At 61.6% G+C, this 57671-nt stretch carries 49 protein-coding genes and 1 pseudogene (2 of these 50 only partly in view); 17 read left to right on the forward strand and 33 right to left on the reverse strand.

The features are described 5' to 3' along the window. The 3 genes from M2394_RS12905 to M2394_RS12915 all read right to left on the reverse strand — a co-directional run. A protein-coding gene (locus M2394_RS12905) for a phasin family protein (protein WP_259172734.1) crosses the window boundary here: on the reverse strand, positions 1–553 show its 5' portion. It extends 449 nt beyond the left edge of the window; 553 of the gene's 1002 nt are visible here — the first part of the coding sequence; it begins with the start codon at positions 551–553; its stop codon lies off the left edge, out of view. A 12-nt stretch (positions 554–565) separates the two neighbouring features. Then, the gene (locus M2394_RS12910) at positions 566–988 is read right to left on the reverse strand and encodes a phasin family protein (RefSeq protein WP_178918583.1); all 423 of its coding nucleotides are present in this window, start codon (positions 986–988) and stop codon (positions 566–568) included. 104 nt (positions 989–1092) lie between these two features. Then, complete coding sequence (locus tag M2394_RS12915) at positions 1093–1368, reverse strand: polyhydroxyalkanoic acid system family protein (protein WP_178918582.1); 276 nt, start codon at positions 1366–1368, stop codon at positions 1093–1095. Positions 1369–1639: 271 nt separating this feature from the next. Between M2394_RS12915 and ubiE the strand changes: the two genes are divergently transcribed. The 12 genes and pseudogenes from ubiE to M2394_RS12970 all read left to right on the forward strand — a co-directional run bounded on the left by ubiE (position 1640) and on the right by M2394_RS12970 (position 11818). Next, positions 1640–2410 carry a bifunctional demethylmenaquinone methyltransferase/2-methoxy-6-polyprenyl-1,4-benzoquinol methylase UbiE gene (gene ubiE, locus M2394_RS12920; protein ID WP_060754560.1) on the forward strand — a complete coding sequence of 257 codons (771 nt, stop codon included), beginning with the start codon at positions 1640–1642 and terminating at the stop codon, positions 2408–2410. Beyond that, entirely contained in the window at positions 2410–3033 is a 624-nt protein-coding gene (locus tag M2394_RS12925) for an SCP2 domain-containing protein (protein ID WP_259172735.1), read from the forward strand. The genes ubiE and M2394_RS12925 overlap by 1 nt, the downstream gene beginning before the upstream one ends. After that, on the forward strand, positions 3030–4634 hold the full coding sequence (gene ubiB, locus M2394_RS12930) for a ubiquinone biosynthesis regulatory protein kinase UbiB (RefSeq protein ID WP_178918580.1): 1605 nt from the start codon (positions 3030–3032) through the stop codon (positions 4632–4634). Before M2394_RS12925 ends, ubiB begins: the two co-directional genes overlap by 4 nt. Before the next feature lie 41 nt (positions 4635–4675). After that, a complete protein-coding gene (gene hisI / locus M2394_RS12935) occupies positions 4676–5068 on the forward strand; it encodes a phosphoribosyl-AMP cyclohydrolase (protein ID WP_178918579.1) in 393 nt (130 codons plus the stop codon). Positions 5069–5070: 2 nt separating this feature from the next. Beyond that, a complete protein-coding gene (locus M2394_RS12940) occupies positions 5071–5403 on the forward strand; it encodes a phosphoribosyl-ATP diphosphatase (protein WP_003209299.1) in 333 nt (110 codons plus the stop codon). Positions 5404–5428: 25 nt separating this feature from the next. Beyond that, on the forward strand, positions 5429–5707 hold the full coding sequence (locus M2394_RS12945) for a twin-arginine translocase TatA/TatE family subunit (RefSeq protein WP_003171180.1): 279 nt from the start codon (positions 5429–5431) through the stop codon (positions 5705–5707). A 10-nt stretch (positions 5708–5717) separates the two neighbouring features. Beyond that, complete coding sequence (gene tatB, locus M2394_RS12950) at positions 5718–6149, forward strand: Sec-independent protein translocase protein TatB (protein ID WP_178918578.1); 432 nt, start codon at positions 5718–5720, stop codon at positions 6147–6149. Next, on the forward strand, positions 6146–6937 hold the full coding sequence (gene tatC, locus M2394_RS12955; protein WP_176997247.1) for a twin-arginine translocase subunit TatC: 792 nt from the start codon (positions 6146–6148) through the stop codon (positions 6935–6937). Before tatB ends, tatC begins: the two co-directional genes overlap by 4 nt. After that, positions 6934–7641, forward strand: coding sequence for a 16S rRNA (uracil(1498)-N(3))-methyltransferase (locus M2394_RS12960; RefSeq protein WP_178918577.1), 708 nt, complete (start codon positions 6934–6936; stop codon positions 7639–7641). The genes tatC and M2394_RS12960 overlap by 4 nt, the downstream gene beginning before the upstream one ends. A gap of 204 nt (positions 7642–7845) precedes the next feature. Beyond that, positions 7846–8904: pseudogene (locus M2394_RS30485) on the forward strand (methyl-accepting chemotaxis protein); the annotation flags it as partial. 144 nt (positions 8905–9048) lie between these two features. After that, entirely contained in the window at positions 9049–9762 is a 714-nt protein-coding gene (locus M2394_RS30490) for a methyl-accepting chemotaxis protein (protein ID WP_405046574.1), read from the forward strand. A 148-nt stretch (positions 9763–9910) separates the two neighbouring features. Then, complete coding sequence (locus M2394_RS12970) at positions 9911–11818, forward strand: methyl-accepting chemotaxis protein (RefSeq protein ID WP_259172739.1); 1908 nt, start codon at positions 9911–9913, stop codon at positions 11816–11818. Positions 11819–11821: 3 nt separating this feature from the next. Here M2394_RS12970 and M2394_RS12975 read toward each other — a convergent pair whose 3' ends face one another. From M2394_RS12975 to hutC, 22 genes are all read right to left on the reverse strand, one after another. Further along, positions 11822–12556 (reverse strand): amino acid ABC transporter ATP-binding protein, encoded by a 735-nt coding sequence (locus M2394_RS12975; protein WP_178918574.1) that lies wholly within the window; start codon positions 12554–12556, stop codon positions 11822–11824. Beyond that, entirely contained in the window at positions 12549–13508 is a 960-nt protein-coding gene (locus tag M2394_RS12980) for an amino acid ABC transporter permease (protein ID WP_178918573.1), read from the reverse strand. The genes M2394_RS12975 and M2394_RS12980 overlap by 8 nt, the downstream gene beginning before the upstream one ends. A 181-nt stretch (positions 13509–13689) precedes the next feature. Continuing rightward, a complete protein-coding gene (locus M2394_RS12985; RefSeq protein ID WP_060767882.1) occupies positions 13690–14487 on the reverse strand; it encodes a transporter substrate-binding domain-containing protein in 798 nt (265 codons plus the stop codon). 219 nt (positions 14488–14706) lie between these two features. Further along, complete coding sequence (locus tag M2394_RS12990; RefSeq protein ID WP_178918572.1) at positions 14707–15507, reverse strand: transporter substrate-binding domain-containing protein; 801 nt, start codon at positions 15505–15507, stop codon at positions 14707–14709. A gap of 186 nt (positions 15508–15693) precedes the next feature. Further along, positions 15694–18264, reverse strand: a complete 2571-nt coding sequence (mdoH, locus tag M2394_RS12995) for a glucans biosynthesis glucosyltransferase MdoH (RefSeq protein ID WP_259172741.1) — start codon at positions 18262–18264, stop codon at positions 15694–15696. Beyond that, on the reverse strand, positions 18257–19945 hold the full coding sequence (locus M2394_RS13000; protein WP_218646893.1) for a glucan biosynthesis protein G: 1689 nt from the start codon (positions 19943–19945) through the stop codon (positions 18257–18259). The genes mdoH and M2394_RS13000 overlap by 8 nt, the downstream gene beginning before the upstream one ends. A gap of 324 nt (positions 19946–20269) precedes the next feature. Then, positions 20270–20707 (reverse strand): D-aminoacyl-tRNA deacylase, encoded by a 438-nt coding sequence (gene dtd, locus M2394_RS13005; RefSeq protein WP_259172743.1) that lies wholly within the window; start codon positions 20705–20707, stop codon positions 20270–20272. Beyond that, positions 20704–21675 carry a prolyl aminopeptidase gene (gene pip / locus M2394_RS13010; RefSeq protein WP_178918568.1) on the reverse strand — a complete coding sequence of 324 codons (972 nt, stop codon included), beginning with the start codon at positions 21673–21675 and terminating at the stop codon, positions 20704–20706. Before pip ends, dtd begins: the two co-directional genes overlap by 4 nt. Before the next feature lie 103 nt (positions 21676–21778). Beyond that, complete coding sequence (locus tag M2394_RS13015) at positions 21779–22708, reverse strand: alpha/beta hydrolase (RefSeq protein WP_259172744.1); 930 nt, start codon at positions 22706–22708, stop codon at positions 21779–21781. Positions 22709–22846: 138 nt separating this feature from the next. Next, complete coding sequence (locus M2394_RS13020; RefSeq protein ID WP_259172745.1) at positions 22847–23794, reverse strand: choline ABC transporter substrate-binding protein; 948 nt, start codon at positions 23792–23794, stop codon at positions 22847–22849. A gap of 227 nt (positions 23795–24021) precedes the next feature. Next, entirely contained in the window at positions 24022–24822 is an 801-nt protein-coding gene (gene hutG, locus M2394_RS13025) for an N-formylglutamate deformylase (protein ID WP_259172746.1), read from the reverse strand. A gap of 12 nt (positions 24823–24834) precedes the next feature. Further along, complete coding sequence (gene hutI / locus M2394_RS13030; protein WP_259172747.1) at positions 24835–26040, reverse strand: imidazolonepropionase; 1206 nt, start codon at positions 26038–26040, stop codon at positions 24835–24837. Between the two features lie 15 nt (positions 26041–26055). Next, positions 26056–27465 carry an amino acid permease gene (locus M2394_RS13035; RefSeq protein WP_178918563.1) on the reverse strand — a complete coding sequence of 470 codons (1410 nt, stop codon included), beginning with the start codon at positions 27463–27465 and terminating at the stop codon, positions 26056–26058. A 201-nt stretch (positions 27466–27666) separates the two neighbouring features. Then, positions 27667–29205 carry a histidine ammonia-lyase gene (gene hutH, locus M2394_RS13040; protein WP_178918562.1) on the reverse strand — a complete coding sequence of 513 codons (1539 nt, stop codon included), beginning with the start codon at positions 29203–29205 and terminating at the stop codon, positions 27667–27669. 114 nt (positions 29206–29319) lie between these two features. Continuing rightward, positions 29320–30843: a histidine ammonia-lyase gene (hutH, locus tag M2394_RS13045; protein ID WP_259172749.1), complete on the reverse strand. Its 1524-nt coding sequence runs from the start codon at positions 30841–30843 to the stop codon at positions 29320–29322. Between the two features lie 137 nt (positions 30844–30980). Continuing rightward, on the reverse strand, positions 30981–31805 hold the full coding sequence (locus tag M2394_RS13050) for a glycine betaine/L-proline ABC transporter ATP-binding protein (protein WP_050572407.1): 825 nt from the start codon (positions 31803–31805) through the stop codon (positions 30981–30983). Continuing rightward, positions 31802–32653: a proline/glycine betaine ABC transporter permease gene (locus M2394_RS13055; RefSeq protein ID WP_178918560.1), complete on the reverse strand. Its 852-nt coding sequence runs from the start codon at positions 32651–32653 to the stop codon at positions 31802–31804. The genes M2394_RS13050 and M2394_RS13055 overlap by 4 nt, the downstream gene beginning before the upstream one ends. A 72-nt stretch (positions 32654–32725) precedes the next feature. Beyond that, positions 32726–33691: an ABC transporter substrate-binding protein gene (locus M2394_RS13060; RefSeq protein WP_178918559.1), complete on the reverse strand. Its 966-nt coding sequence runs from the start codon at positions 33689–33691 to the stop codon at positions 32726–32728. A gap of 69 nt (positions 33692–33760) precedes the next feature. Further along, on the reverse strand, positions 33761–35209 hold the full coding sequence (locus M2394_RS13065; protein WP_259172750.1) for a cytosine permease: 1449 nt from the start codon (positions 35207–35209) through the stop codon (positions 33761–33763). Positions 35210–35377: 168 nt separating this feature from the next. Next, positions 35378–37048 carry a urocanate hydratase gene (gene hutU / locus M2394_RS13070; protein WP_178918557.1) on the reverse strand — a complete coding sequence of 557 codons (1671 nt, stop codon included), beginning with the start codon at positions 37046–37048 and terminating at the stop codon, positions 35378–35380. 386 nt (positions 37049–37434) lie between these two features. Beyond that, positions 37435–37995 carry a HutD family protein gene (locus tag M2394_RS13075; protein ID WP_259172752.1) on the reverse strand — a complete coding sequence of 187 codons (561 nt, stop codon included), beginning with the start codon at positions 37993–37995 and terminating at the stop codon, positions 37435–37437. Then, on the reverse strand, positions 37992–38702 hold the full coding sequence (gene hutC, locus M2394_RS13080) for a histidine utilization repressor (RefSeq protein ID WP_259172907.1): 711 nt from the start codon (positions 38700–38702) through the stop codon (positions 37992–37994). Before hutC ends, M2394_RS13075 begins: the two co-directional genes overlap by 4 nt. A 147-nt stretch (positions 38703–38849) precedes the next feature. Between hutC and M2394_RS13085 the strand changes: the two genes are divergently transcribed. Continuing rightward, entirely contained in the window at positions 38850–40214 is a 1365-nt protein-coding gene (locus M2394_RS13085) for a formimidoylglutamate deiminase (RefSeq protein WP_259172753.1), read from the forward strand. 116 nt (positions 40215–40330) lie between these two features. On the opposite strand, the gene M2394_RS13090 is transcribed toward M2394_RS13085, so the two are convergent. The 6 genes from M2394_RS13090 to M2394_RS13115 form a co-directional block, all read right to left on the reverse strand. Next, positions 40331–40900 carry a lipocalin family protein gene (locus tag M2394_RS13090; protein ID WP_017734862.1) on the reverse strand — a complete coding sequence of 190 codons (570 nt, stop codon included), beginning with the start codon at positions 40898–40900 and terminating at the stop codon, positions 40331–40333. Between the two features lie 30 nt (positions 40901–40930). Further along, on the reverse strand, positions 40931–41185 hold the full coding sequence (locus M2394_RS13095; RefSeq protein WP_105697716.1) for a hypothetical protein: 255 nt from the start codon (positions 41183–41185) through the stop codon (positions 40931–40933). A gap of 175 nt (positions 41186–41360) precedes the next feature. Beyond that, entirely contained in the window at positions 41361–42371 is a 1011-nt protein-coding gene (locus M2394_RS13100; RefSeq protein ID WP_060754592.1) for a class 1 fructose-bisphosphatase, read from the reverse strand. Positions 42372–42466: 95 nt separating this feature from the next. Then, on the reverse strand, positions 42467–43822 hold the full coding sequence (locus M2394_RS13105) for a DUF3999 domain-containing protein (RefSeq protein WP_259172756.1): 1356 nt from the start codon (positions 43820–43822) through the stop codon (positions 42467–42469). Then, positions 43822–47352, reverse strand: coding sequence for a DUF2339 domain-containing protein (locus M2394_RS13110; protein ID WP_259172757.1), 3531 nt, complete (start codon positions 47350–47352; stop codon positions 43822–43824). The genes M2394_RS13105 and M2394_RS13110 overlap by 1 nt, the downstream gene beginning before the upstream one ends. 204 nt (positions 47353–47556) lie before the next feature. Continuing rightward, positions 47557–50007: a glycogen/starch/alpha-glucan phosphorylase gene (locus M2394_RS13115; RefSeq protein WP_176997274.1), complete on the reverse strand. Its 2451-nt coding sequence runs from the start codon at positions 50005–50007 to the stop codon at positions 47557–47559. A gap of 235 nt (positions 50008–50242) precedes the next feature. On the opposite strand from M2394_RS13115, the gene M2394_RS13120 reads away from it, so the two are divergent. Then, a complete protein-coding gene (locus M2394_RS13120) occupies positions 50243–50677 on the forward strand; it encodes a YkgJ family cysteine cluster protein (protein WP_176997275.1) in 435 nt (144 codons plus the stop codon). A 235-nt stretch (positions 50678–50912) separates the two neighbouring features. Here the strand turns inward: M2394_RS13120 and typA are convergent, their stop codons facing one another. Then, positions 50913–52733, reverse strand: a complete 1821-nt coding sequence (gene typA / locus M2394_RS13125; RefSeq protein WP_135289133.1) for a translational GTPase TypA — start codon at positions 52731–52733, stop codon at positions 50913–50915. Positions 52734–52872: 139 nt separating this feature from the next. After that, positions 52873–54327: a tRNA uracil 4-sulfurtransferase ThiI gene (gene thiI, locus M2394_RS13130; protein WP_259172758.1), complete on the reverse strand. Its 1455-nt coding sequence runs from the start codon at positions 54325–54327 to the stop codon at positions 52873–52875. 333 nt (positions 54328–54660) lie between these two features. Between thiI and glnA the strand changes: the two genes are divergently transcribed. The 3 genes from glnA to glnL form a co-directional block, all read left to right on the forward strand. Then, a complete protein-coding gene (gene glnA, locus M2394_RS13135; RefSeq protein ID WP_024072899.1) occupies positions 54661–56067 on the forward strand; it encodes a glutamate--ammonia ligase in 1407 nt (468 codons plus the stop codon). Between the two features lie 120 nt (positions 56068–56187). Continuing rightward, entirely contained in the window at positions 56188–56724 is a 537-nt protein-coding gene (locus M2394_RS13140; protein WP_178918550.1) for a chorismate mutase, read from the forward strand. Positions 56725–57099: 375 nt separating this feature from the next. Next, on the forward strand, positions 57100–57671 hold the 5' portion of the coding sequence (glnL, locus tag M2394_RS13145; protein WP_016979130.1) for a nitrogen regulation protein NR(II). Its footprint extends 514 nt past the window's final position; the window shows 572 of its 1086 coding nt (coding positions 1–572); its start codon is at positions 57100–57102; its stop codon lies off the right edge, out of view.

The raw sequence follows: 57671 nt of genomic DNA on the forward strand, positions 1-57671 counted from the left end.
CGGCTTTGGCGGGTGCCTTGGCCGCAGGTTTTGCAGCCGGTTTGGCAGCAGCTTTTACCAGAGGCTTGGCTGCAGTTTTCGCTGCGGGCTTGGCCGCTGCGGTTTTAGCGGCCGGCTTGGCAGCAGGTTTGGCGGCAGCCGTTTTCACAGGGGCCACTTTGGCACCGGTGAGCTTTTCGATTTGCTTGGTCAACGTGTCGACCTTGCTGTGCAGTGCCTTCAGCTCTGCCTTGCTGGGTACGCCCAGTCGCGAAATCGCACTGTTGAGGCGTTTGTCGAAAGTTTCTTCCAACTTGCCCCAGGTGTCAGAAATACCCGACTTGGCGGAACCGGCAGTTGCCTTGGCCGCTTCAACTGTTTTACCGACTGTGCTTTTGGTCAACTTCTCGGCTTTCTCGCCGTCCTTGACCAAAGACTCGAAGAGTTTTTTGCCTTCACCAATGCTAGCCTTCGAGTACACGCCTAAACCAGCAAGCCAGATCTTACGGGAATATTTTTCAACTTCCCCGACCCACGAGCTGCCTTCTTTCTGAGTAGTCTTTTTAACAGCCATCCCGATGTCTCCTTAGTGTTTACGCGCGACACGTTCTAGCAATGTCGTCAGCTCTTCGAGCTTAGCAGAGAGTGTCTCCACGTCATGTTTAGACGCAATGCCGATCCGATTCAAGGCACTTGCAACGCGTATGTCAAAAGCTTTTTCAACTTTATCCAGTTGAACTTCAACCAGGCCTTTGACGCTTGAGACATTACTCTTTACTTGGTCAATCTGACTGTTGGCGGCATCAAGTTGTTCAACCACAACTTTTTTACCTTTACTTTCAACATGTTGACCCTTCTTGACCAGCTCTTTGAAGTACTCGCTGCCTTCGCTGCCGACCTTGGCATAGGCGCCAAGACCCGCCAGCCAGATCTTGCGGGCATAGCGTTTAACGTCACTCAGGGCGGTGGACTGAACGTCGATTTTTTTCTTCAAAATAACTTTGGCCATGGCACACCTCACGCAAAAAAGGTTGAGGAACGGCCCGCAGGAGTTGAGGGCTTGGGCACAAAGTAGGCAGAAAAATTAGAATCGGCACCCTAAGAAGACCCGGATCAGGCCAGTGCCTTATCCAGGGCTTTCTCGATTTCGGACTTGATAGTGCCACTCATGGCCGACATCAACAGGCCCAGTTCCACATCAATACGCAGGGAGTCCTCGGCCACCGACACGGTGCCTTTAACGCCTGAACGCTTGAGGTTCAAGGTATCGCCAGACCATGTGGACTCCAGGCCATATTGTTCCTTGAGTTTGCCTGCCAACTTGTCGGCTTTTGCCCGCGCGCCTTCTTTACCCAGGGTATGTGCACGCTCAACGGTAATACGGGCCATTGCAATGACTCCTCTTTTATAACGGTATGGATACCTGCCATGCGGCAAAAGGTCTCGGTCGCCGCCTATCTTACCCCGATGGTTGTAGTGAGCGGGCTTGCCCCGCGCCGAACGCAAGGCCACCGCAGTGTTTCAGAAAGACCTGGGGCCCTGGTTTGGGGCCACTTCGAAGCCTGGCGCGGGGCAAGCCCGCTCACGACATTGAGCCTTGCCAAGACAAAGCAGGTCGTGGGGATTATCATGTCCCGCATTCTCTTTTGGTGACAGCGATATGACTGACCAGCGCAAAGGCAGCGATGCCGAACCCACCACTCACTTCGGCTTCAAGAACGTTCCGGAAAGCCAGAAAGCGGAAAAAGTCGCTGAGGTGTTCCACTCCGTCGCGGCCAAGTACGACCTGATGAACGACGTGCTGTCGGGCGGCATGCACCGCCTGTGGAAGCGCTTCACTATCGAGCTGTCGGGTGTGCGCGCCGGCAACCGCGTGCTGGACATCGCCGGCGGCACGGGCGACCTGGCCGCCAAGTTTTCCAAGCTGGTGGGCCCCACTGGCCAAGTGGTACTGGCCGACATCAACGGCTCGATGCTCAAGGTCGGTCGTGACCGCCTGCTGGATAAAGGCGTAGCCGGCAATATCGAGTTCGTCCAGGCCGACGCTGAGAAGCTGCCGTTCCCGGACAACCATTTCGATTGCGTGACCATTGCCTTCGGCCTGCGCAACGTGACCCACAAGGAAGACGCGATCCGCTCGATGCTGCGCGTGCTCAAGCCGGGCGGCCGCCTGTTGGTGCTGGAGTTCTCCAAGCCGACCAACGCGCTGATGTCCAAGGTCTACGACACCTACTCCTTCGCCTTCATGCCGCTGATGGGCAAGCTGATCACCAATGACGCCGAGAGCTACCGCTACCTGGCCGAATCGATCCGCATGCACCCCGACCAGGAAACCCTGAAGTCGATGATGGTAGAAGCCGGCTTCGACCGCGTGACCTACCACAACATGACCTCGGGCATCGTTGCCCTGCACCGCGGCATCAAGCCCTGATGCTGTTCGCAGGCCTTCTCGCCAGCGTCGAGCACGGTATCAACCGTGTGCTGCGCCTGGACAGCACCGCCCTGGCGCGGCTCGCGCACTTGAACGGCAAGATCATTGCCGTCGACTGCACGAGCCCCGCCTTGCAGCTGTTTATCCTGCCCAGCGATGAAGGCCTGCTGCTCGCCAGCGACTGGGCTGCCGACGCCGACTGCACCCTGCGTGCGCCAGCATCGAGCCTGCTGCACCTGGCCCTGAGCCGCAACAAGACTGCCATCCTGCACAGCGCCGAGGTGGAGCTCGAAGGTGACAGTTCGGTGCTGATGGACCTGGCCGCCGTGCTGCAAGACCTGGAACTGGACTGGGAATACGAACTGTCGCGCTGGATCGGCCCCGTGGCCACCCAGTTGATCAGCGGGCACCTGCGCAGCCGCACGCGCTGGTACCAACAAGGGTTCGCCAGCCTCAACCAGAACCTCGCCGAATACCTGAGCGAAGAATCGCGCACCCTGGTCGGAGAACGGGAAGCGCAAGCGCGCTTTCGTGAACTCGACAAGGCCAAAATCGACCTGGAACGCCTTGAGGCCCGCTTCGAGCGCCTGAGCCGTTCCCTTGATCCAAGCGATAACGCATGAAGCTGCTCGCCGTCCGCCGTCTGTTTCGTATCCAGCGCGTCGTAATCCGCTACCGCCTCGATGACCTGCTGTTCGCCCTGCCCCTGCCGTGGTTCCTGCTGGCGGTGCGCTACGTGCTGCCGTGGCGCTGGTTCCCGCGCAAGCCGCTGGAGCTGAGCCGGGGCGCACGCCTGCGCCTGGCGCTGCAGGACCTGGGGCCGATCTTCATCAAGTTCGGGCAGATCCTCTCGACCCGCCGCGACCTGCTGCCCGAAGACATCGCCGACGAGCTGATGCTGCTGCAGGACCGCGTGCCGCCGTTCGATTCCCAGCAGTCGATGAAATTGATCGAAGAGCAATTGGGCAAGAAGATCAGTGACGTCTTCAGCCGCTTCGATGTCGACCCATTGGCTTCCGCCTCCGTGGCGCAGGTCCACGCCGCCCAGCTGAAAACCGGCGAAGAGGTAGTGGTGAAGGTGATTCGCCCGGGCCTCAAGCCGATCATCGGCCAGGACCTGGCATGGTTGTTCATCCTCGCCCGCGCCGCTGAGCGCTTCAGCGCCGATGCCCGCCTGCTGCACCCGGTGGACGTGGTCGCCGACTACGAAAAAACCATCTACGACGAACTCGACCTGCTGCGCGAAGCCGCCAACGCGAGCCAGCTCAAGCGCAACTTCGAGGGTTCGCCGCTGCTGTACGTGCCCCAAGTGTATTGGGACTGGTGCCGCCCCAAGGTGCTGGTGATGGAGCGCATCTACGGCGTGCAAGTCACCGACCTCGCCACCCTGGCCGACCAACGCACCGACATGAAGATGCTTGCCGAGCGCGGCGTGGAGATCTTCTTCACCCAGGTGTTCCGCGACAGTTTCTTCCATGCCGACATGCACCCGGGCAACATCTTCGTCAGCACCGTGAACCCGTGGAGCCCGCAGTACATTGCAATCGACTGCGGCATCGTCGGCAGCCTGACCCCGGAAGACCAGGATTACCTGGCCCGCAACCTGTTCGCCTTCTTCAAGCGCGACTACCGTCGCGTGGCGCAGTTGCACATCGATTCGGGCTGGGTGCCGGCCGAAACCAAGCTCAACGAATTCGAAGCGGCGATCCGCACCGTGTGCGAGCCGATCTTTGAAAAACCGTTAAAAGATATTTCTTTCGGCCAGGTGTTGATGCGCCTGTTCCAGACCGCACGACGCTTCAACATGGAAGTGCAGCCGCAGTTGGTATTGCTGCAGAAAACCTTGCTGAACATCGAAGGCCTGGGCCGCCAGCTGTACCCGGACCTCGACCTGTGGAACACCGCCCAGCCGTTCCTCGAACGCTGGATGCGCGAGCGGGTCAGCCCGAAAACCCTGATCGGCAACCTGCACAGCCAGTTCGAACAGCTGCCGCACCTGGCCAACATGACCCGCGACCTGCTGGAGCGCATGTCCCAGCCCCACGCCAAGGACCCCGCGCCGCCGTGGCACCGTCGCAAGGACGACTGGTTCCTGCGCCTGCTGGGCGCCGCGCACCTGGTGGGTGGCGCAGTACTCGCCCTCGGCGGGCCGCTGAACGAATTGGGCCACTGGCCGGCCGGCATCATGGTCGCCGTGGGTGTTTATCTGATCGTGCGTCGATAGCCAATCCGGTTATACACTGTCGCAAATTGCCGGAGCCGAACATGAAAGACTGGCTGGACGAGATCAAGTGGGACAGTGACGGCCTGGTGCCGGCCATTGCCCAGGACTACAAGACCGGGCGCGTGCTGATGATGGCCTGGATGAACCGCGAGGCCCTGAGCCTTACCGCCGCTGAGCAGCGCGCCATCTACTGGTCACGCTCGCGTGGCAAACTGTGGCGCAAGGGCGAAGAGTCCGGGCACGTGCAGACCCTGCACGAGATGCGCCTGGACTGCGACGCCGACGTGGTGATCCTGATGGTCGAGCAGATCGGCGACATCGCTTGCCACACTGGCCGTCACAGCTGCTTCTATCGCGTGTTCGAAAACGGCGAATGGAAGACCGTCGAGCCGGTGCTCAAAGACCCGCACGCCATCTACTCGGCAGGACACTGAACATGAGCGATACCCTGAACCGCGTGGCCCAGGTGCTGGAGGACCGCAAAGGCGCGGACGCCGACAGCTCCTATGTCGCCAGCCTGTATCACAAGGGCTTGAACAAGATCCTGGAAAAGCTCGGCGAAGAATCCGTCGAGACCATCATCGCCGCCAAGGACGCGCAAATCAGCGGCGACTGCAGCGATGTGATCTACGAAACCGCTGATTTGTGGTTCCACAGCCTGGTCATGCTTGCCCAACTGGGGCAGCATCCGCAGGCAGTGCTGGATGAACTGGACCGTCGCTTCGGCTTGTCCGGGCATGCCGAAAAGGCCTCGCGCCCGTCCGCCTGAATAACTTTCACAGAGGAATTGCAGCATGGGCATTTTTGACTGGAAACACTGGATCGTCATTCTGGTGGTGGTGGTACTGGTGTTCGGCACCAAGAAACTCAAGAACCTGGGCACTGACGTGGGCGAATCGATCAAGGGCTTCCGTAAAGCCATGAACGACGACGAGAAGCCTGCCGACCCGGCCGCCAACCCGGTTCCACCGGCGCAACCTGTGCACCCGCAGGCCACCCAGCCGATCACCGAGCGTCGTACCTTCGACGTGCAGGCTGAAAAAGTCGAAGAGCCGACCCGCAAAGACTCGTGAGCACTGACTAATGTTTGGTATCAGCTTCTCTGAACTGCTCCTCGTCGGCCTTGTTGCCCTGCTGGTGCTGGGGCCGGAACGCCTGCCCGGCGCCGCGCGCACGGCCGGCCTGTGGATCGGGCGCCTGAAACGCAGTTTCAACGCCATCAAACAGGAAGTTGAACGGGAAATCGGCGCCGACGAGATTCGTCGCCAACTGCACAACGAGCACATCCTTTCGTTGGAGCAGGAAGCGCGCAAGATTCTCTCCCCGGTGCAGGAGCCTGCCAAACCGGCCGAACCTGTGGCCGAGCAAAGCATCGCGCCGCCGCCCGTGGCCCAGGTGCCACCCGTGGTGGAACCCGCCCCGGCACCGGCCGCCCACAGCCCCACTGAGCCTGCGCCGGCGCCCGTCGCGGCGCCCGCTCCCCATGACCCTACATTGCCGCCGCGAGCCCCATGAGCGCTGATAAACCGGAAAACGACCAGCACATGCCGCTGGTCTCGCACCTCACCGAGCTGCGTACCCGCCTGCTGCGCTGTGTAGCGGCGATCTTCATCATCTTTGCCGGGCTGTTCGCCTTTACCCAGCAGATCTACACCTTCGTCTCCACGCCGCTACGCCAGTACCTGCCGGCTGGCGCGACGATGATCGCCACCGACGTGTCCTCGCCGTTCCTCACGCCGTTGAAGCTGACCATGATGGTGTCGCTGTTCCTGGCGATCCCGGTGATCCTGCACCAGATCTGGGGCTTTATCGCACCGGGCCTGTACAAGCATGAGAAGCGCATCGCGGTGCCGCTGCTGGTGTCGAGCATCCTGCTGTTCTACACCGGCATGGCGTTCGCCTACTTCCTGGTGTTCCCGTTGATCTTCAAGTTCTTCGCCGCGGCCACCCCGGCCGGCGTGGAAATGATGACCGACATCACCAGCTACCTCGACTTCGTGATGACGCTGTTCTTCGCCTTTGGCGTGGCCTTCGAAATCCCCGTGGCCGTGGTGCTGCTGGTGTGGATCGGCGTGGTCGACGTCAAGTACCTGAAGAAGATCCGCCCGTACGTGATCATCGGCTGCTTCGTGGTCGGCATGATCCTCACGCCGCCGGACATCTTCTCGCAGACGTTGCTGGCCGTGCCGATGTGGATGCTGTTCGAGATCGGCATCCTGTTCGGCAGCCTGATCAGCAAGCGTGGCGACCACCCGGATGACCAGCCTGCCGACGACGACCAGCCGCCAGCGACCCAGCCGTGAACCTGCTGTTACTGGAAGAGGCCGACTTCATTGCGGCCGACCGTGTGGTGCTGCGTGACCGGCGCCTGGTGCACATGCAGGAAGTCCACCGTGCGGCCGTCGGCGACAGCCTGCGCGTCGGCCGCATTGGCGGGTTGATGGGCAATGCCCAGTTGCTGCGCCTGGACGCCGGCGAAGCCGAACTGCAAGTGAGCTTCGACCAACCGCCGCCCGCCAAACTGCCCTTGACCCTGCTGCTGGCCCTGCCGCGCCCGAAGATGCTGCGTCGGGTGCTGCAGACCGTGGCCGCCATGGGCGTGCCAAAGGTGGTGCTGGTCAACAGCTATCGCGTCGAGAAGAGCTTCTGGCAGACCCCATTCCTGGAGCCTGAGGCGATCCGTGAGCAACTGATCCTCGGCCTGGAACAGGCACGCGACACGGTGCTGCCCGAGATCATCATCGAAAAGCGCTTCAAGCCGTTCGTCGAAGACCGCCTGCCGGCCATGGCCGAAGGCACCCTGGGGCTGATCGGCCACCCGGGCGACTACCCGGCGTGCCCGCGTGGGCTGGACGAGCCGGTCACCCTGGCCATCGGCCCGGAAGGCGGATGGATCCCCTACGAAGTCGACCTGCTGGCCAAGGCCGGCCTGCAACCGGTGCAGCTTGGCGCACGCATCCTGCGCGTCGAAACCGCCGTCACCGCCCTGCTCGCCCGCCTCTTCTAACCACCCATCGACCCCTGTGGGAGCCAGCTTGTGTGGGAGCTGGCTTGCCTGCGATAGCGGTGTATCAGCCAGCCGACCTGTGACTGATGCACCGCTATCGCGGGCAAGCCCGCTCCCACAGTGAATCTCTGTCGCTACAGAATCTTCCTACGCAGCCGATAGCCTTTGAATAAGTCCAAGCCTTGTTCCAAAGGAGATTGCAGCATGTATCGTCTGTTAGCCGAAAAACTGGGGAATGTGAGCGTCAATCGAAAGCTGGCCATTGGCTTTGGCTTGGTGTTGATCCTGACGCTGTTGATCACCTTCACCGGTTGGACCGGCCTGGGCGATGTGACCAGTCGCGGCGATAAACTGGGCTTTATCTCCAGCCTCAACGGCCTGACCAAGGACCTGCGCCTGGCGCGCCTGGACTTCGAGACCCGTCGCGGCGAGCAAGGCACAGGCGCCGTCAACGACCTGATAGCCAAGCTGGACAGCGGCCTGAAAACCGCCGAAACCCTGATCGAGCAACCCGACGACAAGGCTCTGGTTGAACAGCAACTGGACGCCCTCAACCAATACAAAAAAGCCTTCGGCGCCATGGTGCAGGCCGGCCTCAAGCGTGAAGGCGCACGCAGCAAGCTCGGTGACACCGCCGACAACGCCGTGGCCAAGATCAACGAGATTGAAAAAGCCCTGTTGCAAGGCGACAGCGTCACCCAGTTCAATAGCGTGGTCGACCTGAGCAAGTTGATCCAGCAATCGCGCTTCCAGGTCCGCGGCTACACCTACAGCGGCAAGACCGACGCTGAACAGCCCGCGCTCGACGCCATCGACAACGCCCTGAAGAAAATCACTGAGCTGCAAGGCCAATTGCCCGAGCCGTACCAGGCCAACCTGCAAGAGGCCGGTGTGTCGTTGCAGGCCTACCGTGCCGCCGTCAGCCAATACCGTGATTCTCAAACAGCCAGCGCAGCCGCCTTGGTCGTCATGACCGCCCAGGGCGATATCCTGTTGGGCAACAGCGACAAACTCACCGTCTCCCAAACCGTGGTGCGTGATACCGATGCTGCGCAGGCCAAGAACCTGTTGCTGCTGGCGACCGCCCTGGCGCTGATCTTCGGCATGGTCGCCGCCTGGGCCATCACCCGTCAGATCGTCATCCCGCTGAACCAGACCCTCAAGGTCGCCGAGCAGGTCGCCTCGGGCGACCTGAGTCACAACCTCGACTCGCTGCGCCAGGACGAACTGGGCCAGTTGCAACGCGCCATGCAAAGCATGACCGTAGGCCTGCGCGAATTGATCGGCGGCATCAGCGACGGCGTCACCCAGATCGCCAGCGCCGCCGAGCAACTGTCGGCCGTGACGGAGCAGACCAGCGCCGGGGTCAACAGCCAGAAGGTCGAGACCGACCAGGTGGCCACCGCCATGAACGAAATGGCCGCCACCGTGCAAGAAGTGGCGCGTAACGCCGAGGAGGCCTCCGAAGCCGCCGTGGCCGCCGATCAGCAGGCCCGTGAAGGCGACAAGGTGGTCGGCGAAGCCATCGCCCAGATCGAACGCCTGGCCACCGAGGTGGGCCATTCCACCGAGGCCATGGGCCACCTGCAGCGTGAAAGCGACAAGATCGGCAGCGTGCTCGACGTGATCAAGTCAGTAGCCCAGCAAACCAACCTGCTGGCCCTCAACGCAGCGATTGAAGCCGCCCGTGCCGGTGAGGCGGGGCGAGGCTTCGCCGTGGTGGCCGACGAGGTGCGCAGCCTCGCACAACGCACCCAGAAGTCCACCGAAGAGATCGAGGAGCTGATCGTCGGCCTGCAAAGCGGCACCCAGCAGGTGGCAACGATCATGGACAACAGCCGCGGCCTCACCGACAGCAGCGTCGAACTGACCCGCCGTGCCGGCGATGCGCTGGGCAATATCACCCGTACGGTCTCGACCATCCAGGCGATGAACTCGCAGATCGCCACCGCCGCCGAGCAACAAAGCGCCGTGGCCGAAGAGATCAACCGCAGCGTGTTGAATGTGCGCGACGTGTCTGAGCAAACCTCGTCAGCCAGCGAGGAGACCGCAGCGTCGAGCGCCGAGCTCGCGCGCCTGGGCATCTACCTGCAAACCCTGGTCGGGCGCTTCCGCGTCTGACCCGCTGTACGCGGCGACCGCTCCCGGCCGCCGCGTGCCAGCAACTTGTGAAATCTCCTACGCGCTTATCATCCCTCCATGCCCCCCGCCCGCCCTCGAATCGAATTAGCGTCAGCACTGAACGCTTTGTCTGATTCGGAGGCTCCCCATGTTTCGTCGGCTGACCCGCCTGCTGGGCAATGCCAGTGTCACGCTCAAACTGATCCTGGGCTTTGGCCAGGTGCTGATCCTCAGCCTTATCATCGCGATCACCGGTTGGCAGGCGCTGAGCGCTGCGCTTGACCGCTCAGGCAACCTGACCGTGCTGGGCAAGCTGACCGCCGTTGCGCAGGCCATGCGGGCCGATCGCATCGTGTATCGCACCCTCACCGATACGGCCAGCCTGGACAAAATGCACCGCCAGATCGAAACGATCGACCAGCAACTGGCCTATCTCTCCAGCCGACTCAAAGACCCGGACGACCTGTCACGCGCGCAACAAGCCATTGAGCTGGTCAATGCATTCAAAACCGCGCTGACACAACTGCCGCCCTTGATCGAACATCGAGAGAACACCCGCAGCCCGGTGCAAAAAACTGCGCTCCAGGCCAGCGACACGTTGGCCCAACTGGCCAGCGAATTGCCCGACCAGCACGATCAGACCGCCTTGGACGCCATCGAGAACCTGCGCCAGGCCATCGCCCAGGCCGAGCAACGCGCCCAACGCCCGGCCTGGTCCGCCGAATCGTTGCAAGCTTACGCACACAGCATCAGCCAGACCCTCGACGCCCTGGAAACGGCGCTGGCTGCAGTGACTGCGCTTCCTGTGGACGCCACGGTGCTCAAGGTGGACCTGGCGGCGTACCGCACGCAACTCACCGCGCTCAAGGACGCCCAGCTCAGCACCGAAGCCGTGCAAAATCGCTTTGAGCAGCAGCTCAACAGACTGCTTGAGCAGAGCGAGCAATTGAGCCAGGACCAAGTGCTCAAGGGCGACAATGACGCACGCCAGACACACACGCTGCTGGTGTGCATCACCCTCGCGGCCTTGGTGCTGGGCAGCCTTGCTGCGTGGTGGATCGCCCGGCAAATCGTGGTGCCGCTGCGTAAAACCCTGGCCGCTGCCAACCGCATCGCCGACGGCGACCTGAGCCATACCCTTCAAGACGAGCGCCGTGATGAGCTCGGCCAACTGCAACAGAGCATCGCCCAGATGACCCAGAACCTGCGCAGCCTGATCAGTGGTATCGGCGACAGCGCCCGGCAAGTCGCGAGTGCTGCCACACAGTTGTCGACGGCGGCCGAGCAGACGCGTGCCGGGATCAACAACCAGCGCGACGAAACCGATCAGGTCGCCACGGCAATGAACCAGATGCTCGCCACCGCCCAGGAAGTCGCTCGGCATGCCGAACACGCCTCGACGGCGGCCACTGAGGCCGACAGGCAAGCTGGCACCGGCGACAAGGTGGTAACCCTGGCCATTGAGCAAATCGGTCAATTGGCCAGCGAAATGGCACGCTCCGGCCGCGCGATGCTGGCACTGCAACAAGAAAGCCAGAAGATCGGCAGCGTGCTGGACGTGATCAAGTCCGTGTCCCAGCAGACCAACCTGCTGGCCCTGAATGCCGCCATTGAAGCGGCGCGGGCCGGGCCGGCGGGCGAAGGGTTTGCGGTGGTGGCCGACGAGGTGCGCAGCCTGGCGCAGCGCACCCAGGAATCAGCCGAAGAGATCGAAGGGTTGATCCTGAGGCTGCACACGGGCACCCAGCAAGTCGCCGACATGATAGACAACAGCCGAAGCCTGACCGACTGCAGCGTGGGCCTGACCCGCGACGCGGGAGACGCCCTGGCCGCCATCGCCCGCACGGTGTCGGTCATCCAGGAAATGAACCCGCAGATCGCCGCTGCCGCCGAAGAGCAAAGCCTGGTGGCCGAGGACATCAATCGCAGCGTATTGAAGGTCAAGCAGGTGTCGGAACAGACAGCCGCCGCCAGCGACGAAACAGCCGCAGCCAGTACCCAGCTGACACAACTGAGCCTGAACCTGCAGACACTGGTCGGCAAGTTCAGGCTCTGAAGATCACAACACCTGGCGCAAAAATGCCTGGGCGCGAGGGTCTTTCGGCGCGTCGAAGAACTCGGCCGGGGCGGCGTCTTCGAGCAGCTTGCCATGGTCGAAGAACAGCACCCGGTCGGCCACTTCGCGGGCAAAGCCCATTTCATGGGTGACGCAGACCATGGTCATGCCTTCCAGGGCCAGGGTCTTCATCACGTCCAGGACTTCACCGACCATTTCTGGGTCCAGCGCCGAGGTGGGTTCGTCAAACAGCATCACCTTGGGGTCCATCGCCAGGGCCCGAGCAATGGCCACCCGTTGCTGCTGACCGCCAGAGAGGCGCGACGGAAACTCGTTGGCCTTCTGTGCGATGCCGACCTTTTCCAACAGGGCCAGGGCCTTGGCTTCGCGTTCTTTCTTGCTGCGCTTGCGCACGACCTTCTGGGCCAGGCACAGGTTTTCCAGCACAGTCATGTGGGGGAACAGGTTGAAATGCTGGAACACCATGCCGACTTCGCGGCGGTAGGCATTCACATCGGTCTTTGGGTCGGCCAGTTGCAGGCCGTCGATGCTCACCGAGCCCGAGTCGAATTCCTCCAGGCCATTGAGGCAGCGCAGGAACGTGGACTTACCGGAACCCGACGGGCCGATCACCACCAGCACTTCGCCCTTGGCCACTTGGGTGCTCACGTTGTCCACCGCGCGCACCACCTGCCCACGGGTGTCGAAGACTTTTACCAGATCGCGGACTTCAATCACTTTGCGCGAGCCTCCGCTCAAGCCGGCTGGCCATTTTCGACAGCGGCAGGTTGATCAGCAGGTACAGGCCTGCCACACAGAACAGGATTTCAAACGGCGAAAACGAGGTGGTGATCACTTCGCGGCCGCTCTTGAGCAGTTCGGTAATCGCGATCACCGAGACCAGCGAGGTGTCCTTCACCAGGCTGATAAATTGCCCGGCCAGGGGCGGCAACACGCGTTTGAAGGCTTGCGGCAACACCACATGGCGCATCGACTGGCTGGCACTCAGGCCCAGGGAACGAGCAGCTTCGTTCTGGCCACGGGTGATGGACTGCACGCCGGCCCGCACGATTTCCGCCACATAGGCACCGGTGAACAGCGACAGCGCCGCGATGCCGGCAAACTCCCGGGACAGGTTGAGCACCGTGCCGATAAAGAAATAGAAAATGAAGATCTGCACCAGCAGCGGCGTACCCCGCACCAGTTCGACGTAGATCGTCGACAGATCGCGCAACGTGGGGTTGCTGGACAAGCGGCACAGGCCGGTCGCCAAGCCGATCACCAGGCCCAGGATGCCGGACACCACCGACAACCACAGCGTGGTCCACAAACCCCACATCAACGGCCCCAGCGCCCACTGCCGGGTCACGCCGATCACGTCGCCTTCGGCCACGTCATCGCCGCGTGCCACTTGCAGGCTGTTGTCGGCAACGGTGAGCTTTTGCTCGGCGCCCGCGTCGTTGCGCAGGGTGACTTCAGCCACATCGCCTTTGCGCACCAGCTCAACCACAGTGGAGATGTCGGCCGCGCGTTGGGACGTTTCAGCCTGATAGGCGAAGTACTGCGGTACGCGGTTCCAGCGCCACTCGTAGGACATCAGCGACGTGGCGTAGTACAAGGCGCCAGCCAGGCCGACCAGCACGACCACGGTCAGCAGGTGCCAGGGCCATTGGGCTTTTTTCTGTTTCATTACTCAACATCCAAAAAAGTCTAAGGCAAGCGCCTTTGTGTAGTGAGCGGGCTTGCCCCGCGCTGGGTGGCGAAGCCGCCCTAAGACCAGACGCCGCGGTATTTCAGAAAGGCCGAGGTGTATGGATTTGGGGCGGCTTCGCCACCCAGCGCGGGGCAAGCCCGCTCACTACAAACCAGCCTTATTCCATGTCCTTGAGCCACTCGGAGCTCTTGAACCACTTGTCATGGATGCGATCGTAGGTGCCGTCGTTGCGGATCTGGTGCAGGAAGTTGTTGATGAAGTTGATGCTGTCGTAATCGCCTTTTTTCAGGCCGAACGCCAGGGGTTCGAAGGTGAAGGGTTCTTCGAGGAACACCAGCTTGCCGTTACCGACCTTTTTCTCGGCAACCACGTTGTACGGCGCGTCATACACAAAGGCATCAGCCTTGCCGTTGACCACGTCCAGCACGCCTTCCTGTTCGTTGTCGTAGCCGTGGTACTTGGCCTTGGAGATCAGCTTCTTGGCAACCATCTCGCCGGTGGTGCCCAGCTTGGAGGTCAGGCGGTATTTCTCGTCGTTCAGGTCTTTGTAGGACTTGATAGTGCCTTCCAGGTCCTTGCGGATCAGAAGGGTCTGGCCCACCACGATGAAGGGTTCGCTGAAGTTCAGACGCAGGTTGCGCTCCTGGGTCAGGGTCATGCCGCTGCCGATCATGTCGAACTTGCCGGTCAGGAAGGCCGGGATGATGCCGTCGTAACCGGTAGACACCAGCTCCAGCTTGACGCCCATGGACTTGGCCATGGCCTTGAGGATGTCGACTTCGAAGCCGATGATTTCACCGCGTTTGTCTGTCATTTCGAACGGCATGTAGGTCGGGTCCATACCGACTTTCAGCGTGCCGCGCTTGACTGCATCATCGATGGCGCCGGCCTGGGCCGCAGTGGCGGCAACCAATGCGGTGACGCCAAGCATCAGCATCGAAAGATACTTTTTCATCATCAAGTCCCCTGAACGATTCTTGTAAGGTCGGCGCATAAAAAGGGCTGCACCATTTCGGGGTGCGATCCTAACCCACTCGCCTCCCGTCACAAAGGTTTCACGGGTATTTGTTATCCGCGTATGTCGGAAAAGCCCCACAACGGTGCAGCGCAACGCAGATGTAGACGTGTTGCCGAACCGATCCTGCAAGCAATTGATGTGTAAGCAGTTATGACTTCAGTCGATTTCCGTCATCCAGTCGGTCTCCCTGAACCACTTGTCGTGCAACCGATCGTAGGTCCCATCCTGGGCCACTTGGTTGAGGAAATGGTTGATCCAGTTGACGCTGTCGTAATCGCCTTTTTTCAAGCCAAAAGCCAGCGGCTCGAAGGTGAAGGGCTGTTCAAGGGACAGCAGCGCGCTGTTTTCCGGCCTGGCCAGCGCGATCAGGTTGTAGGGGGCGTCGTGGATAAAAGCATCGGCCTTGCCCTCCACCACCTGCCTGACGCCGTCTTCCGGGTTCGCGAAACGGGTCACTTGTGCGGCCCCCAGGAATCGTCGCGCCGCCAACTCCCCCGTGGTGCCTTCGCTGACAGCGATGCGATAACCGGCTTCATCAAGGTCTTCTACGCTACCGACCCGACCGGCAACGCTGGGGTGCAGCAGTACGGTCTGGCCCACCACGATGAAGGAGTCGCTGAAGTTAAGCTTCAGGTTGCGCTCTTGGGTGACAGTCATGCCGCTGCCGATCAGGTCGAACTTCTTCGCCGCCAATCCCGGCAGCAGGTCGCCATAAGGCACAGCCACCAATTCAAGCTCAACACCCAGCGCCTGGCTCATGGCCTGGAGCAGATCGATCTCAAAGCCCACGATCTGCCCGTGTTTATCGATCATTTCGAAAGGCATGTAGGTGGGTGTGGTACCGACTTTCAGCACACCGCGCCGAACGGCGTCATCGATGGCCCCCGCCTGCGCAAGGCCCACCTGGATCAACGCGATAGCGCCGATCAACCATGCCGAACAATACCTGTTGATCATGAATCCCCCCGTAGCCGAATCAAATTTCGGGGGCGATCCTAACCCAGCCACGGGCACGACAATACGCCCTGATCCGGGGACTTTTGTTTCGAAATAACAAGGAGTTAGCGCCAACAGGAAGCGGCAGGAAACGCTGTAGGACCCGCGCTCAAAGCGCCCCCGAGAGGAACCCCGGGGGCGTCTGAATCAGGCCGTCTGGGCCTGCGGTGACTGCGGTTGCAGGGGCAGCAACGGCGCGTGCGGATCAGCCTTGATCGACTGGCGCCATGCGCCGAGCCACTCGGCATGCCCTTCGCTCCACACCTGCTCGTGCAGGCGGCCCAAGGCGACCGGGTCGCTGAGCAAGGCCAGGCGTTCACCGTTGTTGAGGCCGGCCGGGCCGACTTTCAACGCGTGGCGAACGCGCTCCAGGCGCAGGTACTCGATCGGCTCCGCCTCGCGGTGACGCGAAGTCGCCAAAGCACAGGCCAAGGCGTTCTGCTGCGGGTCGACCACTGAACGAATAAAGCCGTCGTTGAGCGCATGCCAACGGTTTTCGTGGGTGTACTTCTCGGTCGACAGCAGGGCTTGCGGCGGGTTGTATTCCTCAGGGATCAGGAACAGGCTCTCGTCGCGGGACTTGAGGCCCAGCTTGACCCGGCTGGAAATCACCGACACCGGAATCGACAGCATCAGCGAGCCGACAATCGGGATCAGCCACCACAGGAAGCTCGGGTTCAACCACACCACCAGCAGCGCCCAGAGGAAGCCCAGCACGGTCTGTGGGCCGTGACGCTTGACCGCCTCGCCCCACGGAGTGGAGTCATCGTCACGCTGCGGCGAATTCCAGGTCGCGGCCCAGCCGAGGAACGCGGCGAGCACGAAACGGGTGTGGAAGATCATCCGCACCGGTGCCAGCAGCATGGAGAACAGCATCTCCAGCAGCATCGACAAAGTGACTTTGAACTTGCCGCCGAACTCTTTGGCGCCCTTGGCCCAGATCAGGATGATGCTCAGCAACTTGGGCAGGAACAGCAGCACGATAGTGGTGGAGAACAGCGCCACCGCCTTGTCCGGGTGCCATTGCGGCCACAGTGGGTACAACTGGCGCGGGGCCATGAAGTACTGCGGCTCCATCAGGGTGTTCACCGCCAGCAGCGCGGTGGACAACACCAGGAAGAAGAACCACAACGGCGCCGACAGGTAGGACATCACGCCAGTCAGGAACACCGCGCGGTGCACCGGGTGCATGCCCTTGACCAGGAACAGGCGGAAGTTCATCAGGTTACCGTGGCACCAGCGACGGTCACGCTTGAGTTCGTCCAGCAGGTTCGGCGGCAGTTCTTCGTAGCTGCCCGGCAGGTCGTAGGCAATCCACACGCCCCAGCCGGCACGGCGCATCAGCGCGGCTTCAACGAAGTCGTGGGAAAGGATCGCACCGGCAAACGCACCTTTGCCCGGCAACGGCGCCAAGGCGCAGTGCTCGATGAACGGCTTCATGCGGATGATTGCGTTGTGACCCCAGTAGTGGGATTCACCCAGTTGCCAGAAGTGCAGGCCGGCAGTGAACAGCGGGCCATACACACGGGTGGCGAACTGCTGCATGCGCGCATACAGGGTGTCCATACCCGACGCACGGGGCGCGGTCTGGATAATCCCGGCATCCGGCGTGGCTTCCATCAGGCGCACCAGGCTGGTGAGGCATTCGCCGCTCATCACGCTGTCGGCGTCGAGCACCACCATGTACTTGTATTCACCGCCCCAACGACGGCAGAAGTCGTCGAGGTTGCCGCTCTTGCGTTTCACACGACGGCGACGGCGGCGATAGAAGATCTTGCCGAAACCACCGGCTTCGCGGCATACGTCGAGCCAGGCTTGCTGTTCGGCGATGCAGATGTCGGCGTCGTTACTGTCGCTGAGCACGAAGAAGTCGAAACGGTCCAGGTCGCCTGTGGCGGCCACCGATTCGAAGGTTGCACGCAAACCGGCGAATACCCGGGGTACGTCTTCGTTACAGATCGGCATCACCAGCGCGGTACGGGCGTCTTTCGGAATCGGCTCGTCACCGGCACTTTTACCGGAGATCCGGTATTTATCGTGACCGGTCAGCAGTTCCAGGAAGCCCATCAGCGCAGTCCAGAAACCGGCCGACACCCAGCAGAACAGGATCCCGAACATGATCAGGATGCTGGTTTGCAGGGCGTAAGGCAGCACCTGGGTGGCGGTTTGCAGCAGGGTCTGGTTGCGGATCTCGTCGAAGTCGACCAGCGACCAGCCCTGGTACGGCATGATGCCCTTCATATACCAGCCGGCCACAATGGTCTGGCCGAGCATCAGGATCAGCAGGATGTAACGGCGGATCGACCCCACGGTGCGCCAGCGCGCAGCCGGCAGCACACGCTCGTCTTTCGGCGGTTTGGGCGGATTGGTGCGACCGGTCAGGCGGCGCCAGCCGCGCACCAGGATATTGGTGCGCCATGGCTCGGGCACCACCTTGGTCCGACGGATCGGCGGCGTGGCCTTCAGGCACACCCGGCCACTGGCATCGAGCGCCAGCATTTCAGCGTCTTGCAGCTCTTCGGCGGTGCTGAGGGTCAGGCGCGTGCCCACCGACGCTTGCGCAGCGTCGGTCGGTGCGTCGAAAGTCTTGGACGACAGGCGTTCATGCAGCTCGCTGAAGGACGTGCAGCCCGCCAGTTCGGCGCGCTGCTCGGCGGTCATCGGGAGGTGCGCCAGGTACTCGGACAGAGTCTCTGGCGTGGCTTGAGAATTACTCATCGGCAGGCAACTGATAGCTCCAGGTCTCGGTCAGGACTTGTTCGGTCTTTTCCGGCTCCGGTGTGGCTGGGGCAGCTTCTGGCTGCTTGGCTTCCTTGTCTTTTGCATCTTTGGCGTCTTTCTTGGCCTGTTTCTCGTGTTGCTTGGCCAGGACCTTGTCGGCCTTGAGCACTTGGGTCGAGACCTTCTCAGGCTCCGGCTTCACGATATCCTGGACCAGGGCCGCACGCATCTCGGTCGGCTTGCCGGCGTCCTTGATCTTCATGCGCAGGGTCAGGCGCCAGCCTTTGGTGTGCTCGTTGTAGCGCACGCTGTTTTCAACGACTTCGGCGTTATCACCCACGCTGACCTGGCTGCGCACCGGGGCGTCCGATGGCAAGGCCTTGAGGGACGGGCCCTCGAAGTCCACCAGGTAGGCCACGCTGCCGTCAGGCTGGCGGATCAGGTTGGATTGCTTCACGTCACCGGTGGAACGCAGGGTCTGCTTGACCCAGGCGCTGTCGGCCGGGTGCAGGGCTTTTTCGTCCATGGTCCAGTGCAGGCGGTAGCTGACATCCAGCGGCTCGCCGACTTTCGGCAGCTCGGCCGGGCTCCAGAACGCAACGATGTTGTCGTTGGTTTCATCGGCGGTCGGGATCTCTACCAGGTCGACGGAACCCTTGCCCCAGTCGCCTTCAGGCTCGATCCAGGCGCTCGGGCGCTTGTCGTAGTTGTCGTCGAGGTCTTCGTAGTGGCTGAAGTCGCGACCCCGTTGCAACAGGCCGAATCCACGCGGGTTTTCCACGCTGAAATTGCTGACCGACAGGTGTTTAGGGTTGTTCAGGGGGCGCCAGATCCACTCGCCGTTGCCGGCATGGATCGACAGGCCGCTGGAGTCATGCAGCTCGCGACGGTAGTTGAGGACCTTGGACGGCTGGTTCGCGCCGAACAGGTACATGCTGGTCAACGGGGCAACGCCCAGCTTGCTGACCTTGTCGCGCAGGAACATCTGGGATTTGACGTCGACGATGGTGTCGCTGCCCGGACGCAGGGTCAGGCGGTAGGCGCCCGTGGCCCGTGGCGAATCCAGCAGGGCGAAGATCACCAGCTGCTTCTCACCCGGTTTCGGACGCTCGATCCAGAATTCGGTGAAACGCGGGAATTCTTCGCCGGACGGCAATGCCGTGTCGATCGCCATGCCGCGGGCGGACAGGCCATAGGACTGGCCCTTGCCCACGACGCGGAAGTAGCTGGCGCCGAGCATGGTCATGATTTCGTCTTGCTTGTCGGCCTTGTTGATCGGGTACAGCACACGAAAGCCGGCGTAACCCAGCTGCTCGGTGGCTTTAGGATCGAACTTCACGTCGCCGAAATCGAAGCGAGTCGGGTCGTACTTGATTTCCTGGACGCTGTCGGCGGTGACTTCGTTGATCTTCACCGGCGTGTCGAAGTGCATGCCCTGGTGATAGAAGGACAGCTTGAACGGCGTGTTCTGATCGGCCCACTCGGCTTTTTCGTTGCGGAAACGAATCTTCTGGTAGTCAGCGAATTTCATTTCGCGGAATTCGTTCGGCAGATTGCTGCGCGGAGCTTCGTATTTCTGCCCGGCCAGCTCTTTTGCCTTGGCCGACACATCATCCAGACTGAATGCCCACAGTTGACCCGCGCCGAACAGGCAAAACAGGGCGGAGCCCGTCACCAGTGCGTTTCGTAACCGTTTGGCAGACAATTTTGGTGCATTACAGGGACTAACAATCACGAGCAACCCTCGCCGAAAACAGATCAAAAAACCAACGGCCAGCTATCTATATGCCAGGTTGGCGAGCATTGTTCCGACTCCCCTGGGGCAAAATGATTCCCCATTGGCTATCGGACAAGTCTCTACCTAAGTCAAAAATGGACCAAACAACGCTGATCCCCGTAGCGCGCGATTATCTAGTAGCCCGCGAAACAACGCATCAGGGACAACGAAGTATTTGTAGCGAAACCCTGCGTTTTTAGGCATTAAAAGTCGTTTTTAATACATTCACGTCTGCAAGAGGAAGGTCACAGGGCCATCATTGACCAAATTCACCTGCATATCAGCGCCAAAACGCCCCGACGCCACCTTGCCATGCAATTGTTGCGCTTGTAACAGCAAGTGATCGAAAAGCGCTGCTCCCAGGGCCGGGGGGGCCGCTGTGGAGAAGCTTGGCCGCAGCCCGCTCTTGGTATCCGCCGCCAGGGTGAACTGCGACACCAGCAGCAAACCGCCGCCGATGTCCTTCAAGGACAGGTTCATCTTGCCCTCGTCGTCGCTGAACACCCGATAGTTAAGCAGCTTGTGCAACAGTTTGTCGGCGCTCTCGGGCGTATCGCCCGGCTCGACGGCTACCAACACCAGCAAACCCTGGTCAATCGCCCCGACCACTTCGCCCGCGACTTCGACCCGGGCGCCGCGCACCCTTTGTAACAACCCCTTCATGCTTCTTCTGGCGGCAGATCAAGCAGGCGCCGTGCCATTTCGCCGGTTGCGCGCACCAGCGCATCGGTGATGCCCGGCTCGGACGCGGCATGGCCGGCCTCGCGGATCACCTGCAGCTCACTGTTGGGCCACGCCTGGTGCAATTCCCAGGCGTTATCCAGCGGGCAAATCATATCGTAGCGCCCGTGAATGATGACGCCAGGCAGATGGGCGATCTTGTGCATATCGCGAATCAGCTGGTTCGGCTCCAGGAAGGAGTTGTTGGTGAAGTAGTGGCACTCGATGCGCGCGATGGACAGCGCCCGCTGGGGTTCGGCAAAACGCTCCACCTGCGCCTGGTTCGGGCACAGGCCCAGCATGCGACCTTCCCAGGTGGACCATGCCTTGGCCGCGTGCATCTGGGCAATCTGGTCGTTGCCGATCAGGCGCTTGTGGTAGGCGCCGAGCAGGTCGTGCCGCTCATCCTGCGGGATCGGCGCCAGATAGTCCTGCCAGTAGTCCGGGAACATACGGCTGGCACCGGTCTGGTAGAACCACTCAATGTCCTGGGGCCGGGCGAGGAAAATGCCGCGCACGATCAGGCCGAGCACGCGCTCCGGATGGGTTTGCGCGTAGGCCAGGGCCAGGGTCGAGCCCCAGGAACCGCCAAACAGCACCCACTTGTCGATGCCCAGGTGCTCGCGGATGCGCTCCATGTCGGCGACCAGGTCCCAGGTGGTGTTGTTTTCCAGGTTGGCGCGGGGCGTGGAGCGCCCGCAGCCACGCTGGTCAAAGGTGACGATGTGGTAAAGGTTCGGGTCGAAATAGCAGCGGCTGTTGGCGTCGCAACCGGAGCCGGGGCCACCATGGATGAATACGACGGGCAAGCCTTCGGGGGAGCCACTTTCATCGACGTACAGGGTGTGGATGTCATCGACGGCCAGATCGTGCCGGGCGTAGGGTTTGATCTGCGGGTACCAAGTCTGCATTGCGCGCTCCGTAGGGTGTCGGGTTCATCCCTGGGGGGACGTCTATTATTTTGCCGTCTGGCACTATAAACCCGAATTGTGCAATGAGCATGTCCTTGAGCACTTAGACCTGTGTCAGCCCTTCGCTCCTCAGGTAATACAACAGGTAGTCATAAAGCCGGTCCACTTCCGGTACTTGCCCACGCGCGCGCAGGCAGCCATGGACCAGGCCTTTCCCCGGATACAGCACCGCATCGCCCCCTGCCCCGCGCAAGCGCTCGGCATACAGCATGCCGTCATCGCGCAGCGGGTCGAACTGGGCCACGGCGATCAGCGCCTTGGGCAACCCGCCGAAATCCTTGGCCAGCAGCGGCATGGCATACGGCGACGGCGGGTTGGCCCCCTGCAGGTAAAGCGCCAGGTACGACTCGGTGTCGGCACTGCTGAGCAAGGGCGCATCCCTGCAATCACGGCGCGAGGGCAAATCGGCCGGGCCGCCCAGCCCCGGGTAGATCAAGACCTGGGCACGGGGCAGCGGCTGGCTGTCATCGCGCAAGCCCAGGCACAAGGCCGCGGCCAGGTTTCCGCCGGCACTGTCACCGACCACCGCCAGGCGCCGCAGGTCAATCGGCTGCGGCGCCTCGCTCGCCTGAATCGCTTGCCACACGGCCCGGCAATCCTCGTAGGCGGCCGGAAACGGATACTCGGGCGCCAGCCGATAATCGATGGCGATCACCAGCACGTTGAGGGCCTTGGCCAGTTCGAAGCAGATGAAATCGTGGGAATCCAGGCCGCCGACGGCCCAGCCGCCACCGTGCATATAAAGGAGGCAGGGCCAGCCTTCGGAAGGCGCGGGTGCCTCAGGCAGGTAGCTGCGTACGCCGACATCGCCGAGGCAGAAGTCCTCGATGAACAGGCCTTCTGGCCGTGGCGGGGTGAATGCGCGGCACATGCGGTCATAGTTCTGGCGCAAACCGGCCAGGGATGAGTCATCGCTGGTGAAGGATTCGGTTTTGGCGACAAAGGCAGCAAGCTGCGGAGAAATTGGATACATGCGCGAATATCCCTATCAGTGAAGATCAAACTGTGGGAGCGGGCTTGCTCGCGAAGGCGGTGTATCAGCCATAAATGAATTGACTGACACACCGCCTTCGCGAGCAAGCCCGCTCCCACATTTGGATATGTGCTCTGCTCAGGGTTTCAGGCTGGCCTGTACGGCCGCCACGCCATCCTTGCCATCAAATGCCGTAACGCCGGCCAGCCAGCGCTGCAAATCCTCGGGATGATCACGCAACCATTGCTTGGCCACATCCTGCGGCGATTGGCGCTCCATGATCGGCACCATCAGCTGGCTTTCCTGGGCAGCGGTGAAGGTGAGGTTTTCCAGCAAGCGGTTGGCATTCGGGCAGCGCTCGGCAAAGTCCGGCGCGGTGACGGTGGACACGGTGGCGCGGCCTTCGTCGGGGCCAAACACGTCTTCACTGCCGGTGAGGTAGGTCATTTTCATGTTGATGTTCATCGGGTGCGGGGTCCAGCCGACGAACACCACGAATTCCTTGCGGTTCACCGCACGTTGCACCGCCGCCAGCATGCCCGCTTCACCAGAGGCCACCAGCTTGAAGCCGCCGAGGCCGAAATGGTTGGTGTCGATCATTTTCTGGATATCGGTGTTGGCACCGCTGCCAGGCTCGATCCCATAGATCTTGCCGCCCAGCTTGTCCTTGAAGCGGGCGATGTCGGCGAAGGTCTTCAGGCCCGCATCAGCCACGTACTGCGGCACGGCCAGGGTGGCCTGGGCATCGGCCAGGCTGGGTTTGTCAAAGACCTTGACCTGCTTGGCGGCCAGGAACGGCGCGATGTTGTTGTCCATCGCCGGCTTCCAGTAGCCGAGGAAGATATCCAGGCGCTTGTCGCGGATGCCGGCAAAGATGATCTGCTGCACCGCGCTGGTCTGCTTGCTGTCGTAACCCAGACCGTTAAGCAGTACGTCGGCCATGCCGGAGGTGGCGATCACGTCAGTCCAGCTGACCACGCCCATACGGATGCTTTTGCAGGAGGCCGGTTCGGCGGCCATGGCTTGGGCACTGAGCAGTGCCGCGCCGGTGAGGGTCAACAGGTAACGGTTGAACAGTCTTTTCATGAAAGAGGTCTCACTCGGCAGTTTTTATTGTGGGGAATGGCGTCTGGTGCGCCGTATCCACAACCTTACCCAGCGGGATCTCGATAAACACGACCTGTGGCGACTGGCAGTTGCACAGAGGCGACCGTGAGGGCCTCATCGCAGGCAAGCCCGCTCCCACAATTTGACCCCATTCTCATGTTGAAACTCGGTCAAAGGTGGGAGCGGGTTTGCTCGCGAAAGCAATTTCAGCCGTAACGCTTCTGCCCCCAGGCCAGCACGCCTTCCAGCAATTGCTTCAACACCACCTGCGTCGGCGCAGCCAAGTCCGGCCGATACCGGAACGGCTCAACCTCTTCCATATACGTGCTCTGGCACAACTCCAGCTGCACCGCGTGAATATCCTGCGCCGGGTTGCCGTAATGCCGGGTGATGTGGCCACCCTTGAAACGCCCATTGAGCACATGGGTGTACTGCGGGTGCTGGGCGCAGATGGCTTCCAGCTGGCTGGCCAGTTCCGGGTCGCACGCGGCGCCGTTGAAGGTGCCGAGGTTAAAGTCCGGCAATTTGCCGTCGAACAGGTGCGGAATCACCGAGCGGATCGAGTGCGCATCGAACAGCAAGGCGTAGCCGAACTCGGCCTTGAGCCGGGCAAGTTCTTCTTGCAGAGTGCGGTGGTACGGCCCCCAGATCTTTTGCAGGTAGGTCACGCGCTCTTCCTCGGACGGCACCTGTCCCTCAAGGAACAATGGCACACCATCGAACAGGGTCGCCGGGTACAGCCCGGTAGTGGCACCGGCATAGAGCGGTTTGTCGTCCGATGGCCGGTTCAGGTCGATCACGAAGCGCGAATACTCCGCCGCCAGGGTGCTGGCGCCCAGTGCTTCGGCAAAATCGTACAGCGTAGGGATATGCCAATCGGTGTCCGGCAGGCTTTGTGCTTCGGGGATCAACCCGGCTTCGACCGCAGGCGTGAGCCGCAAGCCAGCGTGGGGCATGCTGATCAGCAGCGGTACGCGGCCTTTTTTGAACGTCAGAACCTTATCCACAGCAGCACTCCTTCATACAGTGACGTCGGCGCCATGGCGCACGACGCGTTTATCCAGCTCGCCACCCAGCCAGTAGGCCAGGTCGGCGGGACGATCAATCTGCCAGGCGACAAAATCGGCCACCTTGCCCACTTCCAGGGATCCGTGGGTATCGCCCATGCCCAGCGCGGTCGCCGCGTGGGTGGTGGCGCCGGCCAGGGCTTCTTCCGGAGTCATGCGGAACAGGGTGCAAGCCATGTTCAACATCAAGCGCACCGACAGCGCCGGCGAGGTGCCGGGGTTGAGGTCGCTGGCGATGGCAATTTTCACGCCGTGCTTGCGCAGGGCGTCCATCGGCGGCAACTGGGTTTCGCGCAGGAAGTAGAAAGCGCCCGGCAGCAGTACCGCGACGGTGCCGGACGCGGCCATGGCGATGGCGTCTTCTTCGGTCATGAACTCCAGATGATCCGCCGACAACGCGTGGTAACGCGCCGCCAGGCTGGAGCCGTGCAGCGACGACAGTTGCTCGGCATGCAGCTTCACCGGCAGGCCCAGTTGCTGCGCGACGTTGAATACACGCTCCACCTGCTCGGTGGAAAACGCCAGGTATTCGCAGAACGCATCCACCGCATCCACCAGCCCTTGCGCCGCCAGGGCCGGCAGCATCTCGGTGCAGATATGGTCGATGTAGTCGTCGGCGCGGTCCTTGTACTCCGGTGGCAATGCATGGGCCGCCAGGCACGTGGCCCGTATGCTGACCGGCAGCGCGTGCCCGAGGCGACGGGCTACGCGCAGCATCTTGCGTTCGTTGACCAGGTCCAGGCCGTAGCCGGACTTGATTTCCACGGTGGTCACGCCGTCACGCAGCAGGCTGCGCAGGCGTTTCTCAGCGCTGGCAAACAGTTCATCCTCGGTCGCGGCGCGGGTGGCGCGTACAGTGCTGGCAATGCCGCCACCCTTGGCTGCGATCTCGGCGTAGCTCACGCCTTGCAGGCGCTGCTCGAACTCGCCACTGCGATTGCCACCGAACACCGTGTGGGTGTGGCAGTCGATCAGCCCGGGGGTGACCCACGCGCCTTGCAGGTCATGCACCTGGGCGTATTCCGCCGTAGGCACCTGACTGCGGGGTCCGATCCACTCGATGAGCGAACCGGCGGTGACCATGGCGGCATCCTCGATGATCGAGTACTTGCCCTGGGCCATGGTTGCGACGTGGCAGTGTTGCCAAAGCGTTTTCATCAACGCCTCCCTAGATTAACGATGAGACAAAGCCGGGTCGTGATGGACCTTGGCCGCTTGCCCGGCCGCAGGCTTGACCCACAGCAGGTAGGCCACGACCAGCAGCACGATCCATACGGCGCCGACCAGCAAGGCGGCCTGGGTGTCCGGGAAGTAACCCAGCACACCAAACACGAACAGCATGAAGACGATGGCGGCGGCCGGCGCATACGGCCAGAACGGCACCGGGAATTTCAGTTCGGCGACCTGCTCCGCTGTCATGGAGCGGCGCATGGCGACCTGGGTGAACAGGATCATCAGCCACACCCACACCGTGGCGAAGGTGGCAATCGAGGCGATCAGCAGGAACACGTTTTCCGGGATCAGGTAGTTGAGCACTACGCCGCCCAGCAGCGCTGCGCCCATCACCACCACGGTCATCCATGGCACGCCGTGCCTGGACAACTGCGCAAACCCCTTGGGTGCCTGCCCTTGCTGGGCCAGCCCGTACATCATGCGGCCGGCGCCGAAGATGTCGCTGTTGATGGCCGATACGGCCGCCGAGATCACCACGATATTGAGAATGGTCGCGGCCGAGCCGATGCCGAGGTTGCTGAAGATCTGCACGAACGGGCTGCCCTGGCTGCCGATCTGCGGCCACGGGTAGATGGCCATCAGCACGAACAACGTCAGCACGTAGAACAACAGGATGCGCAGCGGCACGGCGTTGATCGCCTTGGGGATCACACGTTGCGGGTCCTTGGCTTCACCCGCGGTGATGCCGATGATTTCGATGCCGCCAAACGCAAACATCACCACCGCGAACGAGGCGATCAGGCCGCCGACGCCGTTGGGCATGAAGCCGCCGTGGGCCCACAGGTTGCTGAGGCCACTCGCTTGGGTTTCACCCGCCGAGTGGATGCCGAACAGCATGATGCCGAAACCGCCAAGGATCATCGCGACGATGGCGCCAACCTTGAGCAGCGACAGCCAGAACTCCATTTCGCCAAACACTTTGACGTTGCACAGGTTCAGGCCGCCGATCAAAAACACAATGCCGAGCACCCAGACCCAACGCGCGACGTCGGGAAACCAGAAGCCCATGTAGATGCCGAATGCAGTGACGTCAGCCAGGCAGACGATGATCATTTCAAACGCGTAGGTCCACCCGAGAATGAACCCGGCCATGGGGCCCAGGTAAGTGCTGGCGTACTGGCCGAACGAGCCCGCTACCGGGTTGTGCACGGCCATCTCGCCGAGGGCGCGCATTACCATGAACACGGCGGCACCGCCGATCAGGTAGGCCAGCAGCACGGCCGGGCCGGCCATCTGGATGGCGGAGGCGGAGCCGTAGAACAGCCCGGTGCCGATCGCGGAACCGAGTGCCATGAAGCGAATATGTCGGGCGCTGAGCCCGCGTTTCAAACCCTTTTCTTGCTGGAGCATTTCTCGTCCCTAATTATTCTTATCCTGAGAAAAATTCAGAGCCTGACGCCCATCACTGTAGTGAGCGGGCTTGCCCCGCGCTGGGGGGCGAAGCCGCCCTGATCAGGCCGCCGCGTTGTATCAGGTATAACGGCGGTGGCTGTTTTGGGGCGGCTTCGCCACCCAGCGCGGGGCAAGCCCGCTCACTACACGATGTTGCGTTTAGAGGCTTGGCAGCAACTTGGCCGGCACCAGCTCATTCAGGCAGCGGCTGGCGAGCAGTTCGCTGGCGGCGTTGATGTCCGGGGCAAAGAAACGGTCCTTCTCATAGAACGCCACTTTGTCGCGCAGGATGCCGCGCGCTTTCTCAAGCTTGGCCGAGGTCTTGAGACCGTCACGCAGATCCAGGCCCTGGCACGCGGCCAGCCACTCGACCGCCAACACACCACGGGTGTTTTCAGCCATTTCCCACAGGCGCTTGCCCGCCGCCGGGGCCATGGACACGTGGTCTTCCTGGTTAGCGGACGTCGGCAGGCTATCCACACTGTGCGGGTGGGCCAGCGCCTTGTTCTCACTGGCAAGCGCAGCAGCGGTCACCTGGGCGATCATGAAGCCGGAGTTCACCCCGCCATTGCCCACCAGGAACGGCGGCAGTTGCGACATGTGCTTGTCCATCATCAGCGAGATACGGCGCTCGCTCAGCGAACCGATTTCGGCGATGGCCAGGGCCATGTTGTCAGCGGCCATGGCCACGGGTTCGGCGTGGAAGTTACCACCGGAGATCACGTCGCCTTCGGCGGCAAACACCAGTGGGTTATCCGACACGGCGTTGGCTTCGACCACCAGCACTTCAGCGGCCTGGCGGAACTGGGTCAGGCACGCGCCCATGACTTGTGGCTGGCAACGCAGGGAGTACGGGTCTTGTACCTTGTCGCAGTTCTGGTGCGACTGGGACACCTGGCTGCTTTCACCGAGCAGGTCGCGATAGGCTGCCGCTGCATCGATCTGCCCACGCTGACCACGCGCAGCATGAATGCGTGCGTCGAACGGCGAGCGCGAACCCAGCACCGCTTCCACAGTGAGCGCGCCGCACGCCAGGGCGCCGGCGAACAGGTCTTCGCCTTCGAACAGGCCGCGCAGTGCGTAAGCGGTGGACACCTGGGTGCCGTTGAGCAGCGCCAGGCCTTCTTTGGCGGCGAGAGTCAGCGGCGTAAGGCCGGCGACTTTCAGCGCGTCGGTGGCTTCCAGCCATTCACCTTTGTGGCGCGCCTTGCCTTCGCCCAGCAGCACCAGGGACATGTGCGCCAAGGGCGCGAGGTCACCGGAGGCACCGACCGAACCTTTGAGTGGAATGTGCGGGTATACCTCGGCGTTGATCAGCGCGATCAGCGCATCGATCACTTGGCGGCGGATCCCGGAGAACCCACGGCTGAGGCTGTTGACCTTGAGCACCATGACCAGCCGCACCAGCGCATCGCTGATCGGCTCACCGACGCCGGCGGCGTGGGACAGCACCAGAGAACGCTGGAGGTTTTCCAGGTCTTCGCTGGCGATGCGGGTCGAGGCCAGCAGGCCGAAACCGGTGTTGATGCCGTAGGCGGTGCGGTTCTCGGCGAGAATCTGCTCCACGCAGGCCACACTGGCATCGATCTGCGCCGTGGCGCTGTCATCCAGACTGAGGGTTACCGGCTGCTGGTAGATGGCCCGCAGTTGGGCGAGGCTCAGTTGGCCTGGAATCAGGTTTAGCGCAGTCACATTCATGCTCCTTTTGAGAGTGTTGTTAACTACCAGTCGCTCCGGATGCTTCCGTTATCCGCCGCGGCCCTCTTTTAGAGCGACACGCGGCTTGGCACGCTGGTTATTGTTGGAAAAACTTCAGTGCAAATTCGGCAAGGTGCGCTGCAGCAGAGCGGCGTCCTTGAGCAAGGCGGCGGTGGTGGCGATGTCCGGCGCGAGCCAACGGTCCTGTTCATAGGCCGGCACCCCTTCACGCAGCAATCGCCAGGCGCTGTCGGTGCCGGCGCCGAAACGCTGGTCCTTCAAGAACTCGAACGCCTGGGCCGCCAACAGGTACTCGATGGCGAGGATCTGGGTCACGTTGGCCAACACCTGGTGCAGCTTGAGCGCGGCATTGGTGCCCATGCTCAGGTGGTCTTCCTGCAGGCCCGAGGTGACGAAGTTGTCGAGCACAGCCGGTTGCGCCAGCTGGCGGTTTTGCCCGCACAGGGAGGCGGCGACGTACTGCACGATCATCATCCCGGAGTTGACCCCCGGGTTGCTCACCAGGAACGCCGGCAAGCCGCTGACGTGCGGGTTGATCAAGCGGTCCAGGCGGCGTTCGGCCACGGAACCGATCTCGGCCATGGCGATGGCGAGCATGTCGGCGGCCAGTGCCACGGACTGCCCGTGGGGGTTGGCCTGGGACATTACGCGGTAGTTGTCCGGAGTGCCGAGCACCAGCGGGTTGTCGGTGGCGCTGTTGAGTTCGGTCTCGATCTGGCGGGTGGCGTGCTCGACCTGGTCGCGCGCGGCGCCGTGAATCTGCGGGATCGAACGGATGCTCAAGGCGTCCTGGGTGCGTATGCCTTTGCTGCTGGCGATCACTTCGCTGCCGTCGAGCAAGGCGCGCAGGTTGATGCCCACTTGCTGCATGCCCGGGTGTGGCTTGAGCGCGATAATTTCTTCATCAAAGGCGTCGATCTGCCCGCGCAGGGCTTCAAAACTCATGGCGCCGATCACATCGGCCCATTGCAGCAGGTGGTGGGCATCGGCCAGGGCCAGGCAGCTCAGGCCGGTCATGCACGGTGTACCGTTGACCAGGCACAGGCCGTCTTTGGCGCCGAGCACCACCGGGTGCAAACCTTCTGCGCTTAATGCCTCTTGCGCCGAAACGATCTTGCCCCGGTAACTCACATCACCGACGCCCAGCAAGGCCACGCCGACATGGGCCATGTGGGTCAGGTAACCCACCGACCCCTGGGACGGTACTTGTGGTGTGATGCCATGGTTGAGCAGCGCCAGCAGCGAATGCACCACCTGCGGATGCAGGCCGGATTTGCCGTGGCTGTAGTTGATGATGGCAGCGCAGATGATCGCGCGGGTCTGCTCGTCGCTGAGCACCGGACCGACGCCGCAGGCGTGGCTCAGCAGCGTATTGCGCGACAGTTGGCTGAGCTGCTCGCCCTTGAGCGACACATTGCACAGCGCGCCCAGGCCGGTGTTCACGCCGTAGGCGCGTTCGCCGCTGGTGACAATGCGCTGCACGATGGCTTGTGCGTTGTCGATGCGCGCCCAGGCCTGGCCCGAGAGTTCGAGGATCGCGCCGTGACGGGCGACGGCGACCACGTCCTGCCAGCGCAATGGCGTGTCCGCGATGGTGATTTTTGTTGGCTGGGACATCTTCATACCTTCTCTAATGCTTATGCAGCCTTACCGGCCTCTTCGCGAGCAAGCCCGCTCCCACAGGGGGAATGCATTCCAAATGTGGGAGCGGGCTTGCTCGCGAAGGGGCCAGCCAGCTCACCATAAGATCCGGGTCAGACCACCGCCGCCCGCCGCTGTACGAACCGGTCCACATACTCATCCGCCGGCGAGTGCAGGATCTCCCGAGGCGTGCCGACCTGGATCAGCTTGCCGTCCTTGAGGATCGCAATGCGGTTGCCGATGCGCACCGCTTCATCAAGGTCGTGGGTGATGAACACGATGGTTTTGTGCAGGGTCTTTTGCAGTTCCAGCAACTGGTCCTGCATCTCGGCGCGGATCAGCGGGTCGAGGGCGCTGAACGCTTCGTCCATCAGGATGATGTCGGTGTCGGCCGCCAGGGCGCGGGCCAGGCCAACGCGCTGGCGCATGCCGCCGGAGAGCTGGTGCGGGTATTTGTTTTCGTAGCCTTTGAGGCCCACGGTTTCGATCCAGTGCAGGGCGCGCTCGGCGCAGACCTGCTTGGTTTCGCCACGCACCTTCAGGCCGTAGGCGACGTTGTCGAGCACGCTCTTGTGGGGCAACAGGCCGAAGCTCTGGAACACCATGCTGATCTTGTGCCGACGGAATTGGCGCAGGGCTTCCATGTCCAGCTGCAGGATGTCTTCGCCGTCCACCAGGATCGCGCCGCTGGTAGGATCGATCAGGCGGTTGAAGTGGCGCACCAGCGTGGATTTGCCGGAACCCGACAGGCCCATGATCACGAAGATCTCACCGGTGCCGATGCTCAGGGACAAGTCGTTCACGCCGACCACGCAGCCGGTCTCGGCCAGCACCTGGTCCTTGGTCTTGCCTTGGCCGATCAGCGACAGCGCGTCCTTGGAACGGGCGCCGAAGATCTTGAAGACGTTTTTAACTTCAATTTTGCTGACAGTAGTCATTTGCTCGCCTCATGCCGTGGACGACCATAGGCCTGGGTAATGCGGTCGATGACCACTGCGAGAATCACAATCGCCAGCCCGGCTTCGAGGCCGCGACCGACGTTGAGGGTCTGGATGCCGACCAGCACGTCTTCACCCAAGCCACGGGCACCGATCATCGAGGCGATCACCACCATCGACAGCGCCATCATGGTGGTCTGGTTGATACCGGCCATGATGCTCGGCAACGCCAGCGGCAGTTGTACGCCGAACAGTTGCTGCCAGCGGTTGGCACCGAAGGCGTTGATGGCTTCCATGACTTCGCCGTCGACCTGGCGAATGCCCAAGTCGGTCAGGCGAATCAGCGGCGGCGCAGCGTAGATCACCGTGGCGAAGATCGCCGGGACCTTGCCCAGGCCGAACAGCATCAATACCGGGATCAGGTACACGAAACTCGGCATGGTCTGCATGATGTCGAGCAACGGCATCAGCACCGAACGCAGGCGATTGCTGCGCGCCGACAGAATGCCCAGCGGGATGCCGATCAGCACCGAGATCACCGTGGCGACCATCATCAGGGCCAGGGTCTGCATCAGTTTGTCCCACAGGCCGACCGCGCCCACCAGGAACAGCAAACCGACGATCACCGCCGTGGTCACCACCTTGCGGGTGGCGTGCCAGGCAACGCCGGCAACGATGGCCAGCATCAGCCACCACGGCGCTGCGCGCAGCAAGCCTTCCAGGTTGACGATGGCCCACAGCAGGGTGTCGGAGATGTGCCGGAACACATCGCCGTAGTTGGTGACCAGTGAATCCACCCAACCGTTGACCCAGTCGGCAATGGAAAACGTAAAACTCTCAGGAAACATATCGTGCTCTCGATCCAGTGGGTTGTGGCCAAGTGCCCGGCCAGCCCCTCAGGGTAGCCGGGCACACTTGACCTACAAGGCCGCGTCGATTTTCTTGGCTGCGTCGTCGCTCACCCATGCGTGCCAGACTTCAGGATGTTCCTTGAGGAAAATTTTCGCCAGTTTTGGCGATTCAATTCGCTCTTTGGCCATGCGACCGAGGTTCTGGTTCAGCAGGTCGATAGGCAGGTTGACCTTTTCCAGCACGGCCACCAGCTCTGGCGCCTGCTCGTGGAAGGTCTTGGACAGACCGACCTTGATGCTCACGCTTTTATCCACGCCAGGTTTTTCTTCCAGCTTGACCAGGTCGACCTGGCCCATCAGCGGCGTCGGCGACCAGTAGTAGAACAGGATCGGCTCGCCGCGCTTGTAGCTCGACAGCACCGCCGCATCCAGCGCCGGGCCGGTGCCTGGACGGAAGTTGGTGTAGGAGTTTTCCAAGCCATAGCTTTTCAGCATTTCGCTGTTGTCCAGCTCGCAGGTCCAGCCGGCCGGGCAGTTGTAGAAACGCCCCTTGGACGGCTCTTCCTGGTCCTTGAACACCGAGGCGTATTTGGCCAGGTCGGCGATGTTTTTCAGGTCCGGCGCCTTGGGTTCCAGCTTGCGCTTGGCATCGCCTTCGATCACATAGCGCGGCACGTACCAGCCTTCGATGGCACCCACCACCGGCGCACCAACGCCGACAACTTTGCCGGCCTTCTCGGCCTTGTTCCAGACTTCACTGCGGCCCACCCATTCTTCGGCGAAGATCTGGATGTCGTTGCTGCTCAGGGCGTTTTCCATGGTGATGGAGTTGCCCGGCAGACTGTCGGTTTTGCAGTCGTAGCCTTTTTCCAGCACGGTTTGCAGGATGTCGGTGAGCAACATGCCGCTTTCCCAGTTAAGGCCGGCGAACTTCACCGGCTTGCCGGATTCGCACCAGCCGGCCGCCTGGGCGCCAGCACTGGCCAACACGCCCGCAGAGAACACAGTGGCCAACAGGGTTTTATTCATCTTCATTGTTGTGACGCTCCCAATCTTGAAATGGATTACGGCAGTCAGTAGGCATCCTGCCCTGTCCACGTCCCATCAGGCTTGTACCGCCAGCCCGTTTGTCGTCGTTGGTGCAGCGCCCTGCTCTGCTGGCAGGATCAGGTGTTCAGGAATTGCGCTGTGCCACTTTTTGGCGGCCCAGTAATACAGTGCAGCGGGCACCACCAAGCCGATGATCCAGGAGATATCGGTGTCACCGAGGCTGGCGACGAGGGGGCCGGTGTAGAAGTGCGTCGAGATGAACGGCATCTGGATCAGCACGCCGAACACATAGATGCTGATGCCCATCAGGTTCCAGCGGCCGTAGCGACCGTTGGGATTGGACAACGCAGGAATGTCATAGCGCTCTTTGGTGATGCAGTAGAAGTCCACCAGGTTGATCGCACTCCAGGGCGTGAAAAACGCCAGCAGGAACAGGATGAACGCGGAGAAATCCTTGAGGAATGAGTCTTTTCCCAAAAGTGCCAGCGCGGCGGCAATCGAGACCATCAGGAAGATGTACAGCAGGCGTACCGCACTCGAGATGTGCCGGCTGCCACGAAAACCGCTGATGATCGTCGCGATGGACATGAAGCTGCCGTAGGCATTGAGGGTGGTCACGGTGACCTTGCCGAAGGCGATGCTGAAATACAGCAGCGCCGCGACAATGCCGGTGCCGCCCAGGCCGACGATAAACGAGACTTCGTGGTGGGCGAATTGCGCGCCGGCCAGGGCCGCCGCGAACACACCAAACACCATCGACGCCTGCGCCCCGATCACCGACCCCAGGCCAACGGCCCAGAAGGTTTTCGACGCGCTGGTGCTGCGCGGCAAATAGCGCGAGTAGTCCGCCACATACGGGCCGAACGCGATCTGCCAGGACGCCGACAACGAAATCGCCAACAGGAAACTGCTCAGGGAAAAGTGCTTGTTGCCCAGCAACGCAGCCACGTCGTTACCCGCCAACAGTTTGTAGAACAGGTACACGAACGCAACCACGCCGAGCACACTGGCCACGCGACCAATGCCGTGGATGACGCGGTAGCCGAAAATGGTGAACACCATGATCAGCCCGGCAAACAACACGATGCCGACCCAGTCTTCCACGTGCAGCAACTGCGCCACCGCCTGCCCCGCCAGCAACGAGCCGCTGGCCGAGAAGCCGATGTACATCAGGCACACCAGCACCAGCGGGATCACCGCCCCATACACACCAAACTGCACACGGCTGGAAATCATCTGCGGCAAGCCCAGTTGCGGGCCTTGTGCCGCATGCAACGCCATCACGCCACCGCCCAGCAGTTGGCCGATCAGCAGACCGATCAACGACCAGAACACATCACCGCCCAGCACCACAGCCAGGGCCCCGGTGACAATCGCGGTGATCTGCAGGTTGGCACCCAGCCACAGGGTGAACTGGCTCAATAGACGACCATGTCTTTCCGCTTCCGGGATGTAGTCGATCGAGCGCCTTTCGATCAACGGGGTGGTGTCATTTGCAGCCATGTTGTTCAACCTCTGATGGATTGTTTTTGTGTGCATTGCTGTTCTGTGGGAGCTGGCTTTTGTAGGAGCTGGCTTGCCTGCGATGCAGGCGACTCGGTCTGTCAGTCAAACCGAGGTGATGCCATCGCAGGCAAGCCAGCTCCCACACAAGCCCGCTCCCACATTGAGTTACTTGATCATTGGGAGGTTGAGGCCCTGTTCTTTGGCGCAATCGATCGCGATCTGGTAGCCGGCGTCTGCGTGGCGCATCACACCGGTGGCCGGGTCGTTGTGCAGCACGCGGGCGATACGCTCAGCGGCTTCGTCGGTACCGTCGCAGACGATCACCATGCCGGAGTGCTGGGAGAAGCCCATGCCGACGCCGCCACCGTGGTGCAGCGACACCCAGGTCGCGCCGCTGGCGGTGTTGAGCAAGGCGTTGAGCAGTGGCCAGTCGGACACGGCGTCGGAACCGTCCTGCATGGCTTCGGTTTCGCGGTTCGGGCTGGAGACCGAACCGGAGTCGAGGTGGTCACGGCCGATCACCACCGGTGCCGACAGCTCGCCGCGGCGTACCATTTCGTTGAATGCCAGGCCCAGCTTGGCGCGCTGGCCCAGGCCGACCCAGCAGATACGCGCCGGCAGGCCCTGGAAGCTGATGCGCTCGCGCGCCATGTCCAGCCAGTTGTGCAGGTGGGCGTCGTCCGGGATCAGCTCTTTGACTTTGGCGTCGGTCTTGTAGATGTCTTGTGGGTCGCCCGACAGCGCCGCCCAACGGAACGGGCCGATACCACGGCAGAACAGTGGGCGGATGTAGGCCGGTACGAAACCCGGGAAGTCGAAGGCGTTTTCCACGCCTTCTTCCTGGGCCATCTGGCGGATGTTGTTGCCGTAGTCGAAGGTCGGGATGCCTTGTTTCTGGAATTCCAGCATAGCTTTGACGTGCACGGCCATCGACTGCTTGGCGGCCTTGATCACGGCAGCCGGTTCGGTCTTGGCGCGGGCGCGGTATTCGTCCCAGGTCCAGCCGGCTGGCAGGTAGCCGTTGAGTGGGTCGTGGGCACTGGTCTGGTCGGTGACCATGTCTGGGCGCACGCCGCGCTTGACCAGTTCCGGCAGGATCTCCGCCGCGTTACCCAGCAGGGCGATGGAGATGGCCTTGCCTTCCTTGGTGTATTTGGCGATGCGGGCCAAAGCGTCGTCGAGGTCGGTGGCTTGTTCGTCGACATAACGGCTGTTCAGGCGGAAGTCGATGCTGACCTGCTGGCATTCAATGTTCAGCGAGCAGGCGCCGGCCAAAGTAGCGGCCAGAGGCTGGGCGCCGCCCATGCCGCCGAGGCCGGCGGTGAGGACCCAGCGGCCGGTCAGGTCGCTGTTGTAGTGTTGGCGGCCGGCTTCGACGAAGGTTTCGTAAGTGCCTTGGACGATGCCCTGGCTGCCGATGTAGATCCAGCTGCCGGCGGTCATCTGGCCGTACATGGCCAGGCCCTTGGCATCCAGTTCGTTGAAGTGTTCCCAACTGGCCCAGTGCGGCACCAGGTTGGAGTTGGCGATCAGTACGCGCGGCGCGTTGCTGTGGGTCTTGAACACGCCAACCGGCTTGCCGGACTGCACCAGCAGTGTCTCGTCGTCGTTCAGGTTAGTGAGGCTCTCGACGATCTGGTCGTAGCACTCCCAGTTGCGCGCGGCACGGCCGATACCGCCGTACACCACCAATTCTTTCGGGTTCTCGGCCACTTGCGGGTCGAGGTTGTTCATCAGCATGCGCAGCGGCGCTTCAGTCAGCCAGCTTTTGGCAGTGAGCTTGTTACCGTGGGCGGCACGGATTTCGACGTCACGGTATTTTGTAGGCTTGGTCACAACAAGAACTCCTCGGCGATCGATGCGCGAACATGGATGGTGCGAAGGAGAGTCTTACGCACACATCTTTACTTGTACATACAAGCATATGCAATCAAGCGGCCAACTTGGCGAGGGGGTTGTCGAGATTTTTTTGGAAAGCACGCGCAAGCCTTGGAAATTAAGGCTTCGGGGCTTGATGAAATTTCTTACGGAGGATTTTTACAGCGAGAGAGGTTTAGCGCGTTGGCGTGGTTTTGCGCCACGCTGGGGCATTCGGTAACAAATTGGTGCGGGGTCTGGAAACAGTTTTTATCAACACGACAAAACAACTGTAGGAGCCGGCTTGCCGGCGATGGCGGTGTGTCAGATACACCGCTATCGCCGGCGAGCCGGCTCCTACAGGGTTATTCGTGTGGGGTCAGTTCGATGATGCAGCTGCGGCCGGCTACGGAGATATCCAGCAGGCCAGTGTTACCGTCCACTTGCAGGCAGTCGTGGTGACCGAGCTTGTGGTCCAGCACCTTCACTTCATCCGCCACACTGAACACCAGCACGGTCTGCGCGGTCGTGAAGAACTGCTGCACGCCGTCCACCCATTGCAACCGCGCGTGGTAACGCTGGGGCGAGTAGATCAGGTTGAAGTCGCGAATCGGCCCGGTGATCAGGCGACAAGACACCTGGCTGTCACCTTTGAACGCGAACGGTTGCAGCGGTAACAAACCGCGCTGTTCCTCACCGTCGACCGTCAACACCATGCCTGCACCCTGGATCACGGTAATCACGCGCTGGTAACCGGCGAAGGTAGAGAACCCGCCCGACTCGCCAATGTCGGCAATCGACAGGCGCCAGCCAAAGCCATCGAGCCCTGCGCCGGCATCACGGGTGATTTCTTCGGTGCTGCCACCGCCGTTTTTCCACGGCATGCGCACGTAATCGGCGGCACGCCAGACTTTCACTGCACTCATTTACTGAAACGTCCTTCCAGGCTATGACGGGAACCGGGGTGGATCAAACGCGCGGCGGTCACCGGCTGGCGGCCCGACCAGGTGCGTCGACGGATCAACAGGCACGGCTCGGTGGGCTCGATCTGCAGCAGCTTGCACTCGGCGGCGTCGGCCAGGATCGCCTCAACCACGTGCTCGCCTTCAGTGAGCGGTGCCACCTGGTTCAAATAGGCGTAAGGGGTTTGCTGGGTGAAATCCTGCTGCAGGTATTCCGGTGCGACCAGGGCGTTGACGAAACGGTCTTCGATTTGCACGGGAATGTCGTTTTCGAAGTGCACGATCAGCGAGTGGAATACGCGCCCGCCTTCACGCATCTCCAGGGCGACCGCACGCTCGGAGCCGGCAGCCTCTTCGCCCAGGTGGATGACCTGGCAAGTGTGCCGATGCCCACGGGAGGCGATCTCATCGGCAATGTTGTGCACTTCAAACAGCGCTGACTGGCTCTTGGGCTCGGCGACGAATGTGCCCACGCCTTGCATGCGCACCAGCAACCCTTCGGCGGTGAGCTCGCGCAGGGCGCGGTTGATGGTCATGCGGCTGAAGCCCAGTTCGCTGACGAGTTCGCTCTCGGACGGCACGCGGTAATGGGGCGGCCAGTTGCCGGTGAGAATCTGCTGGCTGATCATCTGTTTGACGCGGGCATACAAGGGCGCCGGACTTTCGTCCATGTGGGCAGCCAGCGAAGAGTTGGCGGGCGGAGTCGGCACAGGGAATCCTTGCAGGTGGAAAAGATGCATAGATTGCCGGAGTTTACCGAGCAGGCAAACGTCTGTATATGTATATACAAATAAACACACGACCGGGGTGCCTTGATCATGTCCGCTTTCTTTGCCGAACGCGCGCTGCTGCCTAATGGATGGGCCAATGATGTACGTCTTGAAGTCAGCGCCGATGGCCTGCTGACAAAGGTTGAGGCCAATGCCAGTGCAGAGGGCGCTGAACGGCTGAGAGGCCCGGTTCTGGCGGGCATGCCGAACTTGCACTCCCATGCGTTCCAGCGCGCCATGGCCGGTTTGGCCGAAGTAGCGGGCAACCCGAATGACAGTTTCTGGACCTGGCGCGACCTGATGTACCGCATGGTCGGCAAGATCAGCCCGGACCAATTGCAGGTCATCGCACGTCAGCTGTACATCGAGATGCTCAAGGCTGGCTACACCTCCGTCGCCGAATTCCACTATGTACACCATGACGTCAGCGGCCAGCCGTACGCCGACCGCACCGAGCTGTCGCGCCAGATCAGCCTGGCGGCGGCCAACAGCGGGATTGGCCTGACGCTGTTGCCGGTGCTTTATACACATTCCGGGTTTGGTGGCCAGGCGCCGAATGAAGGCCAGCGGCGCTTTATCAACAGCACCGAACACTACCTGGACCTGCAGGCCCGCTTGAAGCCTATCCTCGCCGCACAGCCGGCCCAGCAGTTGGGCTTGTGCTTTCACTCCCTGCGCGCCGTCACGCCCCAGCAGATCAGCGACGTGCTGGCGGCCAGCGACAAGGCGTGCCCGGTGCATATCCACATCGCCGAACAGCAAAAGGAAGTCGACGACTGCCTGGCCTGGAGCGGCAAGCGACCTCTGCAGTGGCTGTATGACAACGTCGAGGTCGATGAGCGTTGGTGCTTGGTGCACGCCACCCATGCTGATGCCGACGAAGTGAAGCGCATGGCAGAGAGCCGTGCGATTGCCGGTTTGTGCCTGACGACTGAGGCCAACCTGGGGGACGGTATTTTCCCGGCCGTGGATTTCCTCGCCCAGGGCGGACGCATGGGTATCGGTTCCGACAGCCATGTCTCGCTGAGCGTGGTGGAAGAATTGCGTTGGCTGGAATACGGCCAGCGCCTGCGCGATCAGCGGCGCAACCGGTTGTATCGCAGTGATCAGCCGATGGTGGGGCGCACGCTGTTTGATGCTGCGCTGGACGGTGGCGCTCAAGCATTGGGGCAACCGATAGGTCGCCTGGAAGTGGGTAAACGTGCGGATTGGATTGTGTTGGACGGCAGTGATCCGTATCTGGCGACAGCCACAGAAGACGGGATTCTCAATCGCTGGTTGTTTGCCGGGGGTGATCGGCAGGTGCGGGATGTGCTGGTGAACGGCAAGTGGGTGGTGCGCGATGGGCATCATGCTGGTGAGGAAGACAGCAATCGCGCATTCACACAGGTGTTAAAGGACTTACTCGGTTAAAACTGTGGGAGCGGGCTTGCTCGCGAAAGCGGTGTGTCAGCCACTGCATCTGGTACTGATATACCGCGTTCGCGAGCAAGCCCGCTCCCACATTTATGATCGGCGGTGACCCAGGCTTATTGCGAGGTCTTAGCCATCTGTTTGTCCGACGTGCGCCAGATCAAACGTGTGGTGTCGTACCCCTGCTGCCGCGCCCTGCTCAGCAGGTCCTCGCGGGTGTCGGCATTCACGGTTGGCGTGCGCGACAGGATCCACATGTAGCGTCGGCTGGGGCTGCCCACAATCGCGGTCTTGTAGTCATCACTGACGTACAGCACCCAGTAGTCGCCCTTGGCGACGCCCGGCAGTAACGACGTGAACCAGTTATTGAATTCCACCCAGAGCTTGTCGGTCTTGCCCGGTACTTGCGGCGTGGCCGTGCCTTTGGCTTCTTCCCACTTCCATTCGGTCGTCAGGCAGCGGTTGAACACCGACATGTCGCCATCGGGCAACAGCGTGTAACGGGCTTCGGACTGGGCGCAGTTGCGCTGGAAGTACATCGGCAATCGGGCCAACTCATACCAGGTGCCCTGGTAACGCTTGAGGTTGACGTTGCTCGCTGTCTTGGGTTGCAGATCGTCGCCAGAATGGCTGGCGCAGCCCGCCAAAAACAGGCTGGCACAAAGGTATAAAACAAAACGCATCATTCTTTTTCTCCCGCAGGCTCGCGCCCCGGTTTACTTCAGGCCTTGCCCGGAAAACATCAGAACTTTGTCACCGGCGTATTGCACGCTGATAAAGCTGTTTTTATCGCCCCACGTGCAGCTGGACATGCCCAGTGCGCCGGAACAATCGGTCGGCTTGCCCAGCAACGACTCCACCTCAGCCTTGGCCATGCCAGCCGACAGCTTCGCGTAATTTTCCTGATTGACCTTGCTGCAGGCGGCCAAAAGCACGCAAAAAGTCAGCAGGGCGAGACGGCGTAACGACATGGGATAACTCCTGGAGAGACGAAGCAGCGTGGGTATCTGCCAGAAGCTTAGAAGGGAAAAGGGGTGTCTGGTTCCCGATGAGCAAAAACAAAAAAACCCCGAAACGCTGAAACGTTTCGGGGCTTCTTCAAGGGTGATCCGGCTCACAACAACGCAGATGACCGGTCGCCGCCACTTACTGCTTGTGGTAGGCGGTCACGCGCTCAACTTCTTCCTTCGAACCCAGGAACACCGCCACACGCTGGTGCAGGCCTTCAGGCTGGATGTCGAGGATGCGCTGATGGCCGTCGGTGGACGCGCCACCCGCCTGCTCGACCAGGAAGGACATCGGGTTGGCTTCATACATCAAGCGCAGCTTGCCCGGCTTGGACGGCTCGCGGCTGTCGCGTGGGTACATGAACAGGCCACCACGGGTCAGGATACGGTGTACGTCAGCCACCATCGCAGCGACCCAGCGCATGTTGAAGTTCTTCTTCAACGGGCCTTCCTCGCCTTCCATCAACTCGTTCACGTAGCGCTGCACCGGGGCTTCCCAGTGGCGCTGGTTGGACATGTTGATGGCAAATTCCTGGGTGGAGGCAGGAATGGAGATGTCTTCGTGGGTCAGCACGAAGCTGCCCATTTCACGGTCCAGGGTGAAGCCCTTGACGCCGTCGCCCAGGGTCAGTACCAGCATGGTCTGCGGGCCGTAGATCGCGTAGCCGGCCGCGACCTGCTCGGTGCCCGGCTGCAGGAAGGCCTTTTCGTTCAGGGCTTCGTTCTGGCTCAGGTATTCGTTCGGGCAACGCAGTACCGAGAAGATGGTGCCGACCGGTGCGTTGATGTCGATGTTGGAGGAGCCGTCCAGTGGGTCGAATACCAACAGGTACGCGCCTTTCGGGTATTTACCCGGGATCTGGTAGGCGTTGTCCATTTCTTCGGACGCCATGCCGGCCAGGTGACCGCCCCATTCGTTGGCTTCGAGCAGGATCTCGTTGGACAGCACGTCGAGTTTCTTCTGCACTTCGCCCTGCACGTTTTCAGTGCCCATGCTGCCCAGGACACCACCCAGTGCGCCTTTGGACACGGCGTGGCTGATTTCCTTGCAAGCACGCGCCACCACTTCGATAAGGAAGCGCAGATCGGCAGGCGTGTTGTTGCTGCGGGTCTGCTCAATCAAATAGCGACTCAAGGTAACGCGGGACATGTAAGGCTCCGGAGAATGGGGGGCTAAAAACCCGCGCAGTTTAACGCGAGTCGGGGCTTATTTCCTCTCATCAGAGGATTTAACACCAATAGAGTTCACGGTTTGGCCACGGGCTTGCGCAACAGACTGTAGGCCATGCCTCCCAGCGCCGCCACGCCGAGCAGAAGTACAGCCCACAGGCCCAGCTTCTTCCAGTCGGCACCAACAGGGGGCGACACAGCTGCAACCGACGCACTGACCACCGCCTCGCCCACGGTCCTGGCCTGCCCCAGGGTCTTCAGGCGCTCGGCGCTGTAGTCGGGAATCAGAGTCGATAATGGCAGGTTCGCCGCCTTCACGGCGCCATTGCCCAGCGCCAAGGTGAACGGCGGCTCACCCCGCGCCAAAAACACCAGTTGCGTGGAGCGTACGGCAAAACGCACGGCCGGTGCGTCGACGCCCAGGCCACCGCCGCGCTCGTCCACCTGCAATTTGAGTTCGGCCACAGCCTGGCCCGGCAACGGCAACTCATCCTGCACCACCTCCTGGCCATTCTGGGCCAGGCGATACAGCAAGCCATTGCTCAGGGGTTGCCAGGCTTGGTTGGCTTCACGCCGCCCCGCCAGCGTCACCGGCGCCAGCGTGTTGGGCTGTTTCAACTCGATGCGCAGGCGCTCGACATTCAGCCCCGTCGGCAGTTGCCAGCTGTACTCCCCCGCCTTGAGCCGCGTGCCCGACAACGGCTGCGACCACACCAATGGCATTGGCAGGCTGCTGCGGGTGGCGCTGGTCAACTTGGCCGACGTCAGCAGCGGCGCGGCCTGCCCCTGCCAGACCAATCGCAGGTAACGCGCCGACTGCCCCGGCAAGCTGACGTCATGCTGCTCGACCCGTTCGTCGGCAAACGACAGGCGCGCCACCTGGCCATCGCCCCACGATTCCCAGTGCTGCAAGTCGTCGCTGGCTTCGATGCTGAAACGCTGGAACCCGTCCTGCTCCCGGCTCCAATCCAGGTTCAGTTGCTGCAACGGCGCCTTGATCGCACTGGCGTCCAACACCCACCCGCGCAGCACCTGCTTGCCGGGCTTGGGCGCGGTGGCTGGCTTGATCTCCACCAGGGCACCCTCGGTAGTGGCCTTCATCACCACGCCCGGCAACGCCTGTTGGGTATCAGCGGCGTACAGCGGGAACCACTTCACGTCGGTCACCGCGCGACTTTCGGTGGGCTGCGACGATTGACGGGACAACGCATAGGCCTGGAGTTCACCCGCCGCGTTGAACACCCGCACATCACTGAGATCCGCCTGGCGCGCGCTCAACTGCACCGCCAGCGGCAGCTCCAGGCGATACCAGGGGCCGTTGCCGCTCACCGCCAGCGGCACATGCGTGGTGAAGTCGGCCGGCCCTTCCTGGGCAACTGCCGCCGCGCACGCCATCCATACCGCCAACCCGCCCAGACTCAACTTGCCCATCAAGAAGACGCTCCTTCGGTTTCAATCACAGGTTCGGCACGTTTAGGGGGCAGCGGCGCAAAGTAGCCCACCACCAGCAGCAACCCGCCCACGCCGATAAACGACACAATCCGCGCCAGGCCGCCGCGGTTGCTCAGCTCGACAAAGAACAGCTTGGCCACCACCAGCGCAATCAAGGCCGCGCCGATCAGCCACACTTCGCGACGATGGCGCAGGTGGCCGCCGATCATCAGGCCGAGGGCGATCAGCGTCCACACGATCGACAGTCCCGCCTGCACCAGCATGGATTCGAGCAACGCATCCAGCTGGAACGGCACACCGCCCCAATGATGAGCGGTGCGCATCACCAGGGCCGTAAAGAACGCAAACAACGAAATACCGGCAACACCCTGGGCGATCAGTTCCACCCTCGGCCCGCGTTGCGGCGCCACGCTGCGTGACCACAGGTAAACGCCCAACAGCGCAAACAGCAGGCCCAGGTCCAGCGGGTTGAGCAACGGTACGTAGGGCAGCGGCTTGGCCACGCCATCGCTGAACGTGTTTGCCAGCCAGAACCAGCCGAGCATCAGCACCGCCAGCGGCAATGCCGCCAGCACGCGGTATTCACGCGGGTACGCCGACACCGGCCATGGCCAACTGCGTGGTGCGGCTGCCAGTACCAGGTACAGGCTTGGCAGGATCGCCCAGCCCAACCAGCGCCAGGCGTTGTATTCGGCCGACAGAGACAGCAGACCATAACGCAGCTCCAGCGCCAGCACGCCGATCAGCATCCAGCAGCCCAGCACGTGGGCTACGCTCAGCACCTTGCCAGGCACGACGGCCGCCAGGCGCCGCAGCGAAATGAAATGCACCGCAAACACGGCGAACCAGGCCAGCCAGCCGAACTGCGCAGCCGGGTGGTAGTAGGCATGGGCAGACACCAGCAACACCACGCCGGCAGCCGGCATCAGCAACGTGCACAGCATGCCCAGCGACGCCCAGCGCAGGCGCTCGGCCAGCAGTGCCCAGATCGCCACGCTGATCGCGGCGATGCCCAGCAGGAAAGCGCCTTGCAATTCCTGCGGGACAAACCGCAGCACTTCTCCGGCCAGCGCCAGCGTCCACCAGGCCGCGCCCCACACCAGCAGCAGGTCGGACAGCCGTTGCAGTTTCAGTACGTCAAACACCGGCGCATGGGGTTCGCGCTGCAAACGCCAGGCGCCCACGAGCGCCGCCAGGCCCAGCACCATCGGCGTCCAGAAACCGCTGTGGGCCAGCGGACGCAAACCTTCGCTCGCCAGCGGCCCCAGCAGTTGCGGCACCGAGAGCAGGAACGAAGCACCGCCAACCACCTGCAGCAGCAAGCCGAATACAAAGCTGACGCGCTGTTGCAGGTACAGGCTCAGCCAGATGATCAACACCCCACTGGCCGCCCACACACCGCTGGCGCTTTCCCACGGCAGCACGAACAGCACCGCGAGATTGATCAGCACCAGCCCCGCCAGCAGCACCACTGACAGCCCGCGCAGCAAGCGCACATCACCGCGCACCATATCGTCACGCGCCGCCAGCAGCATGCCGCCAACCAATGCAAGGCCGATCAGCGATGCCGTCAGCAAACCGCCCCAGCCCGCACTGAACACCGCCGCCCCATCGCCGCCCTGCAAGCGCAACAGGAACAACGCGCCGCCCAGCAACTGCACGGCGAACGCACTGAACAGGAAGGTGCGCGAGCCGATGCGCAAGCCGACAAACAGTGTCGCCAGGCCGGCGAGGGCCCAACTGATGGCCGTGCCTTGGGCCTGCAACAGCAACGGCGCCAGCAGGTAAAGGAAGCCCAGGCCCAGGCTCGCCAGCACCGGCAAGCCTTTGCGTTCCCACTCCGACGCCTGCTCGGTGGAGGCTTTGCGCAGTTGATCGAAACTGAACAGCAGCGCAGCGCCCAGCAGCAACGCGCCCAACGGCGCGCCGTCGAGCAGGCTGTGCTCCCCCATGCGCAACTCGCTGAGGAACGCCACCGCCGAGCCCAGTTGCAGCAACAAACCGAAGGCCCGCGCCAGCGGCCGCTGTTGGCGCACACCCAGCCACAGTATCCCGGCGCCTTCCACGGCCCATGCCGCAGCGGTCCAGCGCGCATCCAGGCCCAGGGGAATCGCCAGGCTGGCGAAGATCACGCCCAGAGCCAAGCAGGTCTCCGCCAGCAGCAACGCGCGCCCGCCACTGAGCATGCGAGCCAGGGCCATGTAGATAATGCCCAGGCCGAGGGCACTGAACGCCGCCGCGAATTCCAGGTGCTGCACCAGCGCAAACTGCAAGCCAAAGCCCACCAGCGGCGGGCCGAACAGCATGCTGCCGTCGACATAGTCACCCTTGGCCGCCGACCAGCGCAGCAGGGCGCTACGGCTGTCGTCCTCAGGGGCGTCGCGCATCTCCAGCAACTTGCGCCGGGCGAACAGCAGGCCGATGGCCAGGTACATCAGGAAAAACAGGATCAGGAAGGGTTCGGTGCTCCACAACAACTCCGGCGTGTAAGAGCGCATGCCCCACGCAAAGCCGATGCCGAAGGTGCCGACAAAGCCGATCAGGTTGAGCAGGCGCCAGGCCTTGAACCAGGCGATGGCGAGGATGCCGGCGTTGAGCAGCGCGAAATAGCTGAACAACGCCACATGGTTACCGGCACCGGTAGAGGTGAGGATCGGCGCCGCAAAACCGCCCAACGCCGCCGCGCAGGCCAGGCCCAAGGCGTCCTGGGTAATCGCCAGGATCGCCGAGAACACCGTCACCGCCACCAACAGGCCCAGCGCCGCCCCGGGGTCGATCAGCGGGTGCAGGCGCATCGCGGCAAACACCGTCAGGTACAGCACCGCGATCCCGGTGCCTTGCAGCATCAGCCCGTAATTACTGTTACGCAGGCGCAGCCACCAGCCCAAGCCCAGCAGGCCAACCGCGGCTGCGGCAACGCCGGCGTAACGCAGCTCGATCGGCACCACCATGCCTTCGGTGGCGTAGCGCAGCAGGAAAGCCAGGCCGAGGAACAACAGCACCACGCCAACCCGCAGCACGGTGTTGCCACCCAACAGCCAATTGCGCGCACCGCTGATGGCGCGCTCGATCAGGTTGGGACCACGGGGTGTCACGGGCTCAGCGGGACGTGGGGCGGGAGCAGCTGCCCAGACGTCATCCGGCAGCGGTTGGCTGGGCTCGGCAACCATCGCCACGGGCACCAGTTCGGCGGGCAGCTCCCAGACAAGCTCAGGCGCCTCAGCGACAGGAGTGGGTTGAGGTTCGGGTTCAGGGGCGACGGGCTCGGCAGCAATACTGCTCGCCGGGGCAGGCACTTCCAGTTGCCGCAGGCGTTCGCCCAATGCGATCAGCGCCTTCTGCGTGGTTTCCAACTGACGTGCTTGCTGGTTAGCCTGGGACGACAGCATCGACAGGCGAATCGCCTGGCCGATCCCCAACCCCAGCAGCGCACCAAAACCGGCATCGGTGAACGACTCATCGAGTGTCCAGCCGAGTGCCAGGCCAATCAGCATGAAAATCCATTGCATGGTCGATATCCCTAAGCAGCCCGAAGCGGGCAAACCGAGGCCTAGTATATCGACGCGGAACCAATGTGGGAGGGAGACTTGTATGGGAGCGGGCTTGCTCGCGAAAGCGGTGGGTCAGTAACAGATGAGTTGCCTGACACGCCGTCTTCGCGAGCAAGCCCGCTCCCACACAAGTCTCCCTCCCACATTTCGGTATTGCGGTGGTCAGTCGAGGGCTTTCCAGATCTCGGTCGCGTATTCGCGAATGGTGCGGTCCGAGCTGAACCACCCCATCCGCGCCGTATTCAACACCGCCGAACGCCACCACGCCTTGGAGTCGTGCCAATGCGCTTCGACCCGTGCCTGGGCGTCCCAGTACGAATCGAAGTCGGCACACACCAGGAAACGGTCGTAATCGATCAGCCCGTCGATCAGGCCCACGTAGCGGCCCGGATCATCCGGCGAGAACACCCCGCCACGGATCGCCTGCAACACATCATTGAGGCGATGGGAGGCCGCGATGTCCGGCCCGGCATTGAACTCGCCGGCGTGCTTGCGCGCCTCCACTTGTTGAGCGCTCAGGCCGAAGATGAACATGTGTTCGGCACCGACGCGCTCGTGCATCTCCACGTTGGCGCCGTCCATGGTGCCGATGGTCAGCGCGCCGTTGAGGCCGAACTTCATGTTGCTGGTGCCCGAGGCCTCGAAGCCTGCGGTGGAGATCTGCTCCGACAAGTCGGCGGCGGGAATGATGCTCTCCGCCAGGCTGACGTTGTAGTTGGGCAGGAACACCACCTTGAGCAACCCGCGCACGGTCGGGTCGTTGTTAACGGTGCGCGCGATGTCGTTGGTCAGCTTGATGATCAACTTGGCCTGGTGATAACTGGCCGCGGCCTTGCCGGCGAAAATCTTAACCCGTGGCACCCAGTCGGTGCCGGGCTCGGCGCGGATGGCCTGGTACAGCGCCACGGTGTGCAGCAGGTTGAGCAGCTGGCGTTTGTACTCGTGGATACGCTTGACCTGCACGTCGAACATCGCCGCCGGGTTCACTGAGATGCCCAGGCGCTCGTGGATGATGTCTGCCAGGGCACGCTTGCTGTGCAGGCGCTGCTCGGCGAAGGCTTTGCGGAACGCCTGTTTCTCGGCGAACGGCTCTAGCTCCACCAGGCGTTGCTCGGGCTTGTCGAGGATGTCCGGGCCCAACGCTTCCACCAACATGTCGGTGAGCTTGGGGTTGGCCTGGTACAGCCAACGACGGAAGGTGATGCCGTTGGTTTTGTTGTTGATGCGCTCCGGGTACAGCTTGTGCAGTTCGGAGAACACCGTGCTGCGCATCAACTGGGTGTGCAAACCGGACACGCCGTTGACGCTATGGGAGCCAAGAAACGCCAGGTTGCCCATACGCACGCGGCGGCCGTTATCTTCTTCGATCAGCGACACGGCGCGCAGCACGTCAAAATCGTGGATGCCTTTGGCCCGCAGCGAGTCAATGTGCTGGGCGTTGATCAGGTAAATGATCTGCATGTGCCGCGGCAACATGCGCTCCATCAAGCCGACCGGCCAGGTTTCCAGGGCTTCGGGCAAGAGCGTGTGGTTGGTGTAGGAAAGGGTCTCAACGGTGACGTCCCACGCGGCTTCCCACGGGATGTCGTGCAGGTCCACCAGTTGGCGCATCAACTCGGCCACGGCGATGGACGGGTGGGTGTCGTTAAGCTGGATTGCGGCATGCTCGCCCAGGCTCAGCACCGAGCCGTGCATGTTCTTGTGGCGGCGCAGCAGGTCTTGCAGGGAGGCGGCGACGAAAAAGTATTCCTGGCGCAGGCGCAGTTCCTGCCCTGCTTCGGTGCTGTCGGCCGGGTAAAGCACCCGGGAGATGCTTTCGGCACGGGCCACTTCGGCGACGGCGCCCAGGTGGTCACCGGCGTTGAAGCGCTCCAGGTGCAGGTCTTCCACGGCCCGGGCACGCCACAGGCGCAAGGTGTTGACGCTTGCGCCGCGCCAGCCGACCACCGGGGTGTCATAGGCCACCGCGCGCACGGTTTCGTTGGGCGTCCACACCTGGATCATCTTGCCCGAGGCATCGGCCTTGGTCTCGACACTGCCGCCAAAGCCGATCGGGTAGATCACTTCAGCCCGCTCGAACTCCCACGGGTTGCCGAAATCCAGCCAGCGCTCGGTCTGCTCTTGCTGCCAGCCATCAACAATCGCCTGGCGGAACAAACCATGCTCATAGCGAATGCCATAACCGTGGCCGGCAATGCCCAGGGTCGACATGCTTTCCATGAAGCACGCCGCCAGGCGGCCCAGCCCCCCGTTGCCGAGCGCCGCGTCGGGCTCCAGCAAGCGGATGCGCTCCAGGTCCACGCCCAGCTCGGACAGGGCGTCGCGTGCGATTTCCAGCACACCCAGGTTGCTCAGGCTGTCGTAGAGCAGGCGGCCAATCAGGAATTCCAGGGAAAGGTAATAAACCCGCTTCTGACCTTTGCGGTAGATATGCCGCGTATGGTTCATCCAGTGGTCGACCATCTGGTCGCGCGCGGCCAGGGCAATGGCTTCGAACCAGTCGTGGTCGAAGGCGTGATCCGGGTCCTTGCCCACCGCGTAGGTGAGTTTGGTCAAGACGGCATCGCGAAATGCGGCTACCTCTGCTTCTCGTGCAAGCGGTTCCTGAGACATCGGTGCGACCTCGGGCGAGATAGAAGGAGTGGCTAGAGCCTAGTCGGTCTGACAGACGGTAGACGCTCTGGTTCGGCACTTTTTTAACGCATTTACCTTTGGGGTTTTAGATGCAGGGCTCGTGCCCGATCACCGTTCACGCCGCCTTGCAGCGGAAATCCGCAAAATATTGTTCAAAAAACCACCAATCCCGGTATGATCGCGCGCCCGGATAACGCCCCACCTTGGAACCCTGATGAAGCCTCAACTGATCGCCGCCGCGGAACTCGACCGTCTCGAGACTTGGCAGAAATACTCCGCCCACATGTGTGGGGGCTGCGTGTCCAGCTGCTGCACGCTGCCGGTGGAAGTGAAGATCAAAGACCTGATCCGCATTGGCATCGTCGATGAGTTCGAGCGTGGTGACCCACCGAAGAACATCGCCAAGCGTTTGCAGAAGGAAGGCATCGTCGAGCGTTTCAATTCCAAGTCCGAGATCTTTACCCTGCAGCGCATGAGCAACAACGATTGCCTGTATCTGGATCGTAAGACGCGCTTCTGCACTATTTATGACAAGCGCCCGGACACATGCCGCAACCACCCGAAAATCGGGCCACGCCCGGGGTATTGCGCGTACAAGCCGAAGGAAGTGGTGCGCGAGACCAATTTGCGCACACTCGATAAATTCTGATCCAAAGCCAAACCTGTAGTGAGCGGGCTTGCCCCGCGCTGGGTGGCGAAGCCGCCCCAAGACCATGCGCCTCGGTCTGACTGAAACACCGAGGTGTCTGGATTTAGGGCGGCTTCGCCACCCAGCGCGGGGCAAGCCCGCTCCCTACAAGAGCCCGCGGCGCACAGAATCCAGGTATAAAAAAAACGCCCCCGGCCTTTCGACCGGGGGCGTTTTTCATTCAGCCTGAGTTAACTCAGTTCTTGGCTTTCTTGGCAGCGCGGGTACGCTCGCCTTCGTCCAGGATCTTCTTACGCAGGCGGATCGACTTAGGCGTCACTTCGCACAGCTCGTCGTCCTGGATGAATTCCAGAGCCTGTTCCAGGGTGAAGCGAACAGGTGGAACCAGAGCGATGGTTTCGTCTTTACCCGAAGCACGCATGTTGTCGAGCTTCTTGCCTTTGGTTGGGTTGACGCCCATGTCGTTGTCACGGCTGTTCAGACCAACGATCTGGCCGTTGTAGATCTCTTGACCGTGTTCAACGAACAGCTTGCCACGCGCCTGGAGGGTTTCCAGGGAGTAGGTCAGTGCCTTGCCGGTTTCTACCGATACCAGAACACCGTTCTGACGGCCGGACATGTCGCCGGACTTCATGGTGTCGTAGCGATCGAAGATCGAGGTCAGGATGCCAGCACCGTTGGTCAGGGTCAGGAACTGGTTACGGAAACCGATCAGACCACGAGCAGGGATGTTGTATTCCAGACGTACACGGCCTTTGCCATCCGGCACCATGTTGGTCAGGTCGCCTTTACGCAGACCCATCTCTTCCATCACCTTACCCTGGGATTCTTCCGGGGTGTCGATGGTGACGTTTTCGAACGGTTCCTGCTTCACGCCGTCAACTTGACGGATGATCACTTCTGGACGACCAACGCCCATTTCGAAGCCTTCGCGACGCATGGTTTCGATCAGTACCGAGAGGTGCAGCTCACCACGGCCGGAAACCTTGAACTTGTCAGCCGAGTCGCCTTCTTCAACGCGCAGAGCAACGTTGTACAGCAGCTCTTTGTCCAGACGCTCCTTGATGTTACGGGAGGTCACGAACTTGCCTTCTTTACCGCAGAAAGGCGAGTCGTTTACCTGGAAGGTCATGGAAACGGTTGGCTCGTCGACGGTCAGAGGCTTCATCGCCTCGACGGTGTCCGGGTGGCACAGGGTGTCGGAGATGAACAGCGAGTCCATACCGCTGATGCACACGATGTCGCCAGCAGCTGCTTCTTCAACGTCTACACGGTGCAGACCGTGGTGACCCATCAGCTTCAGGATACGACCGTTGCGCTTCTTGCCGTCGGCACCGATAGCGACAACCGGGGTGTTCGGCTTAACGCGACCACGAGCGATACGGCCAACGCCGATAACACCCAGGAAGCTGTTGTAGTCCAGAGCGGAGATCTGCATCTGGAACGCGCCGTCACGGTCAACAGCCGGTGCTGGCACGTTGTCGACGATCGACTGGTACAGCGGGGTCATGTCTTCAGCCATGTCGTTGTGGTCCAGACCGGCAATGCCGTTCAGGGCCGAGGCGTAGACAACTTTGAAGTCCAGCTGTTCTTCGGTGGCACCCAGGTTGTCGAACAGGTCGAAGATCTGGTCCAGAACCCAGTCCGGACGCGCGCCTGGACGGTCAACCTTGTTGATGCACACGATCGGACGCAGGCCGGCTTCGAACGCCTTCTTGGTCACGAAACGGGTTTGCGGCATAGGGCCGTCTTGGGCATCAACCAGCAGCAGAACGGAGTCAACCATCGACATGACGCGCTCTACTTCGCCGCCGAAGTCGGCGTGGCCCGGGGTGTCCACGATGTTGATGTGGTAGCCGTTCCAGTTGATAGCGGTGTTTTTTGCCAGGATGGTAATACCGCGCTCTTTTTCCTGGTCGTTGGAGTCCATCACGCGCTCGTCGTTGAGCTCGTTGCGCTCCAGGGTGCCGGATTGACGCAGGAGTTTGTCTACCAGGGTGGTTTTACCATGGTCAACGTGAGCAATGATGGCGATGTTACGTAGATTTTCGATCACTTGTGTATCTCGATCAGAGGATTCGGTGTGCTGACAGGTCGTGGCAGCGATTAACAGTAGAGTCAGGCCTTGCCGTTACAGCTTGACGGCAGAGTCGGGGGGCCGGTGACGCAGGCCACAGGCAAACAGCCCCGGGCTCTTAGCTCGGTCGATAAACGCGCACATTGGCATGCCCCTCACTGAGCAAATGGTGGGCATGCAGGCGACTCATCACGCCTTTGTCGCAATACAGCAGGTACTGACGGCTGTTATCCAGTTCCTTGAAACGCGCGTTCAGTGCGTAGAACGGCAGCGTTTGCACGTCGATGCCAGCGATTTCCAGTGGCTCATCTTCAGCGGCATCCGGGTGACGGATGTCGATGACGATCTGGCCGGCCAGGGCTTCGCTGACTTCTTCGATCTTCACATCCTGGCCCAACTCGTCGATCACGCGATCGATCGGGACCAGCTTGGCGTTCTCGAGCGCACGCTCCAGGATCGCCATGTCGAATTCTTTCTCTTCATGCTCCACGCGGTAACGCTTGGCGTGGGTCTTGGGGTTCACCGAAATGACCCCGCAGTACTCAGGCATGTGCTTGGCAAAGTCGGCGGTGCCGATTTCTTCTGCCAGGTCGATGATGTCCTGCTTGTGGCTGGCGATCAGCGGGCGCAAGACCAGCTTCTCGGTGACGCAATCGATGATCGACAGGTTGGGCAGCGTCTGGCTGGACACCTGGGAGATCGCTTCACCGGTCACCAGCGCATCGATGTGCAGGCGATCGGCAATGCTCGACGCCGCGCGCAACATCATACGCTTCAATACTACGCCCATATGACCGTTATCGACTTTACCGAGAATTTCTCCCAGCACTTCCTCGAACGGTACGCTCACAAATAGCACGCGTTGGGAGCTGCCGTATTTCTTCCAGATAAAGTGCGCAACTTCCATCACGCCCAATTCGTGTGCACGCCCGCCCAGGTTAAAGAAGCAGAAGTGGCTCATCAGGCCACGGCGCATGATCTGGTAGGCCGCCACAGTGGAATCGAAACCGCCGGACATGAGTACCAGGGTCTGTTCCAGGGCGCCCAGCGGGTAGCCGCCGATGCTGTTGTGCTGGCTGTGGATCACAAACAACCGTTGGTCGCGAATTTCGATACGGACTTCGATTTCCGGCGTTTTCAGCGAGATTCCTGCCGCGCCGCACTCGCGACGCAGCTTGCTGCCGACGTATTTTTCGACGTCCATGGAGCTGAACGGGTGCTTGCCGGCGCGCTTGCAGCGCACCGAAAAGATCTTGCCGGTCAGCGAGTCACCGTAGTGCTGCTTGCACTTCTCGGTGATGTCGTCGAAGTCGCCCAGCGCGTACTCATCCACCTGCAGGAAATGCGCGATGCCCGGCATGCAGCTCAGGCGCTCGGCCATGTCCTTCAAGGCTTTGGCGTCGGTAATGCGGGTTTCCAGCTCGAGGTTGTCCCACACACCGTTCACCACCACAGCCGGGTCCAGGTCTCGGAGCACGGCACGGATGTTCTTGGCCAATTGGCGGATGAAACGCGTCCGTACCGGTCGGCTCTTGATGGTGATCTCGGGGAAGACTTTAACGATTAATTTCATGGAAACAGCGCGCGCCGGGCCTGCTGAAAAAGGGGGGCGCGGATTATAGCGGAAATCGCTCAAGGTTTAACCAGTTAATATGCACAACAGGTTGAGCGCACCAAAACAGGTCATTTTCACGAATTAACGCTACATTGCAGTGCGTTATTTTTTCCGTTTCAGCGGATTGCACCGTTATAGGGGCCATTTCGAGGCAAAAAGGCCATGTTGGCGCACTGGCATGCAATTTGCTCCCTTGTGAGGCAGGTTGCCTTGGCGGAGTATCCGCGCCGGCATCACCCACATTCTAAGGGCTAACTCCACTACCCAGCCCGAAGCCACCCGGAGGACACCATGTCGAAGTCGGTTCAACTCATCAAAGATCATGACGTTAAATGGATTGATCTGCGCTTCACGGACACCAAAGGTACTCAGCACCACGTGACCATGCCGGCTCGCGACGCGCTGGATGATGCTTTCTTCGAAGAAGGCAAAATGTTCGACGGCTCCTCCATCGCTGGCTGGAAAGGCATCGAAGCTTCCGACATGATCCTGATGCCGGACGACAGCACTGCCGTGCTCGACCCGTTCACCGAAGACCCAACCCTGATCATCGTCTGCGACGTGATCGAGCCTTCGACCATGCAAGGCTACGACCGCGACCCACGTGCGATCGCCAAGCGTGCCGAGGAATACCTGAAGTCGACCGGTATCGGCGACACTGTATTCGTAGGCCCAGAGCCAGAATTCTTCATCTTTGATTCGGTCAAGTTCAAGTCCGACATCTCCGGCTCCATGTTCAAGATCTTCTCCGAACAAGGTTCGTGGATGTCCGACCAGGACGTGGAAGGCGGCAACAAAGGCCACCGTCCAGGTATCAAAGGTGGCTACTTCCCAGTTCCGCCGTTCGACCACGACCACGAAATCCGTACCTCCATGTGCAACGCCATGGAAGAAATGGGCCTGGTCATCGAAGTTCACCACCACGAAGTGGCGACTGCCGGCCAGAACGAAATCGGCGTGAAGTTCAACACCCTGGTTGCCAAGGCTGACGAAGTTCAGACCCTGAAGTACTGCGTACACAACGTGGCTGATGCCTACGGCCGTACCGCTACCTTCATGCCTAAGCCTCTGTACGGCGATAACGGTTCGGGTATGCACGTTCACCTGTCCATCGCTAAAGAAGGCAAAAACACCTTCGCTGGCGAAGGTTATGCCGGCCTGTCCGACACTGCCCTGTACTTCATCGGCGGTATCATCAAGCACGGTAAGGCCCTGAACGGCTTCACCAACCCGTCGACCAACTCCTACAAGCGTCTGGTCCCAGGTTTCGAAGCACCGGTAATGCTGGCCTACTCGGCGCGTAACCGCTCCGCCTCGATCCGTATTCCTTACGTGTCCAGCCCTCGCGCTCGCCGTATCGAAGCCCGCTTCCCGGATCCAGCAGCCAACCCATACCTGGCCTTCGCTGCCCTGGTAATGGCGGGTCTGGACGGTATCCAGAACAAGATCCACCCTGGCGATGCCGCCGACAAAAACTTGTACGACCTGCCGCCTGAAGAGGCCAAAGAGATCCCACAAGTGTGCGGCAGCCTGAAAGAAGCCCTGGAAGAGCTGGACAAGGGCCGTGCGTTCCTGACCAAAGGCGGCGTATTCAGCGACGACTTCATCGATGCCTACATCGAGCTGAAAAGCGAAGAAGAAATCAAAGTACGCACCTTCGTACACCCACTGGAATACGAGCTGTACTACAGCTGCTAATCCAGTAGCGCTACTTGACGTAGCGTGACAAGAAAGGCCTCCTTCGGGAGGTCTTTTTTTTGCCCAGGCTTTTTGAACACTATAAAAGAGGGCTGGCGCCCTCCCATCAGGAGATCACCGTTGAAACGTCGACTCTTATTTGCCCTGCTATTTGCCAGTGCCAGCGCCCACGCTGCGCCACCCACGCTCGACCCCCTGCTCAACAGCATCGCCGAACGCCTGCAGATCGCCGAACAGGTCGCCCTGAGCAAATGGGACAGCCACAAGCCCGTGGAGGACAAGACGCGCGAACAAGAGGTGATCGCCAGTGCTGCCACCCAGGCACCGAGCTACAAACTGAGCCCTGCTGCCGCCGAGCAGTTTTTCTCGGCGCAGATCGAAGCCAACAAACTGGTGCAGTACACCCTGCTGTCCGACTGGCAGTTCCAGGGCAAGGCGCCCGACGACCCACGCCCGGACTTGGTGAAGCAGATTCGCCCCCGCCTCGACGAACTGCAAAAACGCCTGCTCCAGCAATTGGCGGACTTCACCCCGCAACGCACCGACCCTCAGTGCCCGCAGTGGCTGGCGCAGGCCGTCCACGAACCGCTGAACGAGCCCATGCAACAACTGGCGATGATCCGCGCCACCGCCGAGCTGTGCATCCACAAAGGCTAGAGCCTGCAAATCCCATCAAACCTGTGGGAGCGGGCTTGCTCGCGAAAGCGGCGCATCAGTCAATGAAGATGTCGACTGAAGTACCGTATTCGCGAGCAAGCCCGCTCCCACATTTGAATTGCGCTCATTCAGGTGCTTCCTGAACAACCTTCACAAAACCGCACTATATTGGTGCGATAGGCTGCACCCTTCCCATCGACTCAGCCCATTTTGGTTCGAAACTTCCCGAGCAAGCTGGCAGAACGCCACAGTTTCGCGCCTAAAACCCCCATTTCAGGGGTTTCGCGCTTCTTTTCGGAGCCTTGGTTTGGTTTTTGCATTTTCCTTGTATCAGCGTGTGCCCGAAGCCCGCGCCTTGCTCCAAAAGAGGTCCTGATGACCATCAGCGATGCACTGCACCGTTTGCTACTCGACAACCTGACCACGGCGACCATCCTGCTCAATGACGACCTGCGTCTTGAGTACATGAACCCGGCGGCGGAGATGCTCCTGGCCATCAGCGGCCAGCGCAGCCATGGGCAGTTCATCAGCGAATTGTTCACCGAGTCGGCCGAGGCCTTGAGCTCGCTGCGCCAGGCGGTGGAGCAGGCACACCCGTTCACCAAGCGCGAGGCGATGCTCACGGCCCTTACCGGCCAGACGTTGACCGTCGACTACGCCGTGACCCCCATCCTGAGCAACGGCGCCACCCTGCTGCTGCTGGAAGTGCACCCCCGCGACCGCCTACTGCGCATCACCAAGGAGGAAGCGCAGCTGTCCAAGCAGGAGACCAGCAAGATGCTGGTGCGCGGCCTGGCCCATGAAATCAAGAACCCGCTGGGAGGCATCCGTGGCGCGGCGCAATTGCTGGCCCGCGAGCTGCCCGACGAGAATCTCAAGGACTACACCAACGTCATCATCGAGGAAGCCGACCGCCTGCGTAACCTAGTGGACCGCATGCTCGGTTC

Origin of the sequence: Pseudomonas sp. BIGb0164 (genome assembly GCF_024810135.1) — a bacterium.
Lineage (GTDB): Bacteria > Pseudomonadota > Gammaproteobacteria > Pseudomonadales > Pseudomonadaceae > Aquipseudomonas.

Coding starts and splice junctions, on each gene's coding strand:
- M2394_RS12910 (WP_178918583.1), bottom strand. CDS start 988: ATGGCCAAAGTTATTTTGAAGAAAAAAATCGACGTTCAGTCCACCGCC.
- M2394_RS12915 (WP_178918582.1), bottom strand. CDS start 1,368: ATGGCCCGTATTACCGTTGAGCGTGCACATACCCTGGGTAAAGAAGGC.
- ubiE (WP_060754560.1), top strand. CDS start 1,640: ATGACTGACCAGCGCAAAGGCAGCGATGCCGAACCCACCACTCACTTC.
- M2394_RS12925 (WP_259172735.1), top strand. CDS start 2,410: ATGCTGTTCGCAGGCCTTCTCGCCAGCGTCGAGCACGGTATCAACCGT.
- ubiB (WP_178918580.1), top strand. CDS start 3,030: ATGAAGCTGCTCGCCGTCCGCCGTCTGTTTCGTATCCAGCGCGTCGTA.
- hisI (WP_178918579.1), top strand. CDS start 4,676: ATGAAAGACTGGCTGGACGAGATCAAGTGGGACAGTGACGGCCTGGTG.
- M2394_RS12940 (WP_003209299.1), top strand. CDS start 5,071: ATGAGCGATACCCTGAACCGCGTGGCCCAGGTGCTGGAGGACCGCAAA.
- M2394_RS12945 (WP_003171180.1), top strand. CDS start 5,429: ATGGGCATTTTTGACTGGAAACACTGGATCGTCATTCTGGTGGTGGTG.
- tatB (WP_178918578.1), top strand. CDS start 5,718: ATGTTTGGTATCAGCTTCTCTGAACTGCTCCTCGTCGGCCTTGTTGCC.
- tatC (WP_176997247.1), top strand. CDS start 6,146: ATGAGCGCTGATAAACCGGAAAACGACCAGCACATGCCGCTGGTCTCG.
- M2394_RS30490 (WP_405046574.1), top strand. CDS start 9,049: ATGAACGAAATGGCCGCCACCGTGCAAGAAGTGGCGCGTAACGCCGAG.
- M2394_RS12970 (WP_259172739.1), top strand. CDS start 9,911: ATGTTTCGTCGGCTGACCCGCCTGCTGGGCAATGCCAGTGTCACGCTC.
- M2394_RS12980 (WP_178918573.1), bottom strand. CDS start 13,508: ATGAAACAGAAAAAAGCCCAATGGCCCTGGCACCTGCTGACCGTGGTC.
- M2394_RS12985 (WP_060767882.1), bottom strand. CDS start 14,487: ATGAAAAAGTATCTTTCGATGCTGATGCTTGGCGTCACCGCATTGGTT.
- M2394_RS12990 (WP_178918572.1), bottom strand. CDS start 15,507: ATGATCAACAGGTATTGTTCGGCATGGTTGATCGGCGCTATCGCGTTG.
- mdoH (WP_259172741.1), bottom strand. CDS start 18,264: ATGAGTAATTCTCAAGCCACGCCAGAGACTCTGTCCGAGTACCTGGCG.
- dtd (WP_259172743.1), bottom strand. CDS start 20,707: ATGAAGGGGTTGTTACAAAGGGTGCGCGGCGCCCGGGTCGAAGTCGCG.
- pip (WP_178918568.1), bottom strand. CDS start 21,675: ATGCAGACTTGGTACCCGCAGATCAAACCCTACGCCCGGCACGATCTG.
- M2394_RS13015 (WP_259172744.1), bottom strand. CDS start 22,708: ATGTATCCAATTTCTCCGCAGCTTGCTGCCTTTGTCGCCAAAACCGAA.
- M2394_RS13020 (WP_259172745.1), bottom strand. CDS start 23,794: ATGAAAAGACTGTTCAACCGTTACCTGTTGACCCTCACCGGCGCGGCA.
- hutI (WP_259172747.1), bottom strand. CDS start 26,040: ATGAAAACGCTTTGGCAACACTGCCACGTCGCAACCATGGCCCAGGGC.
- M2394_RS13035 (WP_178918563.1), bottom strand. CDS start 27,465: ATGCTCCAGCAAGAAAAGGGTTTGAAACGCGGGCTCAGCGCCCGACAT.
- hutH (WP_178918562.1), bottom strand. CDS start 29,205: ATGAATGTGACTGCGCTAAACCTGATTCCAGGCCAACTGAGCCTCGCC.
- hutH (WP_259172749.1), bottom strand. CDS start 30,843: ATGTCCCAGCCAACAAAAATCACCATCGCGGACACGCCATTGCGCTGG.
- M2394_RS13050 (WP_050572407.1), bottom strand. CDS start 31,805: ATGACTACTGTCAGCAAAATTGAAGTTAAAAACGTCTTCAAGATCTTC.
- M2394_RS13055 (WP_178918560.1), bottom strand. CDS start 32,653: ATGTTTCCTGAGAGTTTTACGTTTTCCATTGCCGACTGGGTCAACGGT.
- M2394_RS13060 (WP_178918559.1), bottom strand. CDS start 33,691: ATGAAGATGAATAAAACCCTGTTGGCCACTGTGTTCTCTGCGGGCGTG.
- M2394_RS13065 (WP_259172750.1), bottom strand. CDS start 35,209: ATGGCTGCAAATGACACCACCCCGTTGATCGAAAGGCGCTCGATCGAC.
- M2394_RS13075 (WP_259172752.1), bottom strand. CDS start 37,995: ATGAGTGCAGTGAAAGTCTGGCGTGCCGCCGATTACGTGCGCATGCCG.
- hutC (WP_259172907.1), bottom strand. CDS start 38,702: ATGGACGAAAGTCCGGCGCCCTTGTATGCCCGCGTCAAACAGATGATC.
- M2394_RS13085 (WP_259172753.1), top strand. CDS start 38,850: ATGTCCGCTTTCTTTGCCGAACGCGCGCTGCTGCCTAATGGATGGGCC.
- M2394_RS13090 (WP_017734862.1), bottom strand. CDS start 40,900: ATGATGCGTTTTGTTTTATACCTTTGTGCCAGCCTGTTTTTGGCGGGC.
- M2394_RS13095 (WP_105697716.1), bottom strand. CDS start 41,185: ATGTCGTTACGCCGTCTCGCCCTGCTGACTTTTTGCGTGCTTTTGGCC.
- M2394_RS13100 (WP_060754592.1), bottom strand. CDS start 42,371: ATGTCCCGCGTTACCTTGAGTCGCTATTTGATTGAGCAGACCCGCAGC.
- M2394_RS13105 (WP_259172756.1), bottom strand. CDS start 43,822: ATGGGCAAGTTGAGTCTGGGCGGGTTGGCGGTATGGATGGCGTGCGCG.
- M2394_RS13110 (WP_259172757.1), bottom strand. CDS start 47,352: ATGCAATGGATTTTCATGCTGATTGGCCTGGCACTCGGCTGGACACTC.
- M2394_RS13115 (WP_176997274.1), bottom strand. CDS start 50,007: ATGTCTCAGGAACCGCTTGCACGAGAAGCAGAGGTAGCCGCATTTCGC.
- M2394_RS13120 (WP_176997275.1), top strand. CDS start 50,243: ATGAAGCCTCAACTGATCGCCGCCGCGGAACTCGACCGTCTCGAGACT.
- thiI (WP_259172758.1), bottom strand. CDS start 54,327: ATGAAATTAATCGTTAAAGTCTTCCCCGAGATCACCATCAAGAGCCGA.
- glnA (WP_024072899.1), top strand. CDS start 54,661: ATGTCGAAGTCGGTTCAACTCATCAAAGATCATGACGTTAAATGGATT.